This window comes from Streptomyces sp. NPDC050264 (assembly GCF_040655895.1).
Classification (GTDB): Bacteria; Actinomycetota; Actinomycetes; order Streptomycetales; family Streptomycetaceae; genus Streptomyces.
The window spans coordinates 113,580-170,790 of the sequence record NZ_JBFAKV010000021.1; the positions used below are offsets into that span (position 1 = coordinate 113,580).

Genomic DNA, 57,211 nt, shown 5'->3' on the forward strand with positions numbered 1-57,211 from the left:
CCCCGGTTTTCTCTTTATGCCCGATGGGGACTCCGGCCCTTTTCGGGCCGCCCCCCTGTACCTGCCTTTTCATGACCCCCGCCCACACGCCGATCCCTATGCCTTCCTCGCTCTGGACTCGTGCTTCTCGGCCTGTCTGTCGAATCTGTCGAACGCGTTCACGGGGATGCATGCCCATTGGGAATGTCGGCACGCCTGTTGATTCGTCCACGGGTCACGGGTGTCCACAGGCCGCGCGGGGAAGGAAGCTGGGATTCCAGTAGGACGAGGACCGGAAGGAGCCGCCGTGCACGACGACCGACAGCTCGTGGAGGGCCGACTCGATCGGGCGATGCGCCAGTTCGTACGACCGGCGCAGTACGCCGCGCGGACACCGCTCACGCTGAGCGTCTGGCACGCTCCGGGCGAGCCCGTGCCCGTGGCCGAAGCACTGACGGGAACGTACGAGCCGTTCGCGTCCGGCACCGTATGGGGCAAACCCTGGTCGACCAGTTGGTTCCGCATGCAGGGAAAGGTGCCCGAGGAGTGGGCGGGACGGCACGTCGAGGTCGTGGTGGACCCCGGTTTCACCGGGCAGGGGCCCGGGTTCCAGGCGGAGGGGCTGTTGTACGACGCCTCGGGCGTGCCCCTGAAGGGCATCCATCCGCGCAACCGGCACCTCACGGTCGCGGCGCCCGCCGTCGGCGGGGAAGAGGTGCGTCTGCTGCTGGAGGCTGCGGCCAATCCGGCGGTGCTGCGGGACTTCGAGCCCACTTCCCTCGGCGACGTGACGACCGCCGGGGATCGCCCCATCTACCGATTCCGCTCTGCCGACCTGGCCGTACTCGACGAGGACGTCTGGCATCTGGTTCTCGACGTAGAGGTGCTGTCGGAACTGATGCACGAGCTGGACGCGGAGCGGGCAGCGCGGCACGACATCCTCCGGGCCCTGGAGCGGATGCTGGACGTACTGGATCTGCACGACGTCTCCGCGACGGCGGCCGCGGGCCGCGCCGAGCTCGCCGAGGTGCTGTCCCGCCCGGCGCACGCCAGCGCGCACCGGATCTCGGCCGCCGGGCACGCGCACATCGACTCGGCGTGGTTGTGGCCGCTGCGCGAGACGGTCCGCAAGGCGTCGCGCACGTTCGCGAACGTCACGGCGCTGGCCCGTGACTATCCGGAGCTGGTCTTCGCCTGCTCGCAGGCTCAGCAGTACGCGTGGGTGAAGGAGCACCAGCCGCACATCTGGGACCGCATCAAAAAGGCGGTTGCGGACGGGAACTGGGCGCCGGTCGGCTCGATGTGGGTGGAGTCGGACGCGAACATGCCGGGCGGCGAGGCGCTCGCCCGGCAACTGGTCCACGGGAAGCGGTTCTTCCAGGACGAGCTGGGCGTGGAGACGGAGGAGATCTGGCTGCCGGACTCCTTCGGATACACGGCCGCTTTTCCGCAGTTGGCGAAACTGGCGGGCGCCAGGTGGTTCCTCACGCAGAAGCTGAGCTGGAACCAGACGAACAAGATGCCGCACCACACCTTCTGGTGGGAGGGCATCGACGGCACGCGCGTGTTCACCCACTTCCCGCCCGTGGACACCTACAACGCGCAGTTCCACGCGCGCGAACTCGCCCACGCGGAACGGAACTTCGCGGAGAAGGGCGGCGCCTCGCGCTCCCTCGTGCCCTTCGGCTGGGGTGACGGCGGCGGTGGTCCGACCCGCGAGATGCTGGAGAAGGCGCGGCGGCTGCGCTCCCTGGAGGGCTCGCCGCGCGTCGGGATCGAGAAGCCGTCGGCGTTCTTCGAGGCGGCGTACGAGGAGTACGGGGCGAAGGCGCCCGTCTGGTCCGGCGAGCTGTACCTGGAGATGCACCGGGCGACGTACACGACGCAGGCGAAGACGAAGCAGGGCAACCGGCGCTCCGAACACGCCCTGCGCGAAGCGGAGTTGTGGTGCACCACGGCCGCCCTGCGCGACGCTTCGTACACCTACCCGTACGACGCCCTGGACCGGCTCTGGAAGACGGTTCTGCTGCACCAGTTCCACGACATCCTGCCCGGCTCGTCGATCGCCTGGGTGCACCGGGAGGCCCGCGACACCTATGCGCGCGTCCTCGCCGAACTGGACGAGATCACGGGCGAGGCGGTACGCCACCTCGGCGCGGGCGGGGCAGCGGGCGGCGCGGCGGCGCTGAACGCCTCTCCCTACCCGCGCAGTGAAGTGGTCGCGCACGACGGCCGGTTGGTGCACGTGAACGTCGACGGGCTCGGCACCCGCGACCTCGCCGAGGCCGCCGAACACACCCGCGGCCCGGGCGCCCACGCCGCAGCGACCCGCGAGGGCGACGCGATCGTGCTGGCGAACGAGCACCTTGCCGTAACCGTCGACAGCGACGGACTCCTCGCCTCCGTACGGGACTTGGGGCACGGCGGCCGCGAGGTCCTGGCCCCGGGGGCCCGCGGCAACCTCCTCCAGCTGCACCCCGACCACCCCACCCAGTACGACGCCTGGGACCTGGACGCGCACTACCGGCACACCCGCACCGATCTCACGGACGCCGAGTCGGTGGAGCTGGTCGAGGACGGGCCGTTGCGGGTCTCGGTCCGTGTCACGCGCTCCTTCGGCGCCTCCCGCGTCTCGCAGGAGTACCGGCTCGCGGCGGACAGCCGCCGCCTCGACGTCGTCACCGACATCGACTGGCAGGAGTCGGAGAAGGTGCTCAAGGCGGCGTTCCCGCTGGACGTGCACGCGGAGCGGTCCGCGGCCGAGATCCAGTTCGGGCACGTGCAGCGGCCGACGCACGCCAACACCGGCTGGGACGCGGCCCGTTACGAGATCTGCGCGCACCGCTGGCTGCGCGTGGCCGAGGAGACGTACGGGGTCGCCCTGCTCAACGACTCGACGTACGGGCACGACGTGACCCGCACCCCGCACAAGGAGGGGCTCGGTACCACGGTCCGCCTGACACTGCTGCGCGCCCCGCACAGCCCCGACCCGGAGACCGACCTCGGCACGCACCGCTTCACGTACGCGCTGGCGCCGGGGGCCACGACGGGCGACGCGGTGGCCGGCGGGCTCGCGCTGAACCTGCCGCTGCGGGTCGCGGAGGCGGGCGAGGTCCCGCCGCTCGTCACGGTCGACGACCCGGCGGTGACGGTCGAGTCGGTGAAGCTCGCCGAGGACCGCAGCGGCGACGTGGTGGTCCGGCTCTACGAGTCGCGGGGCGGGCGGGCGACGGCGACGCTGACGGCGTCGTTCCCCGTGTCGGGCGCCGACGAGACGGATCTCCTGGAGCGTCCGCTGAAGCCGGCGGACACCTCGGACACGGGCCTCGCCGTGTCCCTGCGCCCGTTCCAGATCCTGACGCTGCGGCTGCGCCCGGTCTGATCCGCCCGATCCGCTCGCGCCGTCGCCCGGTCCGGTCCGGGCGGCGGCGCTCCCGTCGTCGGCGTCAGGGGCGCGGCACGTTGCGCAGGTTGGAGCGTGCCATCTGCACCATGCGGCCCACACCGCCATCGAGCACGATCTTCGACGCGGACAGGGCGAATCCCGTCACCATGTCGGCGCTGATCTTCGGCGGGATGGACAGGGCGTTCGGGTCGGTGACGATGTCGATGAGCGCCGGGCCCTTGTGCCGGAAGGCGTCCTTGAGGGCGCCCGCGAGCTGCTTGGGCTTCTCGACGCGGACGCCGTACGCGCCGGCGGCCCGGGCGACGGCGGCGAAGTCGGGGTTCTTGTTCGTGGTCCCGTACGAGGGGAGCCCGCCGACCAGCATCTCCAACTCCACCATTCCGAGAGCGGAGTTGTTGAACAGGACGACCTTCACCGGCAGGTCGTACTGGACGAGGGTGAGGAAGTCGCCCATCAGCATCGAGAAACCGCCGTCGCCCGACATGGAGACCACTTGGCGGTTGCGGTCGACGAACTGGGCGCCGATGGCCATCGGCAGCGCGTTCGCCATCGAGCCGTGCGAGAAGGAACCGATGACGCGGCGCTTCCCGTTGGGCGAGATGTAGCGCGCGGCCCATACGTTGCACATGCCGGTGTCGACGGTGAACACCGCGTCGTCGGCGGCGAGTTCGTCGAGAACGGAGGCGACGTACTCGGGATGGATCGGGACGTGCTTCTCGACCTTGCGCGTGTACGCCTTCACGACTCCCTCGAGCGCGTCGGCGTGCTTCTTCAGCATCTTGTCGAGGAAGCGGCGGTTGGTCTTCGGCTGCACGCGCGGGGTCAGACAGCGCAGCGTCTCCCGTACGTCGCCCCACACCGCGAGGTCCAGCTTCGAGCGCCTGCCCAGGTGTTCGGGCCGCACGTCGACCTGCACGATCTTGACGTCCTTCTGCGGCAGGAACGCGTTGTACGGGAAGTCCGTGCCGAGCAGGATCAGCAGGTCGCACTCGTGGGTGGCCTCGTAGGCGGCGCCGTACCCGAGCAGCCCGCTCATGCCGACATCGAAGGGGTTGTCGTACTGGATCCACTCCTTGCCGCGCAGCGCGTGCCCGACCGGGGACTTGATCTTCTCGGCGAACTCCATGACCTCGGCGTGCGCCCCGGCGGTGCCGCTGCCGCAGAACAGGGTGACCTTGCCGGCCTCGTCGATCATCTCGACGAGCTTGTCGATCTCGGCGTCGCCGGGGCGGATGCTGGGCCGCGACGTGACCAGCGCGGTCTCGGTGCCCTGGTCGGGAGCCTCCTCGTCGGCGACGTCGCCGGGCAGCGTGACGACGCTGACGCCGGAACGCCCGACCGCGTTCTGGATGGCCGTGTGCAGGACGCGCGGCATCTGCTTCGGGCTGGAGATCATCTCGCTGTAGTGCGAGCACTCCTGGAAGAGCCGGTCGGGGTGGGTCTCCTGGAAGAAGCCGAGGCCGATCTCGCTGGACGGGATGTGCGAGGCGAGGGCGAGGACCGGGGCCATCGAACGGTGGGCGTCGTAGAGCCCGTTGATGAGGTGCAGGTTGCCGGGGCCGCAGGAGCCCGCGCAGGCGGTCATCCTGCCCGTGATCTGCGCTTCGGCGCCCGCCGCGAAGGCCGCCGTCTCCTCGTGGCGCACGTGGACCCAGTCGATGGCGCTGTTGCGTCGGATCGCGTCGACGACCGGGTTCAGGCTGTCGCCGACGACCCCGTACATGCGCTGGACGCCCGCACGGACGAGGATGTCGACGAACTGCTCGGCGACGTTCTGCTTGGCCATGACTCACGCGCCCCTTCGGAACCGATCGCTGCTTGTCGGTTCCATGAATTCACAAGGGGCGCCGTTACGCCTCCCAAACGGCCGCGGCCGTCCGATCGTCGGCATAGCCCTTGACCCGGACCTGGGCGTCCGCGAGGAACGCGGGGAGGCCCGGCGGCTCCACGCCGGCCCACCTGCGCGCCAGGTGACGGCAGAGCTCGGGCTCGCCGCGCAGCGGTTCGGCCAGGCCCGCCGTGCAGAGCAGGAGCGTGTCACCCGGTCGGGCGACGGAGGCCCGGAAGCGGAACGGATCGCGGGGCGGTTCGGGAGCGGGCTCGTACGGGCTGGGCGGCGTGGTGATCCCGAGGTCCATGGTGAGCCGGTCGCCGTCCGGGGTCTCGGCCGCGGGCAGTGATCCGTAGCTCATGAGCGGGGGGCCGCTCTGCTCGGCGACGCTCGGCTCGATGTCCTGCCACTCGCCGTCCCGCAACCGGAACAGGCCGCCCGCGCCGACGCCGAAGAAGACGCGGGTGCGGCACTCCGGGTCGGCGGGCACGAGCAGGCAGCGCAGCCCCGCCGCGTACTCCTCGGGGTCAAGACCCTGCTCGGCGGCGCCGGCCCGGAGCTTGCCGAGGCTGCGGTCGGTGAGCCGGTGCAGGCCCGACTTGAGGTCGCCGCGGCGGCCCGCCCGGATGTCCTCGGCGAGCCGCGCGCAGCTGAGCCCCACGGCGCGGCCGATCCAGTCGCAGGCCTCGGCGGCGGCCCGGTGCGCGCCCGGCGTGGCGCGGGCGCCGGTGGCCATGGCGACGAGGATCAGCGCGCCGGGGCCGCTGCCGAACCGTGCGGTGAGCAGGCTGTCCCGGCGCGGCTCGCCCCGGTAGCGCGCCGAGTCGCCGCGTACGGACGCCGCGCGCAGGGTGCAGGTGCCGTACCGCGCCCCGTCGAGCACGGTGTCGACGACGAGGCCCTCCAGATCGTCCGGGTCGGCGGGCGGCAGCGTGGTGGGCTCGGCGTCGTAGGTGGGCGGGCCGTCACCCACGTAGGGCACGGTGAGGGGCGCGGGCGGCACCGGCGCCGGGTCCTCGGGCGCGGGCGGCTCAGGTGCGGGCGGCTCGGTCAGCGAGGCACGGGGCTCTCCCCCGCCCTCGCCCCTCGGAGGCTGGTCCCTCGAAGGCTGGTCCCATGGCGGCCGGGACAGGCCGTCCGGGGTGCGGGGTGCGGGTACGGGGCCCGGCGGAGCCGTCACCGCTCCCGCCGAGGCGAAACGGTCGTCCAGGGTGTCCGCGGTAGGGGCCGCTCCGGTGTCGGCGGCGACACCGGCGGCAGCGTCTTCGTACAGCTGGCCCCACCAGTCGTCCTCCTGGGCCGGACGACGGGTGGGTTTCTCCCCCTGCTGGCTCATATCCTCATTGTCCACGTCACGGGCCGTACGAAAACGGGGCAACGGGAAAAACCCCCACGCAAATGGTCCGCCGGGCGGCCCCACCCCCCACGGGAAGGACGCCCGGCGGACCGGATCAGGTGACCTCTCGAACTCCCGCGCTAGCGCACGTCGTAGGCCCGGTTCACGGTCTGGGTGACCGAGGCGCCCTTGGAGTCGGTCAGCCGCGCCTTGAGCGTGACCTGCTTGCCGGTGGCCCCGGCGTGGTCCACGGTCGCGGTCCACTTTCCACCGTGCCGCGAGGTCTTCGCCCCGGTCCAGGTCTCCCCGCCGTCGTACGAGTACGAGAGCGCGACCTTCGTCAGCTCACCGGGGGCGTACCCGGCGTGCCCCGAGACCGACAGGCCGATCTCCTGGCCGTCGGCGGCGGCGAGGGTCTTGAGCCCGTCCTCCGGCAGCGTGAGGTGCGGGAAGAGCAGCGGGACGCCCTGCGAGTGGACGTTCTCGTCGAGGTGCGAGCGGAACGACCACGTGGTCAGGGTCTCGGGCGAGCGGTTCCAGACCTTGGAGCCGATCTTCGCGGTGTGCAGGGTGAGTTCGTACGCCGCGTCGGCCGCCGGGACCTCGAACACACCGAACGGCACGCCCGTCTCGCCGACGCTCTCGCCGTCGCGCTTGAGCTGCATCCCGCCGATGTCGCCGAAGCCGCCCTGGACGCCCAGGTGTTGTCCGTCTCCCCAGAAGCCGGGGGCGACGCCGATGAGGTTGCCCTGGCGCTCGGCCGCGAGGGTCTGGGCGCCGGAGTCGTCGAGCGGGGTGGTCGGGGCGAGGGCGCCGCCGTACCACTCCTCGGTGCGGTGCTCGCCCTTCTCGTACGTGCGCACGGGGTCGATCATGAACTCGCCCCACGGGAAGCCGCTGGACACCTGGTGGCCCCAGCCGGTGCCGCCCGCCGAGTAGTACTCGGTGCGCCGCGACGGCGCGGCGACGGTGTCGATGTCCCCGAAGAACGCGGCGAGGCCCGAGGGCCGGACCGCCGCGGCGAGGTCCACGTAGTCGGCGCCGGTGCCCATGGCGCGGTAGGCCGCCTTGTTCGCGGCGAGGTCGGCGTCGCGGACGCGGTAGGTGCGGGCGGAGCCCACCTGGCCGGTCTCGGGGAAGGCCAGGTTGTACATGTACGGGCTGTTCGCGGTGGCCTTCCAGCGCAGCGTGGTGGGACCGGCCGCGATCCGCGCGGCGAGCGCCGTGCCCTCCGCGGTCTCCAGACCGATGATCGGCAGCGGGCCGCCGACCAGACCGGCGGAGGGGTACCAACGCCCGGGCGCCTCGCGGTAGATGACGACGGCCTTGGCGCCCGCCTTCGCCGCGGCGGTGGCGACGGTGCCGGCGCTGCCGCCCTCCGGGAGCTCGACGAGGGCGAGCTTGTCCTTGGCGCCGGCCGCGGCCAGCTCCTCGGCGGTGCCGGACTTGGCGTCGACGAGCCGCGCGCTGCCGGTGCCGTCGAGGTTGGCGGAGCCGGTGGAGCCGGTCACCGGGTGCAGCGAGGGTCCGCCTCCTGCGACGGCGAACTCGGCGAGCTGCGGGGCGGCGGCGCGCCAGAAGCTGTCGAACTCGAACGTGCCGTCGCTCGCCCGGCCGTCCACGTCGGCGTAGTAGGAGCGGATCGAGCGGCTGCCGGCCGCGGTGCCCGCGTGCAGCCAGGTCTCGTCCCAGCTGCGGGCGAACCCGAGGGTGACGCCGCGTACTTCGGACGCCTTGTCGGTCGTGACACTCAGCTTGTGCGCCGTGCGGGCGTCGAGCACGACCGTGGTGTCCTTGCGCAGGTCGAGCTGCGGACGCGCCATGTAGGCAAGGGAGTTGAGGAGGGTGCCCGCTGTCTCCGGGGTGCCGATGAAGCTGGAGAGGAAGTAGGCGCCGGGACGCAGTCGGTACGTCTGGTCGGTGGCGCCCTCATTGGGGCGGCGCTCACCGGAGGCGGTGTCGGTGCCGATGACGTCGAGGGAGCTGGGGCCGTCGGCCGGGTTTCCCTGACGGTCGATCAGTTTGACGCGCAGGGTGACCGTTTCGGGTTCCACGTAGAGCGAGAACGGGGTGGAGACGTGCACTCCGCCGGGCCCGGTGGCGAGCACGCGGCCGGTGACGTCCCCGTACTGGGCCGCCTTCAGGGAGGCCGTGGGGTCGAGCTTCAGCGGGACCTGGACGGTGCCGCCCGCCGGGACGGTGACCGTGCGCGCTCCGAGCCTGGCGACGGAGGAGCGGACGGTGGAGCCGTCGTTGCCGGTGACACGGTCCACGGACAGGCTCAACTTGACCGTCTTGTCAGTGGTGTTGGTGTACGGGACGTCGGCGGTGGTGCGGTCACTGGTGTCCTGCGGCCAGTTGAAGGTGCCGCCCTGGACGGCGTCTGCGCCGAGCACCGTCTCGTCGATCGCGGCCTTCGCGTCGAGCCGTCCGCCGCCGGTCTCGCGCACGTCACCGGGGATGCCGGCGTCGGCGGACGACACGAGGGCCGACTTGATCCGCTGCGCGTCCCAGTCGGGGTGGCGCTGCTTCACGAGGGCGGCGGCGCCCGCGACGTGCGGGGTCGCCATCGACGTACCGCTCATGGACTGGTACGCGTACACGCCCCGGCCGCCCGCGGCGGCGGCCAGGACGGCGACGCCGGGGGCCGCTATCTCGGGCTTGAGGGTGTGGGTGCGCCGCACGGGGCTGCGGCTGGAGAAGCTCGCGGTGGAGTCGTCGCTGTCGACGGCGCCGACGGTGAGCACCTCGGGGACGCAGCCGGGCGAGGAGACCGTGTTGAGGGTCGGCCCGGAGTTGCCCGCGGCGATCACGAAGAGGGTGTTCTTCGCCGAGCGGGCCAGTTCCTGCGTGGCCTGCGACATCGGGTCGGAGCAGTCGAGTTCGTCGGGGTTGCCGAGGCTCATGGAGACGACGTCGGCGCCCTCGTCGACGGCCCACTGCATACCGGCGATGATCCACGAAGTGGCGCCGGAGCCGCTGTCGTTGAGGACCTTGCCGTTGAGCAGCGTGGTGCCGGGGGCGACGCCCTTCTGCTTGCCGCCGCTGGCCGCGCCGGTGCCGCCGACGGTGGACGTGGTGTGCGTGCCGTGGCCCTGGTGGTCGTCGGTGTCGGCGGAGTCGGTGAAGTTCTTCGACTCGGCGATCCGGCCCTTGAGGTCGGGGTGCGCGGTGTCGACGCCGGTGTCGAGGACGGCGACCTTGGTGCCCTTGCCGTCGTAGCCCGCGGCCCAGGCCTGGTCGGCGTGGACCTGCCGGGTGGACTCGTCGAGCAGCGACTGCGCCTTGGCGTCGAGCCAGACCTTCTTCAGGTCACCGGCCGCGCGGGAGCGGCGCGTGGTGATGTCGGCCCAGAAGTCGGCGGCCTTCTTCTTGTCGGCCTTCAGGGCGACGCCGTCGATCGGGTCGAGGACGAGGCCGCGGTCGGCGCCGCGCGGGGTGGCGGGGACCCCGCGCGCGACGTCCACGGAGGCGTCGTAGGTGGCGATGAGCGGCAGGGTCGCGCTGTGCGCGTCGTCGTAGCCCTGCCGGACGAGGCCGGTGACGTTGAAGAGCTGCTCGTCGACGCGGCCCGCGGCGATCGCCTGGAGCGCGCCGTCCGGGTAGACGTACAGGTCCTTGCCGGACTGCCGGGTCTGCAGCACCGGGGTACCGCCGTCCGCGGACGGCAGCGCGGTGGCCGCGCTGTTGCCCTCGGCGCCGGTGGTGACCAGGACGCGGTCGCCGGTCACGAGGGTCACCGTGGCGGTGGTGCCCTCGGCCGCCGACGCCGCGGCGGCGCTGCCTGCCAAAGGCCGGCCGCCGGCCGGGGCACTCCCCTCTCGTGCCCCGGCCGGAGCGGCCGCGGTGACGGCCAGGACGGCGGCGATCGCCGCGCCCAGGGCGTGTCCGCGAAGTCCCGTCGTCCGCCCGGAGGGCGGGCCCTGCGGCGTCTGGCGCGTGCCCTCGGTGTGCCGGGCGCGGACCCTCGCACTGGACGCACTTGGGTCTGTGCCCGGTGCGGCGGGAGTGCGTGCCAGGCGTCTCAGGGCAGACGGGACTTCGCGGACACGCCCAAGGACCGTGCGCGCTGTGGGACGCATCGCTCTCCCCCAAGTGAAAGCGCAGGTGAATACGGCCCAAAGGGCATATTCCCGGCGGGTGTTGGTGCTGCGGTGGCGCCACATTGGCAGAGTGACGGCCGGTACAGGGAAGATGGGCGCGGCGGGTTTGTGCCGTGGCCGGTTCCCGCCACGGGGGGGGTGTCGGAAGGGACTGTGTGGGACTAGCCGGGAGGGGCATCGCCGCATGCTGGGTGCGATAGGTCTGGACGAGGTGCACGAGTCGGCGTACCGCGCCCTGGTGTCGGTGGGCGCCGCCGATGTGTCCGATCTGGCCCGGCGGCTGACACTCGCCGAGTACGACGCCGAGCTCACCCTGCGCATCCTGGAGCGGCACGGCCTCGCCGCCCAGTCGTCGGCGCGGCCGGGCCGCTGGGTGGCCGCCCCGCCGGGCGTCGCCCTCGGCGCGCTGCTCACCCAGCGGCGGCACGAGCTGGAGAAGGCGGAGCTGGCCGCCGCGCTCCTCGCGGAGGAGTACCGGGCGCAGGCGTCCGAGCCCGCGGTGCACGATCTGGTCGAGGTGGTGACGGGGGCCGCGGCCGTCTCGCAGCGCTTTCTGCAGATCCAGCTGGGCGCGGCCTCGGAGGTCTGCGCCCTGGTCACCGGCAACCCGATCGCCGTGACCGGCCTGGAGAACGAGGCGGAGCCACAGGCCGTGAGCCGCGGGGTCGGCTACCGCGTCGTCATCGAGCGGGAGGTGCTCTCGCTGCCGAGCGGGCTGACCGAGCTGTCCGCGGCGATCGGCCGGGACGAGCAGGTGCGGGTCGTGGACACCGTGCCGACGAAGATGGTGATCGCCGACGGCACGCTGGCCCTGGTCCCGCTGACCTCGCGCGCCTCGGAACCGGCGGCGCTCGTCGTGCACGCCAGCGGCCTGCTCGAATCCCTCTCCGGGCTCTTCGAGGCGGTCTGGCGCCAGGCGCTGCCGCTCCGGCTCGGGGAGAGCGGCCGGGTGGAGGAGGTCGGCGGCGACGGGCCCGACGGCACCGACCTGGAGATCCTCTCCCTACTGCTGGCCGGGCTGACCGACGTGAGCGTGGCGAAGCAGCTGGATCTGGGGCTGCGCACGGTGCAGCGGCGGGTGAAACGGCTGATGGAGCTGGCCGGGGTGACGACCCGGCTGCAGCTGGGCTGGCACGCGTACGAGCGGGGCTGGGTGGCCCGCTGACGCCCCGGCCGTCACCGGCAGGCGCCCCTCGGCCCGATCCACCGCTCGTTCCGGCCCCTGAACTGCGCGTTCGCCGCGTCTGCGAGACCCTTGGCCCATGGGAGCGTGGGAACTCCTGCTGGTCGGGGCCGTGCTGGCGCTCGGCCTGTGCGGGGTACTGGTGCCGGGCGTGCCCGGGTCCTGGCTGGTGTGGGCCGGGGTCGCGGTCTGGGCGCTGCGCGATCCCGGCAGCCTGGCCTGGGGCGTCCTCGTCGGCGCCACCGCCGCCCTGCTCGCCGCCCAGGTGCTGCGCTGGCAGCTGCCACCGCGCCGGCTGCGGCAGGCGGGGGCGACCCGCACGCTCGCGGTCTGGGCGGGCGTCGGCGCGCTCGTCGGGTTCTGTGTCGTCCCGGTGATCGGCGCGATTCCCGGCTTCGTCGGCGGCATCTACGGCGCGGAACGCCGGCGGCTCGGCAGCCACGGGGACGCCGTGGCCTCCACCCGGACGGCCATGCGGGCGGGCGGCTCCAGCGTGCTGGCCGAACTGTTCGCGTGCCTGCTGATCGTGGGGGCCTGGGCCGGGGCCGAGATCTGGGGCTGACCCAGCGGGATCGATCCATCGGATCTATCCCTCTCTATTGACGCGATCGCGTCACTTGCCTAGCTTTCAGCGCGGGATAGCTCCGATGAATCGTGAGAATCATTGAGCCGCCAAGAGGCGACGTCATGCCAACCCCGTCCAGACGAACCGTGCTGGCCACCGGATCCGCGCTGGGCGGTGCCGCGCTCGTGGGCACCCTGCCCGCACGGGCGACGGCGGCGACCGGTGCCGGACGGCGTCCCGAGCGCCTCGATGACCTGCACGCGGAGACCGACGCCTGGCGCGGCGTGCTCGACGACGCCGACCTCGTCTGGCAGAAGATGCCGACGACCTGGTACGAGGGCCCCTACCTGGGCAACGGCCGGCTCGGCTCCGGCATCTACCAGGAACCCGGCACGAACGCGGTCCGCTTCAACGTCCAGCACTCCGAGGTGCAGGACCACCGCCCCGAGTTCGGCTCGCTGTTCGGGCTCGCGCGGCTGCCCATCGGCCACTTCACCCTCGAACCCGTCGGTACGATCACCGGCCTCGACTGGCGGCTGCGGCTGCGGCTGCGCGACGCTGCACGACATGGTGTGCCAGTCGTGGGGCGGCGTCATCCGGGTCTTCCCGGCACTGCCCGCCGCGTGGGCGGAGCTGACCGTGCACGGGTTCCGCACCCAGGGCGCCTTCCTGCTGAGCGCGGTCCGCGAGAAGGGCGTCACGCGCTGGGTGCGCCTGGTCAGTGAGGCAGGCGCGCCGTGCGTGGTGCGGCACGGCATCGCGGGCCCGGTCGAGGTGCGCGACGGACACGGCCGACGGCTCTCCTACGAGGACACGGGCGACGGCGCGATCGGCATCGAACTCCGCAAGGGCGAGTCCGCACTGATCACCGCCGAGGGCGACCGCCCGGACCTGCGGATCGAGCCGGTCACGCCGAATGCGCAGGCGCCGCGCTGGGGCCTGCCCGCATAAGGGCGACCGCGTGACTCCCGATGCCCCTGCGGAAAACCGCGGGGGCCTCGGCACGGAAACCCGCACTTTGCCGAACGGTTACCCTCGTGGTGGCGCTGAGCTGCGGTTTCTAGCCTGGGTGGAGTTCGGGGCAGCCGCCTCGGACGCCCCGACCGCCCACGCCTGGAGCCCTCGCATGGACCTCATGAACCCGGCCGCCGCCGCGGCGGAGCCGACCGGCGGCGTCGCGGGCTGGGCCGCCGACCTCGTCGATGTGCTCGGCGGGCCGGGCGCCGGTCTCGCGATCGCCCTGGAGAACCTGTTCCCGCCGCTGCCCAGCGAGGTCATCCTGCCGCTGACCGGCTTCGCGGCCGGCCAGGGCGCGATCTCCCTGGTCTCGGCGCTGTTCTGGACGACGCTCGGCTCCGTCGTGGGCGCCGCGGTCCTCTACTGGATCGGCCGGGTCGTCGGCCGCGACCGGATGTACGCGCTGTGGGCCCGCCTCCCGCTGGTGAAGGTCTCCGATCTGGAGCGCACGGAGGCCTGGTTCCGGCGGCACGGCACGAAAGCGGTACTGCTGGGGCGGATGGTGCCGATCTTCCGGAGCCTGATCTCGGTCCCGGCGGGCGTCGAGCGGATGCCGCTGCCGGTGTTCCTCTCCCTGACGGCGCTGGGCTCCCTGGTCTGGAACTCCGTTCTGGTGCTTGCCGGTTACTGGCTGGGAGACCAGTGGGATCTGGTGGAGACGTACGTCGGCGTGCTCTCCAAGGCCGTGCTCGCCGCGGTGGTCCTCGCGGTCGTGGCCTCCGCGGTCGTACGCCTGCGGGGCCGCGGCCGGCACCGCGACGGCGACGGCCGGCCGACAGTCCGCCGGGGCCGGTAGGCTCGGCCGACGTGGGGGTGACAGGGGTGGGGCGCGCAGCGGCCGGGGTGATCCTCGGGTGTATCGGCGCAGCCGCCGGGCTCGGGTACCTGGCCGTCGCCGGAACCGCCCTCGGCCCCTTCCTCCTGGTCCCGCGCACCCGCTCGCAAGCCCGGCGCGCCCTGACCACCGGCGCCCGCCGCCTCTCGGCCCTCGACCGGCGCCGCCGCACCACCTTCTTCGGCGACCGCTTCCCCGCGCTGTACACCCCGGACGGCGCCCGAGCGCTGCGCTATCTGGCCGCCCGCACCTACGCGGGTCTTCTGACAGCGGTCGTCCTCGCGCTGTTCGCCCTCGGCGCGGTACTCGCCGCGGTCCTCGCCGCCGCCCTGGCCCGCGGTGGCGTCGGCGTACTCGAACTCCTCGGCCAGACCGCCCTCGGCGGCATCTTCGTCTTCCTCGGGGTCCAGGGTTTCCGCTCGCTGTACGCCCTCGACGCCCGCCTGGCCCGCGACACCTTCGGCCCCTCCGAGCGGGAGCGGCTCCAGCAACGTATCGACGAACTCGCCGCGGGACGCGCCGCGATCGTGCACGCCGTCGACGCGGAGCGCCGCCGCATCGAGCGCGATCTGCACGACGGCCTCCAGCAGCGGCTCGTGGCGCTCGCCATGCTGCTCGGCCGGGCCCGCAGACCCGGGCGCGCCCCCGAGCAGGCCGCGGCGCTGCTGCGGCAGGCCCACGAGGAGTCCGGAGCCGTCCTCACCGAACTGCGCGAAGTGGCCTGGCGGGTGTATCCGTCGGCGCTCGACGGGCTCGGTCTGCGCGAGGCGCTCGGCGGGGTCGCGGAGCGCAGCCCGGTGCCGCTGCGTCTCGCGTACGACGTGCGGGACCCGCTGCCCGCGCCCGTCGGGGCCGCCGCGTACTTCGTCGTGTCCGAGGCCGTGACCAATGCCGCCAAACACGCGCAGGCCGACACGGTCATTGCCCAACTGAGCTTGCATGAAGGCCTATTGACCGTGTCCGTACGCGACGACGGGCGTGGTGGCGCCACCACGGCCGGCACCGGAACCGGCCTCGCCGGGCTGCGCGGCCGCGTCGAGGCGCTCGACGGCCGCCTGAGTGTCACCAGCCCCCTCGGGGGACCCACCGTCGTCACCGCGGAGCTGCCGTGCGCGTGATCATCGCCGAGGACTCGACCCTGCTGCGGGAAGGCCTGGTGCGGCTGCTCGCCGAGGAGGGGCACGAGGTCGTCGCCGCGTTCGGCGACGCCCGGACGCTGCCCGACGCCGTCGACGAGCACACGCCCGACGTCGTGGTCGTCGACATCCGCATGCCCCCGACGCACACCGACGAGGGACTGCGCGCGGCCCTTGAGCTGCGCGGGCGGCGCCCATCGACGGGGGTCCTGGTGCTGTCGCAGCACGTGGAGCGCCGCTACGCCACCCAACTGCTCGCGGGCGGCGCCGAGGGCATCGGCTATCTGCTCAAGGACCGGGTGGCGCAGGTCGACGAGTTCCTGGACGCGCTGGAGCGGATCCGCGCGGGCAGCACGGTCATCGACCCGGACGTCGTACGGCAGTTGGTGGGGCGCTCACTGCACACCGACCTCCTCGACCGGCTCACGCCACGGGAGCGTGACGTCCTGGAGGTGCTCGCGCAGGGCCACACGAACGTGGGAATCGCCGAACGCCTCCACCTCTCCCTCAGCGCGGTGGAGAAGCACCTCAACACGGTCTTCGACAAACTGGACCTGCCGCGCACCGCGGCCCACAACCGGCGGATCCTCGCGGTCCTGCGTTATCTGGAGGCGTGACTCATGGACCACGTACGGGAGTTGCCGGGCGTCGGACCCGTCGGGCTGTGGCTGGTGCGGACCGAGGCCGGGACCGACGACGGCGTGGGCGTCCTCGGGGCGGACGAGCTGCGGCGGGCCGCCGCCTTCGCCTTCGACCGGCACCGGACGCGGTACATCACCGCGCACCTGGCGCTGCGCGGCATCCTCGGCGACCGGCTGGGCCGCGCGCCGGGAACACTGCGATTCGTGCGCCAGCCCTGTCCCGGATGCGGCGAGTCGCACGGCCGGCCTGCTCTCGCGGACGCGCCGGACGTGCATTTCTCCCTCTCGCACAGCGGCGATCTGGCGCTGGTCGCGCTCGCCCCGGCCGCGGTCGGCGCGGACGTGGAGGAGCTGACGAGCCCGGCCGCCGCCGAAGACCTGACGTCGGTGCTGCATCCCCGGGAGCGCGCCGAACTGGCCGCGCTCGAGGACCCGTTGGAGCGCCGGCTCGCCGTCTCCCGCGCCTGGGTCCGCAAAGAGGCCTACCTCAAGGGCATCGGCACCGGCCTGTCCCGCCCCACCGACCTCGACTACGTAGGGACACTGCCCAACTCCCCCGGCACACCCGGCGGCTGGTCCGTGAGCGACGTGCCGGTACCGCAGGGGTACGCGGCGGCGGTCGCCCTGAGCCCCGGGGCCCAGGGCGCGGAACCCTTCCCGTTCAGTGCGGGAGAGAACCCTCCAGGGTGAGCAGCCGCACCTTGCGCTCCAGGCCGCCCGCGTATCCGGTGAGCGCCCCGTCGGCGCCGATCACCCGGTGACAGGGCCGCACGATGAGCAGGGGGTTGGCGCCGATCGCGCCGCCGACGGCCCGTACGGCGGCACGCGAGGCACCGATGCGGGCGGCGACGGCACCGTAGGAGGTGGTCACCCCGTACGGCACGCCGTCGAGCGCGTCCCACACGCGCCGCCGGAACTCCGTCCCCGCGGGCCTCAACTTCAGGTCGAACTCCTTGAGTTCACCGGCGAAGTAGGCATCGAGCTGCCGCGTGACCTCACCGAACCGCGCCGGCTCGCGCACCCAGCCGTCCCCGAGGTCGCGGACCGTCCGCCCGCCCTTCTGCCCGGGCACGGACAGGGAGGTGAGGGCGCCATCGGCGTCGGCGGTCAGCAGCAGCTCACCGAGAGGGCTCCCGACAGTGGTGCAGTAGTACGTGATCTCGCTGGGTGTGCTCACAACTGTCCTTCTACGATGAGGTGTTGACGGGCGTACGACCGCCAGGGCCGCCATGCGTCACCGGCGACACCGTCGCCGGGCACGGCCACATCCGGGTCGCCGAGGGCGCGCAGCCGGATCAGCGCCGCACTGCGCGCGTCCATGCCGGGCAGGGCCCGCAGCGCCGCCTCGGCGTCGTCACGGTCGGCGCCCGGGTCCAGGCGCAGGGCGCCGTCGGCGAGGGCGCGGGCGAGAGTGCCGAGCGTGCCCGGCTCGTCGGCCAGGGCGTCCGGCGCGGGGAAGAGCCGGTGCAGCCCGCCACAGGGGGCGTCGAGCCGCTTCCCGTACCGCTCGACGAGCCGCGCCGACTCCGCGGGCCCGGCGAGAATCCGCATCGCCAGCTCCTCGGGATCGGCGGCGCCGGGCGAGCGGAGGCCGGGCCTTGCGGCGACCAGCGGGGCGAGCCGCGGATCGGCGCCGAGCCGCTCGTCGATCGCGTACGGGTCGGAGTCCAGGTCGAAGAGGCGCCGCAGCCGGCCCACGGCCGTGGTCAGGTCCCGCAGGTCGGTCAGGTGGATCCGGGCGTCCAGCCAGCCGCCGCGGTGCTCGGCCCGCAGCCCGGGCTGCTCGTGCCCCGCCTCGTCGACGGAGACGATGCCGGTGCCGTACGGCAGCCGCAGCGTGCGCCGGAACATGCGCGAACCGCGATCGCCGGTCAACTCCTCTAGTCCGCCCAGTAGTTCACGTCCGAGCAGATCGAAGACGGGCCCGGACTGGAAGGCGCCGCGGTGGGCGAGGCGCAGCGGGATCCCGGCCGTGGCGGCGACGGCGCGCCGCTCCTCGGCCCGGCCGGGCGCGTCGGTGCGCAGCTGCGTGGGCGTGCGGGCGTACACCTCGCGGATCGTGTCGTTGAACTGCCGGACACTGGCAAACCCGGCCGCGAACGCGATCTCCGTGACCGGCAGCGGCGTCGTCTGCAACAGCACCCGCGCGGTGTGGGCGCGCTGGGCGCGGGCGAGCGCGACGGGCCCCGCGCCCACCTCGGCGGTGAGCTGCCGCTGCACCTGTCGCGCGCTGTACCCGAGCCGCCCGGCGAGCCCGCCGACGCCCTCCCGGTCGACGATGCCGTCCCCGATGAGCCGCATCGCGCGGCCCACGACGTCGGCCCGTACGTTCCACGCGGCGGAACCCGGCACGGCGTCCGGCCGGCACCGTCGGCAGGCCCGGAACCCGGAACTCTGCGCGGCGGCGGCCGAGGCGTAGTACCGCACGTTCTGCCGCTTCGGGGTGACGGCTGGACAGCTCGGGCGGCAGTAGATGCCGGTGGTCTCGACAGCGAAGAAGAACTCCCCGTCGAACCGGGCGTCCCGGCTCCGCACGGCTTCGTACCGCATGTCCTCGTCGATCATCACGCTACCCAGTGTGCGCTTGCGCTCCGCTGGGGGCTGGCGGATTTCGGACGCGGCGTTTCCCTCCGGGGGTCGTGGATCGCGGGTCGGGTGCGGGCCGGTGAGGGCTGAGTGCACAGTTCCCCGCGCCCTCAGGAGGCATCGGCGGCGTGGGGAACTGCGCGGCCCAGCCGCGCCCCTACATAAGACGCCCCCGCTTGGCCTCCATGGCGGCGCGGCCCTGCGCGCCCCGCTGCTTCCAGACCTTGCGCATCTCGTCCCGCAACCGCGCGTCCGTACGGGCGGCAAGCCGCTGGTTCTCCCGCAACAGCTTGCGGTAACTGTCCAGTCGGCGCTGATGGAGCGTCCCGTCGGCCAGCGCGGCGAGCACCGCGCAGCCGGGTTCCACGGTGTGCGCGCAGTCCTGGAAGCGGCAGTCCTCCGCCAGTTCCTGGATCTCGGCGAAGACCTGGCCGACCCCGGCCTCGGCGTCGTAGAGGCCGACACCGCGCAGGCCGGGCGTGTCGATGAGGACACCGCCGCCGGGCAGCACGAACAGGTTCCGGGTGGTCGTGGTGTGCCGGCCCTTGCCGTCGATGTCACGGACGGCCTGGACGTCCATCAGGTCGGCGCCGAGCAGCGCGTTGGCAAGGGTGGACTTCCCGGCGCCGGACTGGCCGAGCAGCACGGACGTGCCGTCGGCCACGACGGCCCGCAGGACGTCGGTGCCGTCGCCGTCGTGGGCGCTGACGGGCAGCACCTGGACGCCGGGCGCGCTGGTCTCGACGTCGGAGACCAGGTACGACAGCGTGACGGGGTCGGGCACCAGGTCCGCTTTGGTGAGGACGACCAGCGGCTGGGCCCCGGACTCCCAGGCGAGCGCCAGGAACCGTTCGATCCGCCCGAGGTCGAGTTCCGCGGCGAGGGAGACGGCGATGATCGCGTGGTCCACGTTCGCGGCGAGGATCTGCCCCTCGGACCGCTTGGAGGAGGTGGACCGCACGAAGGCGGTGCGGCGCGGCAGATACGCCTGGACGTAGCGCGGATCGCGGTCGGCCGGGTCGACGGCGGCCCAGTCACCGGTGCAGATGACCTTCATGGGGTCGCGCGGCACGACGTACTCGGTGTCGGCGTGCACGGTCCCGTCGGGCGTGACGAGATCGCACCGCCCGCGGTCGACGCGCAGCACCCGGCCGGGCACGAGCCCGCGCTCGGTGTAGGGGGCGAACTCGGCGGCCCACTGGGTGTCCCAGCCGTAGGAGGCGAGGACGGGGTGGTCGGAGCTGGAAGACAAGGGGTGACCCTTCGAAGGGCGGCCCCGGCGACAGGAAAGGAGCGGATCGGCTCAGCCGGTGGCCACGGAGGTGGAGGTGACGGACTTCCGGATGCGGGCAGCGCCCATCGCGACGACAGTCATCGCTCAACACCTCCCCTTCTCACTTCTCAGCGCTCGGTCGGTCGCCCCGGACGGCAGGTCGCCCGGCGAACGAGGACGACGGTAGCCCCGGGCACCGAGAGCACGCCACTCCTTTTTTCACCCCGCACTTCTCCTCGAATATTCCTTGACAAGAATATTCTCGAAGACGAATACTGGAGCGCATGGACGCACTATTCACCGCACTGGCCGACCCGGCCCGCTGGCGGCTCGTGAGCCTCTTGGCCGAGCGGCCCCGCTCGGTCGGCGTCCTCGCGCAGCTCGCCGAGGCACGCCAGCCGCAGACGAGCAAGCACCTGCAGACCCTTGAGCGGGCCGGTCTGGTCACCTCCGAGCGGACCGGCCAGCGCCGTGTCTACGCGCTACGGCCCGAGCCCCTGCGGGATCTGGCGGCCGCGCTGAGCCGGCTCGCGGACACCGCGGACCGCACCGACAGCCCGCGCGCGACGTTCGACCGCTATGGACTGAGCCTGCGCGCGGAGCGGCTCGCCGCGGCGGAGCCGGGGTGGGCGGACGGCCGCTCGTTCAGTTTCCGCAGACCGCTGACGGTCGGCCCCGAGCTGGTCTGGCGCCATCTGACCGAGGTCTCCCTGCTCGCCCACTGGTGGACCCCGGACGACCTCCGCGTCTCCGAGCTGGTCTTCGAGGCACACCCGGGCGGGCGGATCGTCCAGGAGTACCGCGACGCGGAGGACGTGGACGGCTCCGATCCGGTCGCCGGACGCGCGGAGGGGGTCGTCGACGGCGTGAGCCCCGGCGAGCACCTTGCCTACCGGCTCTCGCCCCGGCTTCCCGACGGCAGCCCCGCCTTCACCGCCCACGTCGACCTCGGCCTCCGGCCCAGCGCCGCCGGTACGGACCTCGACGTCCATTACCGGATCACCGACAGCACCATCGACTCCGCCGACTTCATCGCGGGCATCGAGACCGGCTTCGGCCAGAGCCTCGACAAGCTCGCCGCCACGCTCACAGCAAACGCGCACGACGATGCAGATGCCACAGACGACACAGACCCAAGGAGCACCCAATGACTCAGCAGACCGGCGGCCGCAGGGTCGTCACCAACATCGCGCTCTCGCTCGACGGCCGCTACGCCAAGCCGGACAACCCGCTGGACATGAGCTGGGTCATGCCGTACGCCGTCACCGACGTCGCCCGCGACCATCTGACCGGCCTGTGGGAGCCGGCGACGACGGCCCTGCTCGGACGGGTCAACGCCGAGGGCTTCCTGGGTTTCTGGCCCACCGTCATCGGTATGGAGGGCGCGGATCCGCGCGACGAGGGCTTCGCGAAGTGGCTCGTGGACGCCGACAAGGTGGTGCTCTCCTCCACCCTCCGCGAGGCGCCGTGGGAGCGGACGACGCTCGCCGACGCGCCCACCGCCGAGGTGGTCGCGGAGCTGAAGACGACCGAGGGCGGCGACATCCTCGTCCTCTCCAGCGCGAGCGTCATCAAGGCGCTGCTCGCCGCCGATCTGGTCGACCGGCTGGCGTTCACGGTCTTCCCGGTCTTCCTCGGCGGCGGCCCGCGGCTCTTCGACGACGGACTGCCCGCGGGGCAGTGGACACTGGTCAGCCAGACCGCGGGCGAACACGGCACGGCGGCCCTCGTCTACGACAGGGTCCGCTGACCCGGCCCCGCGCCGGCTCCCGGCTCCCGGCTCAGGACCCTGCTTTGGCCTGGGCCGAGATGCCGCCGTCCACGGGCATCGCGGTGCCTGTGACGAACGAGGCCCGGTCGCTGCACAGCCAGAGCGCCGCCTCCGCGATCTCGCCGGGCGACGCCATCCGCTTCTGGATCTGCGGGGCGATGAACGCGGTTTCGAGCACCGGCATCTGCTGCACCACCGCGTCGATCATCTCGCTGCGGGTCGTGCCCACGACGAGCGCGTTGATGCGGATGCCCTGCTCCCCGTACTCGGCGGCGGCGGCGCGCGTGATGCCGAGGACGGCGTGCTTGGCGGCGACGTAGGGCACGGACGCGCCGGTGGCGTAACGCCCGGCTGTGCTACTGGTGTTGACGATCGAGCCGCCCCCGCCGGCCAGCATCACCGGCAGCTGCTGCTTCATGCAGTTCCACACCCCGCCCACGTTGACGTCCATCGTGCGGGCGTACACCTCGTCGTCCGTCTCGTGCAGCGACTTCTCCACCGTGGCGTACCCGGCGTTGTTGAACGCGCAGTCGAGCCCGCCGAACCGGTCGACGGCCGTCGCGACAGCCCGGCGCGCATCGTCCGGCCGGGTCACGTCGCCCACGGCGGCCGCCGCCCGGCCCCCTTCCGCCTCGATCTCCGACACGAGCCCGGTGAGCCGGTCACCGCGCCGCGCCATGAGGACGACAGCGGCGCCCTCCCGCGCGAACAGGCGCGCGGCGGCGGCGCCGATCCCGCTCGACGCGCCGGTGATCATCGCCACCCGGCCCGCCAGCAGGCCGTGGGGGCGTTCGTCCGTGTTTCTCCGCTCGGTCATCGTCCGAGCATACGAGGACACCGGCAACGGCAGCCCCAAGTGTCCCAACTTCTGTGGGCAGGAAGGAACTTCAGCGCGTCAGACCGGCATCCCCCGCGGCTCCTTCACGCGCTTCATGATGATCTGCGAGTTCACCTCGGTCACCCCGTCGAGCGTGGTGAGCCGCTCGATCCAGAGGCGCTCGTACGCGGCCAGGTCGGCGACCGCGATGCGCAGCAGGCAGCCCGGGCTGCCGAAGAGGCGGTAGGCCTCGATGACATCGGGGATGTCCTGGAGGGCGCGTTCGAAGGCCTCGACGGACGCGCGGTCGCGGCGGACCTCGATGGAGACGAGGACCTCGAAACCGCGGCCGACGGCAGCGGGGTCCACGATCGCGCGGTACCCCTGGATCACGCCGTCCTTCTCCAGCTGGCGGACGCGGCGCATGCAGGGCGACGGGCTCAGGCCCACCCGCTGGGCCAGCTCCTGGTTGCTGAGGCGCCCGTCGCTCTGCAACTCGCGCAAGATATTCAGATCAATCCGGTCCATGACGCAATTGTGCGCTACACATCGCCCGGTCACCGGACAGGATTCGCAATCCGATTGCGCCCTTTTCGAATTATCCTTGCTGAAGATCGAACGTGTATGTGCCCCCACCCCAGGCGCCGCACCCGACCCCCACGCGAGGCAGCCCCCATGGAACGCATCCGCGCGCCCAAGCGCATCACTCTCATCAGCACCGGTGGCACCATCGCCAGCCGCTGGCAGGGCACCGGTTACGCCGCCGACGCCGGCGGGGACACCGTCCTGGCCAGTGCCGCCGTGCCGGAGGGAGTGGCGGTCGAGGTCGTCGACCTGTTCAACGTGAACAGCTCGCGGATGACCACGGAGCGGCAGCTGACCCTGTTGCGTACCGTTCGCGAGGTCCTCGCGGACCCTGCGGTGGACGGCATCGTGGTCACGCACGGCACGGACACCCTGGAGGAGTCCGCGTTCCTGCTCGACCTGCACCACGACGACCCGCGCCCGGTGGTACTGACGGGCGCGCAGAAGCCGCTCGGCGCGACCGACGGCGACGGGCCCGGCAACATGTACGACGCGCTTCAAGTCGCCGCTTCTGTAAGGGACTTGGGCGTCCTGGTCGTGTTCGACGGGAGCGTGCACGCCGCGCGCGGCACCGTGAAGACGCAGACCCTCGCCGCGAACGCGTTCACCGACCCGTCGGCCGGACCCCTCGGCCGCCTCGGCTTCGGACGGGTGGACATCCGCAACACCCCGCGGCGCCCGGACCCGCTGCCGGCGCCGCAGGAGGGGGCGCCGATACCGCGCGTCGACATCGTCATGCACCACAGCGACGCCGACCCCGCTCTCTTCGAGGCCGCTCTCGCCGCGGGCGCGCAGGGCATCGTGCTGGTCGCCACCGGCGCGGGCAACGCGACACCCGAGTTCGTCGACGCGGTCGCCGCGGCCGTCCGCCGCGGTGTCCTGGTCGCCGTCAGCACCCGGGTACCGGCCGGGCCGCTCGCCGAGATCTACACCGGTGGCGGAGCCGTCGACCTGGTCGCCGCGGGCGCCGTGCTCTCCGGCACGCTGCGCGCGGGCCAGACCCGGATCGCCGTACTCGCCGCGCTCCTGACGGACGCCGAGCCCGCCGCCCGCACCGATCTGCTGCGCCGGCTGATCGCCGCGCCGCCCGCCCACGACGACGCGGCCGCCGAGAAGGCCGCCTGAGGCACCCGGCCCCCGGTCGGCCCTCAGGCCTCAGACCTCCACGGCCTCTTCGTTGGGCGCGAGGCTGTCCATGAAGGAGCTGACCGAGAAGACGGCACGGCCCGCACCCGACGGGCCGTAGCCGGGCGGGGACGAGAGACCGAACTCGTCCATCGTCGAGCGGTACGCGTCCAGCAGCCGGATGTGGTACTCCAGCGGGGCGCCCTGCGGGTTGGCCTTGCCCAGCGGCGTCGTCGGCTCGGGGCACCACGTCGTGAAGCGGGGCGTGATGCCGTTCGACATGAAGAAGCGCAGGCCCTCGGTGGTGGAGGCGATGGCCTCGTCGACGGTCTTGAAGCCGAAGGGCTCGGCCATCTCCACACCCGCGACGAAGTTCGGGATCACGTTGCGCGCGCCGAAGACCTCACGCGAGTCGAGGATGCGCTTGTGCCACTCGGCGCGGCCGACGTAGCGCTCCTTGCCGGGGCAGTACATCTTGAACAGGTACTCGTCCCACACCTCGTAGTTGGGGTGGTAGATCTGCACGCCGTAGTCCTTGAACCGCTGGACGTCGTCCTTGGGCAGGGCCTGCGCGACGACCTTGCCGATCCAGCGCCCGGGGAAGTACTCCTCGATGGCCTTGGCGTACCGCCCGTAGAAGTCCGCCTCGTCCAGGCCCTGGACCTTCGACGTGATCGCGCCACCGGTGAGCGTGTACGCGGTGGACGTCTTCGCGGTGTCGTACTTGTCGATGATCTCCAGGGCCTCGAGGACCTCGTCGACGTCCTTCACGCCCGTGTAGGGGCGGCCCGCCGCCTTGTGCTGGCGCCAGTTGTGGTTGATGTCGCAGTACTGGCACTCCTCCTTGGCGCCGAAGTACTGGCAGACGCGGAACGCGGTCAGGTAGATCAGGTAGCCCCACTGGATGGTCGGGGCGACCTCCATGACCGACTTCCCGTTGGAGAGCTTGTGCCGGTAGTACTCCGGCATCGGGGGCACACCGACGTCGGCGATGCGCTTGCCGTCGAGGTAGAGGCCGAGCATGCCGGACTCGTCGGCGGCGACCCGGTAGGGGGAGGCCGGGTTCACGCGGACCGAGACGACCGTGCGGCGCAGGTCGTAGGGGCCGCCGGTGAGGACGATCTCCTCGGGCGGGCGGCGCAGCGCGGCCTCGCCGAGCTCGGGCAGCGTGCCGTGGTCGAAGGAGAAGATGAAGTACGACTTCGGCTTGACCTCGCCGTCCTCGTTGTCGCTCAGCGCCGACGGGTCGAAGGCCACGCCGCCCCGCAGCAGGTCCTCCTTGAAGACCGCTTCCCTCGGAACGTGCGGGAAGCGCTCCATCAGGTCCTCGACGAGTGCCGTACGGCTCTGCATCCCGGTCTCCTTGCTTCTACGACTGCTACTGCGGCTTGCAACTACAGCGTGCTTCTACGACGGTCCTGCGATGGTCACAGTTCGACACCTCACGGTATGCCCCCGCTTGTCGCTCAGCCCTGGCGGGTCCCCGCTCGGGCCACGACGTGTGCGGGCGCGGTGATGCCGTGCGGCAGGAGCGGGTCGGCGGTGGGGGCGCCCCAGCGCGCGGTCAGCGGGAGGGTGCCGGCCCACAGGCCGCGCTGGGCGTCCGGCGAGCGGCCGTCGTCCGGCGGGCCCGCGCTGATCTTGACCGAGGCCTCTTCGAGGGACAGGGCGAGGACGGTCGTGGCCGCGAGTTCCTTGCGGTCCGGGCGGCGGGCGTAGTCCCACTGGCCCGGCGCCGAGTGGTGGGTGAGGATCCGCAGCGCCTCGGTCTTCTCGGCCTCGTCGATGAGGGTGCGCGGCACGCCGTAGATCATCGCGGACCGGTAGTTCACGCCGTGCTCGAAGACGGAGCGGGCGAGGACGAGCCCGTCGACGTGCGTGACGGTGACGCATATCTCCGCGTCCGGGTCGGCGGCCAGGCTGCGGCCGGCCACCGACCCGTGCACATAGAGGTGCCGCTCGTCGCGCCCGTAGACGGTGGGGACGACCATCGGAGCCCCGTCGACGATCACTCCCAGATGACAGACGAAGCCCGCGTCGAGGACGGCCTCGAGGTCGGCCCGCTCGAAGCTCGCGTTCTCCTTCATGCGGCGCGGGCGGGTCCGGTCGGTGGGGGTGAGGGTGCTCGGCGGCTTGGTGTGCGTCATGCGCCGGAACAGTACTCCCGGTTGATCATCCGGTTCTCACCGGTGGGTCACCGATGCCGGAACCAGGCCTGCGCGTCCGTGGGGGCGCCGTTGTAGTCGAACAGGGCCTGGTTCTCCCAGGCGTTGCCGGTCGACGGGTCGGCGGGGTCCCAGCCGTTGCCCGCTGCGGCGGTCCAGGTCGCGTCCCACCAATAGGCGCCCAGGCCAAGGCCGTTGGGGACGGCCTCGACGACGTTCAGCAGGTCACGGAACCAGGCCGCCTGCCCCGCCTCCGTGGCGGCGTACCCGGGGACCAGCTCGGACTGCAGGTCGATGACGTTCTCCCAGGTGTCGTCGCCGTCGAGCGTGAAGGGGTACGCGGTCTCGGCGACGTACAGCGGCTTGCCGTGGCGCGCGGCCAGATCGTCGAGGTTGGCCTGGAGGTCGCTGAGCGCCCCGTGCCAGTAGCCGTAGAAGGAGAGCCCGATGACATCGAAGGGGACGCCGTACGAGACGGCCTTGTCGAACCACGTCCGGTAGAGGGAGTTGTCGCCGCCGTTGGCGAGGTGGAGGGCGACCCTGGTTCCGGCCGAGACGGCCTTCGCGGCGTCGGCTCCTGCCGTCAACAGCCCTGCCAGCTGTGCCCAGTTGGAGGTGGAGCCGGTCGGCCAGAGCATGCCGCCGTTCAGCTCGTTGCCGATCTGCACCATGTCGGCAGTGGTCCCTTGGGCCTTCAGCGCACGCAGGACGTCGTACGTGTGGTCGTACACGTCTTTCTTCAGTTGCGCGTACGAGTGTCCGGCCCAGGCCGCCGGGACGGTCTGGGCGCCGGGGTCGGTCCAGGTGTCGGAGTAGTGGAAGTCGACGAGGAGCTCGAGCCCTGCCGCCTTGACGCGCTTGGCCATGGCGAGGGTGCGGGTCCTGTCGCAGTAGCCGTCGGCCGGGTCGACCCAGACGCGCAGGCGGGCGTGGTCCATCCCGGCGCCCGCGAGGACGGCGAGGGCGTCGGCGCTCGCGCCGGAGGCGTTGCGGTAGACGGCACCGCAGTCCTCGTTCTTCTTGAGTGACGAGACGTCAGCACCCAGTATTTGCAGACCCGTTGAGCCGGGCGTGAGAGTGACATCGTCGAAGTTGGCCCAGTTTCCGGCGTTCGCCGCGGAGCAGAGGCGGACGGTGACCGTGCCGTCGGTGACGGCGACGGAGGTGACGAGGCGGATCCAGGTGCCGTTCGGGGTGGGCGGCAGATCGGTGCGCTGTTCGCCCGTGGCGCTCTTGAGGGCTATGTACGCGGAGTTCTGGCCGCCGCTGGAGCGGATCCAGGCGGTGAGGGTGTACGTGCCGTTGGCCAGCCCCGTGAGGTGCTGGTACGTCTCGACCTTGTACGCCGATGACGACCAGTGGGAGAGGCGGTTGCCGCCGCTGCGGCCACCGGCCTCCACATAGGCCGCACCGCCGGCGCCGTAGGTCGACCAGCCGGTCGTGCCGCTCTCGAACCCGCCGTTGACCAGCGTGCCGGCGGCACTGGCCCGCCACCCCGGCATCCCGAGAACGGCGGCCCCGGCGAGGGCCCCGGCCAGGAGGGTTCTGCGGGTGGTGGTGCGTGCGGCGCTGTTTCCGTGCATGAGTCGATGTCCCTTCGACGCGATGGGCAAATCCCGCTCAAGCTGCGCTTTCAAGCCCCTTTGGGCCCCCCGGACGGAGTCTGGGGGAGATTGAGGAGCGGGGTCCGGGGCGGAGCCCCGTGACCCGGGCTAGGAGTCCAGCCGCACGACTCGCACGGCCCCCGCCGGGACGGCCAAGCCCCCCGACGCCCTCTCCCCGGTCACGACATCCGACCCGGAATCCGCCAGAGGCACCTTCACCTCGTCCCCCGAGTGATTGATCACGAACACGTACCGCCCGGAGGCCCCCGCCCGGGTCACCACCTCGACGTCCCGGGGCAGTTCGGGCCGAGGCTCGATACCCGCGTCAACGCCCGCCCCCGCGAGAATCGCGTCCAGCGCGGGAGCGGACAGCCGGGTGGAGACGTACCAGGCCGTGCCCCTCCCGAACGCATGCCGGGTCACGGCGGGGCGCCCGGACGCGAGCCCGTCCTCGTACGACCAGACGGTCTCCGCGCCGCGCGGGACGACGAACTCGGTCCAGACGTCGCCGGTGAGCCGCGCCCCGTCCGGGCCGGACAGCGTCACCGACTCCCCCGCGAGCAGCGGCGACCACTCCTCGACCGTCAGGCCGAGTACGTCACGGAAGGCGCCGGGGTAGGCCCCGGGATGGACGGCGTCGTGCTCGTCGACGATGCCGGAGAAGTAGGAGACGACGAGGGTGCCGCCGTTCTCGACGTACTCGCGCAGGTTCAGGGACGCGGCCTCCGTCGCCAGGTACAGCGCCGGCACGACGACAAGGGGGTAGGCCGACAGGTCGGCTTCCGGGTGTGCGAAGTCGACGGTGAGGTGCCGGTCGAACAGCGCCTCGTAGTACGTGTCGGCACGCTCGCGCGCGTCGTGGTCCTCGCTGGGCCGCCACTCCAGGTTCTGTGCCCACCAGGAGTGCCAGTCCCACAGCATCGCCACGTCGGCAACGGTCCGGGTGCCTTCGACCGGCGCCAACTTCTCCACCACAGAGCCGAGTTCAGACACCTCACGCCACACCCGCGACTCCGTCCCGGCGTGCGGCAGCATCGACGAGTGGAACTTCTCGGCGCCCCGCCGCGACTGCCGCCACTGGAAGAACATGGCGCCCTCGGAGCCGCGCGCCACGTGGCTCAGCGAGTTGCGGGCCATCTGGCCGGGGGCCTTGGCGGGGTTGCGGGCCTGCCAGTTGACGCCCGACGTGGAGTGTTCCAGGAGCAGCCACGGGTCGCCGCCGGCCACCGAGCGCGTGAGGTCCGCGGCCATCGCCAGGTTCACGTGCGTACGGCGGCCGTCGGTGATCAGGTAGTGGTCGTTGGTGACGAGGTCGACCTCGCGGCCCCAGGCCCAGTAGTCGATGGAGTCGCACTGGCTGAGGGCGGTCATGAAGTTGGTGGTCACCGGGATGCCGGGGGCGAGGCGGTGCAGGATGTCCCGTTCGCGTACGAAGTTCTCGCGCATGGTGGCGTCGGCGAAGCGGCGGTGGTCCAGCTGCTGGGCCGGGTTGCCGACCGTCGGTGTCGTGCGCGGCGGGTCGATCTCGTCGAAGGAGCCGTAGCGCTGGCCCCAGAAGGCCGTTCCCCAGGCCTCGTTGACCGCGTCGACCGTCTCGTAGGTCGCGGCGAGCCAGCGCCGGAAGTGGGCGGCGCAGCCATCGCAGTAGCAGGCGCTGACGGGGACCCCGTACTCGTTGTGGACGTGCCACATCACGACTGCCGGGTGGCTGCCGTAGCGGCGTGCGAGCTGCTCGGTGATGCAGCTGGAGGCGTCGCGGTAGGCCTGGTCGCTGTGGCAGATGGCGCCGCGTGAGCCGAAGGCGAGGCGGGTGCCGTCGGCGGTCACGGGCAGGGCGTCGGGGTGCCGGTCGTAGAACCACTTGGGCGGCGCGACCGTGGGCGTGCCGAGGTCGACGGTGATGCCGTTCTCGTGCAGCAGGTTGATCACGCGGTCGAGCCAGCCGAACTCGTAGGCGCCGGGGGCCGGTTCGAGCAGTGCCCAGGAGAAGATCCCGACGCTCACCGTCGTGACGCCGGCCTCGCGCATCAGCCGGACGTCCTCGTGCCAGACGGATTCAGGCCACTGCTCGGGGTTGTAGTCCCCGCCGAAGGCGAGCCGGGTCATGAGGTACCCCCAGGAAATGTTCGATCAATTGGGAACGTGCACACACTCGATCGGCGGCACGAGCCCAACATAACCGCACAGCAACAACCATTGACAAGTGTCCAGGATGTTTCTCTACTGTGAACGCTCACAGAGCCTGAACCATACGGCCACCGCCCAGTTCCCCGGTCAGGGACTTCGGTCAGGGAGACAAATCAGCCATGCCCATCTCGCCTCGCATGCCCCGTACGGCCTTCACGCCGCGCCGCCGTCGCCTCATGGCCACCGCCGCCGCGCTCGCGCTCGGGGCCTCGGCCCTCGCCGCCTGCGGCTCGTCCGACGACAGCGGCTCCCAGGACGCCTCGGGTCCGGCGGATCTGACGTACTGGACCTGGACCCCGAACATGGACAAGGTCGTCGACCTGTGGAACCAGGGTCCCGGCAAGAAGCAGCAGATCAAGGTCACGGTCAAGAAGCAGGCGTCCGGCGACACGCTCGTCACCAAGATCCTGACGGCGCACAAGGCGAAGAAGGCCCCCGACCTCGTCCAGGCCGAGTACCAGGCGCTGCCGACCCTTGTCAGCAACGACGCGCTCGCCGACATATCCGGCGAGGCGGGCGGGCTGAAGCGCAAGTTCGCGGACGGCATCTGGCAGCAGACGACGCTCGGCACGGACGCCGTGTACGCGGTGCCGCAGGACGCGGCGCCGATGATGTTCCTGTACCGCGAGGACCTGTTCGAGAAGTACGGCCTGTCCGTCCCCGGCACCTGGGACGACTTCGCCGAGGTGGCCCGTGAGCTGAAGAAGAAGGCCCCGGAGAAGGACCTCACCACCTTCTCCGCCAACGACTCCGGGCTCTTCGCGGGCCTCGCCCAGCAGGCCGGCGCCACGTGGTGGACCGCTTCGGGCGACAAGTGGAAGGTCGGCATCGACGACGCGGCGACCAAGAAGGTCGCCGGCTTCTGGGGCGGCCTCGTCAAGGAGGGCGCCATCGACAACCAGCCGATGTACACCCCGGCGTGGAACAAGGCGCTCAACACGGGCAAGCAGATCGCCTGGGTCAGCGCCGTCTGGGCGCCCGGCACCCTGGCCACCGCCGCCCCCGACACCAAGGGCAAGTGGGCCATGGCCCCGCTCCCCCAGTGGGACAACGAGTCGAACTCCACCGGTAGTTGGGGCGGCTCGTCCACCGCGGTGACGACCGACAGCACGCACAAGTCGGCCGCCGCGAAGTTCGCCGCGTGGCTCAACACCGACCCGAAGGCGCTCGCCGCGCTCGCCAAGGAGAGCGGCATCTACCCGGCCGCCACGGACGCCCAGCTCAGCGGCGCGTTCTCGGAGCCGCCGGCCTACTTCTCCAACCAGGCCGACTTCTATCCGCAGGCCGCGAAGATCGCGAAGACGACGGCGCCCGCCGCCTGGGGCCCGAACGTGAACGTCGCGTACAGCACCTTCAAGGACGCCTTCGCCGCCGCCGCGAAGAACAGGTCGGACTTCGGCGCCGCCCTCGCGAAGATGCAGGACGCGACCGTCGCCGACATGAAGAAGCAGGGCTTCGAGGTCGCCGAGTGACCTCCCGCACGGCCCGGCAGTCGTACGGGGTCAAGAGCGCCCCGTACGGCTTCCTCCTCCCCGCCGGCATCCTCTTCACGCTCTTCTTCGCTCTGCCCATCGGGTACGCGCTCTGGCTCAGCCTGCACAAGGTCGAGGTCAAGGGCCTGGGCCTCGGCAAGAACGCCCGCTCCGAGGCGTGGGCGGGCCTCGCCAACTACGCGGACGCGCTCACCGACTCCGAGCTGCTCAACGGCGCGCTGCGCATCCTCGGCTACGGCGCGATCGTCGTCCCCGTGATGCTCGGCCTGGCCCTCCTCTTCGCCCTGCTCCTGGACGCGGACCGGGTGCGCTGGACCCCGTTCACCCGGCTGGCGATCTTCCTGCCGTACGCGATCCCCGGGGTGGTGGCGGCCCTCCTCTGGGGGTTCCTCTACCTGCCGGACGTGAGCCCGTTCTTCTTCGTGCTCGACAAACTGGGCCTGCCCCAGCCCGATCTCCTTGACGGCGGCCCGCTGTACGGAGCGATGTCCAACATCGCGATCTGGGGCGGCACCGGCTTCAACATGATCGTGATCTATACGTCGCTGCGCGCGATCCCCGCCGAGGTGCACGAGGCCGCGAAGCTGGACGGATGCTCGCAGCTGCAGATCGCGCTGCGCATCAAGATCCCGATGGTGGCGCCCTCGCTGGTCCTCACCGCGTTCTTCTCGATCATCGCGACCCTCCAGGTCTTCAACGAGCCGACGACGCTGAAGCCGCTGACCAACGCCCTTTCCACGACGTGGAGTCCGCTGATGCAGGTCTACCAGGACGCCTTCGTCAAGGGCGACATCTACTCCGCGGCCGCGACCGCCGTGATCATCGCCGTGGTCACGCTCGTGCTGTCCTTCGGATTCCTGCGCGCGGCGAACTCCCGTAACCGGCAGGAGGAAGCCCGATGAGTTCCACTTTCGCGGTCCGCGAGGCGGCCCCCGCCGCGGGCACCGCTCCCGGCACGGCGCAGGGCCCGCCGGCCCGCCGCCGCGTGGCGCTCGCGCCGACGCTGGTGCTGCTGCTCGGCGCCCTGTACTGCCTGCTGCCGGTCGCCTGGGTGGTGATCGCGTCGACGAAGTCGGGCAGCGAACTGTTCTCCACGTTCACCTTCCTGCCCGGCTCCGGTTTCGCCGACAACCTCAAGGACCTGTCGGCGTACCGCGACGGCGTGTACTGGAAGTGGATGGCGAACTCGGCGCTGTACTCCGGGCTCGGCGCGCTCCTGTCGACGGCGGTCTCCGCGCTGAGCGGCTACGCGCTGGCCGTCTACCGCTTCCGCGGCCGCGAATCCATCTTCAACGTACTGATGGCGGGCGTCCTCATGCCGCCGGTCATCCTCGCCGTGCCGCAGTACCTACTGCTCGCCAAGGCCGACCTGACCGACTCGTACGCGTCCGTACTGCTGCCGCTGATCCTCTCCCCGTACGGCATCTACCTCGCGCGGATCTACGCCGCCGCGGCGGTACCGCCCGACGTCGTCGAGGCGGGCCGGATGGACGGGGCCGGCGAATGGCGGATCTTCACGCGGATCGCGCTGCCGATGATGGTGCCGGGACTGGTGACGGTGTTCCTGTTCCAGTTCGTGGCCGTCTGGAACAACTTCCTCCTCCCCTACATCATGCTCAGCGACGACGAGAAGTTCCCGATCACGCTGGGCCTGTTCACGCTCCTCGAACAGGGCGCCAACACCCCCGCGCTCTATACGCTCGTCATCACGGGCGCGCTTCTCGCGATCGTCCCGCTCGTCGCGCTGTTCCTGGTGATCCAGCGCTTCTGGAGCCTCGACCTGCTGTCCGGGGCCGTAAAATCATGACCATGAGCACAACGGGGACCACGGGGTCGGGCGGCCGTCGCAGGCCGCCGACCATCCACGACGTGGCGCGCGAGGCCGGTGTCTCGCGCGGCACCGTCTCGCGGGTCCTCAACGGCGGGCACTATGTCAGCCCGGCCGCGCAGGAAGCGGTCGACGCGGCGATCCGCAAGACCGGGTACGTGGTGAACCGGCACGCCCGCTCACTCATCACGGGCCGCTCCGACTCGGTCGGTTTCCTGCTGACCGAGCCCCAGGAGCGGTTCTTCGAAGACCCCAACTTCAATGTCCTGCTGCGGGGCTGTACGCAGGCGCTGGCCGCCCACGACATTCCGCTGCTGCTGATGCTCGCCGGGACCCCGGACGAGCGGCGCCGCATCACCCGGTACATCACGGCGGGCCACGTCGACGGCGTGCTCCTCGTCTCCTCGCGCTCCGGGGACCCGGTCGCGGCCGAACTGCGGGACGCCGGCGTGCCGTTGGTGGCCTGCGGCAAGCCGATCGGTCCCGGCTCGGCGTCGAAGATCAGCTATGTCGCGGCGGACGACCGGGACGGGGCGCGGGACATGGTGCGGCACCTGCTGTCGCTCGGCCGGCGCCGGATCGCGACCGTCACCGGGCCGCTGGACACCCCCGGCGGCGTGGAGCGGCTCGCCGGGTACCGCGAAGTGCTGGCGGAGGCCGGCATGCCGGTCGACGAACAGCTCGTCGCGTCCGGCGACTACAGCCGGGCGGGCGGCGAGGCGGCCGCGGTCCGGCTCCTCGGTTCCGCCCCCGACTTCGACGCGGTGTTCGTGGCGTCCGACCTCATGGCGCAAGGGGTGCTTGCCGCTCTGCAGAAGGCCGGGCGGCGGGTGCCGGAGGATGTCGCGGTCGGCGGGTTCGACGACTCGCCCGCGGCACTCGCCACCGAGCCCGGGCTGACCACGATCCGCCAGCCCTGGGACCGGATCAGCGCGGAGATGGTACGGGTGCTGCTCGCGCAGGTGGGCGGCGAGAATCCGGCCGCGGTGATACTCCCGACGGAGCTTGTGCGGCGGGGCTCCGCCTGAGCGGGGGTTGCCTGTCCGTTTGCCATGTCACTCTGCTCTGTCGCCGATCCGTTGACGAGCGCTGGTCTCGTCGTGGCTGGTCGCGCAGTTCCCCCACCAAGCCGCACCCGGCAACAAACGGCAACCCGGCAGACGCTCCCCGGGGCTCACCCCTGCGGGGCGCCACCCCCGCAACCGGCACCACCGGGCCCACCACCCCGCATCCCGCCGGACGGACCCCCGCTGGGCATCCCTGACGGGCCGCCCGACGGCATGCCCGACGGAGCCCCGGACGGCATGCCCGACGGCTTCCCGGAGGGCGCACCGCTCGGCATCCCGGACGGGGCACCGCTGGGACGTCCGCCCCGGCCGCCACCTTGCTGACCGCCGGGTCCACCACTCGGGCAGCCGGTGCTCTGCCCGGATCCACTGTCCGAACCCGACCCCGACCCCGATGAGTCCGAGCCCCCGCAACCTGCCAGCAGAAGCGCGCCGGCGACGACGGCGGCGACGGAGAGCAGGCGGGCACGGGACGGTGTTGATGGCATGGGGTCTCCTCGTCGGGGCGGCGGGGACACGGTCCGTGCCCGCAGAGGGACATCTCATCGAATCCTCATGAGCGTGCGCTGTGTCTCCCTGTGCGCCACCTGGCAGTACCCGGCGGCGCCCCCGCCCGGACGTGATCCAATCGGCGGGAAGCCCGCACCTGTTGAGAGGCAGCCCACCGTGCCCGAAGCCCGCCCCACCGCCCCCACCAACTGGGCCCGCAACATCACCTTCTCCGTCCCCGAGGTGCGCCGCCCGGCCTCCCTCGACGACCTGCGCGCTCTCGTCGCCGAGAGCCCGCACATACGGGTCCTCGGCAGTGGCCACTCGTTCAACCGGATCGCCGACGTGGACGCCGACCGGTCCGGCGTCCTCGTGTCGCTCGCCGCGCTGCCGGGCGGCATCGAGGTCGACACGGCCGCGCGGACCGTGCGGGTCGGCGGCGGGGTGCGCTACGCCGAGCTGGCCGCGGAGCTGTACGCGCACGGCCTCGCCCTGCCCAACATGGCGTCGCTGCCGCACATCTCGGTCGCCGGTTCCGTGGCGACGGGCACGCACGGCTCGGGCGTCCGCAACCGGTCCCTGGCGGAGTCCGTGCGCGCCGTGGAGATCCTCACCGGCGACGGCGGGACGGTCACGCTGGCGCGCGGCGACGCCGGGTTCGAGGGCGCCGTGGTCTCGCTCGGCGCGCTCGGGGTCGTGCTGGCGCTGACCCTCGACGTGGAGCCCGGCTTCGAGGTGGCGCAGCATGTGTTCCGTGAACTGCCGTTCCAGGGGCTCGACTTCACGGCCGTCTCCTCGGCCGCGTACAGCGTGAGCCTGTTCACCAAGTGGCGCGGGCCCTCCTTCGACCAGGTGTGGGTCAAGCGGCGCGTGCCCGAGCCGGTCGACTTCCCGTGGGCCGAGCCCGCGGTCGAGGCGCAGCATCCGGTGCCCGGGATGCCGGCCGTCCACTGCACCGAGCAGTTCGGTGTGCCGGGGCCGTGGCACGAGCGGCTGCCGCATTTCCGGGCCGGGTTCACGCCCAGCAGCGGTGACGAGCTGCAGTCGGAGTATCTGCTGCCGCGCGAGCACGCCACGGCCGCGCTGCACGCGCTGGACGCGGTGCGTGAGCGGATCGCGCCGGTGCTCCAGGTGTGCGAGGTGCGGACCGTCGCGGCCGACACGCAGTGGCTGAGCCCCGCGTACGGTCGCGACACGGTTGCCTTCCACTTCACGTGGGTCGCGGACGCGCCCCGTGTGCTGCCCGTGGTGTCGCTCGTCGAGGACCGGCTGCGGGAGTTCGCGCCGCGGCCGCACTGGGGGAAGGTGTTCACCAGCGCGCCGGACCGGGTCGCCGCGCTCTATCCGCACGCCGCCGAGTTCGCGGCGCTCGCCGGCCGCCTCGATCCGGAGGGCACGTTCAGCAACGCGTTCGTGCGGGCGCTGCTGCCGCGCTGAGCCGCTCGGGACGAGGACTTTCGTGGCCCGGCTTGGACGCGCTGCCAGGACTTTCGCGTCTTTTGTTGGACTTTCGCCATGCCTTGTGGCGACGTCCGGGCCCGGTGGGTGACCCTTTCACCCTCAGATCCCGTCGCTAGGAGACCCATGTCCTTCGCGTACGTCGACGATGTCCTGCCCGGGAACGGCGCGCTGCCCCCGCGCGCCTGGTACGCCACCTCCTCCGCCACCAGCCTCTCCCTGAACGGCAGTTGGCGCTTCCGGCTGTCGCCGACGGCCGACGCGCGGGACGAGTCCTTCGCCGCGGAGGGGTTCGAGGCCGGGGGGTGGGCCGAGGTGTCGGTGCCGGGCCACTGGGTGCTGCAGGGGCACGGCGCGCCGATCTACACGAACCACCTCTACCCGTTCCCGGTCGACCCGCCGCGCGTGCCGACGGAGAACCCGACCGGCGACCACCTGCGCACGTTCGACCTGCCTGCGGAGTGGCCCGCCGACGGGTCGGCCACGCTGCGCTTCGACGGCGTGGAGTCCTGCGCGCGGGTGTGGCTGAACGGCACGGACATCGGCGAGTTCAAGGGCAGCCGCCTGCCCCACGAGTTCGCGGTCGGCCATCTGCTGAAGCCGACGGGGAACGTGCTCGCGGTCCGGGTCCACCAGTGGTCCGCCGGCTCGTACCTGGAGGACCAGGACCAGTGGTGGCTGCCGGGCATCTTCCGCGACGTGACGCTGCTGCACCGCCCCGCCGACTGCGCGCTCGACTTCTTCGTGCACTCCTCGTACGACCACGCGGCCGGCACGGGCACGCTGCGCGTGGACAGCGATGTCCAAGGCCGGATCACCGTGCCGGAGCTGGGAGTCGACGTTCCGACGGGTGAACCGGTGACCGTTCCCGTCGAGCCGTGGACGGCGGAGACGCCGCGCCTGTACGCGGGCACCCTGGACACCGGCGGCGAGCGCGTCCCGCTGCGCATCGGGTTCCGGACGGTGGAGCTGTCGGACGGCCTGATCAAGGTGAACGGCACGGCGATCCTCTTCAAGGGCGTCAACCGTCACGAGTGGCACCCCGAGCACGGCCGCGCCCTCGACCTCGACACCATGCGCCGCGACGTCGAGTTGATGAAGCGGCACAACATCAACGCCGTGCGCACCTCCCACTATCCGCCGCACCCCGCCTTCCTGGACCTGTGCGACGAGTACGGCCTGTGGGTGATCGACGAGTGCGACCTGGAGACCCACGGCTTCGTCGAGCAGGACTGGCGCGACAACCCTGTCGACGACGACCGGTGGACGCCCGCGCTCCTCGACCGCGCCGAGCGCATGGTGGAGCGCGACAAGAACCATCCCTCCGTCGTCCTGTGGTCGCTGGGCAACGAGGCGGGCACCGGCCGCGGTCTCACCGCGATGGCCGAGTGGATCCGCGGCCGCGACCCGGAGCGGCTCGTCCATTACGAGGGCGACATCAACTGCCGTGACACGGACGTGTACTCGCGGATGTACGCGGATCACGCCGAGGTCGAGCGGATCGGCCGGGGACTCGACGGCGGCCCGTCCCGTCGCCGTGCGCTCCCCTTCATCCTCTGCGAGTACGCGCACGCGATGGGCAACGGTCCGGGCGGACTCGCCGACTATCAGCGGCTGTTCGATCGGTACGACCGGCTCCAGGGCGCCTTCGTGTGGGAATGGATCGATCACGGGATCGCCGACGAGCGGTACGGATACGCGTACGGGGGTGACTTCGGCGAGGAGCTGCACGACGGCAATTTCGTCTGCGACGGGCTCGTCTTCCCCGACCGCACGCCGTCGCCGGGGCTGATCGAGTTCAAGAAGGTGATCGAGCCGGTACGCATCGACGTCGACGCCCCGGCGGGCATGGTGCGGGTCACCAACCGTCACGACTTCCGTGATCTGTCCGGCCTGTCCTTCACGTGGGCGTACGAGGTCGAGGGCGCGGCGGTCGGCTCGGGGCCGCTCACCCTGCCTCCGCTCGCCCCGGGCGAGCACGCCGAGGTGAAGCTGCCGCCCGTGCCCGCCGACGGAGACGGCAAGGAGACCTGGTGGACGGTGCGGGCGTTCGACGCGGACGAGCACGAGGTGGCCTGGGGCCAGGCGGCCATGGTCGCAACTCCTGTACGGTCAAATCGACTTGAGGCGCATCCCGTGCTCGGTCAGGGGCAGATCGCGCTCGGTCCGGCCACGTTCGACGCGCGCACCGGCGGGCTGCGCACGATCGGCGGCGTCGAGGTGATCGCCCCGCGTCTTGACGTGTGGCGGGCGCCGACCGACAACGACGACGGGGCGAGCTGGCAGAGCGGCGAACGCCTCGGGCCGCTGTGGCGCAAGTTCGGGCTGCACCGGATGCGTCACCGCCTGGACGGCGTGGAGACGGGTCGGGACGCGCTGACGGTGCGTACCCGGGTGGCGCCGGCGGGCCGGGACATCGGACTGCGGGCGGTCTACCGCTGGACCGCCGACGCGGACCGGCTGCAACTGACCGTGTCCGTCGTCCCCGAGGGCGACTGGCGGATCCCGCTGCCACGGCTCGGCGTCCGGTTCGGGCTGCCCGGCGGGGCCGACGCCGTCCGCTGGTTCGGTGGCGGCCCCGGCGAGGCGTACCCCGATACGCGGGCCGCGTCCCGGGTCGGCCTGTGGCACTCCGACGTGGACGCGCTGCAGACCCCGTACGTGCGGCCGCAGGAGAACGGGGCGCGGACCGACGTCCGCTGGGCCGAACTCGGCGGCCTGCGCATCGAAGGCGACCCGAACTTCTGCTTCACGGCCCGTCGTTGGACATCGGAGCACCTCGACGCGGCCGAGCACCTCACGGATCTCACCGCCGGTGACACAGTGTGGGTGAACCTCGACCACGCCCAGCAGGGCATCGGCTCCCAGTCGTGCGGTCCGGGGGTGCTGCCCCAGTACCGGCTGACGCCCGCGCCCGCCGAGTTCACGTTCACGTTCCGGGAATTGGGCGCCTGATCAGACGGTGAATTCGGCCCAGACCGTCTTGCCGGGTGCGGCGGCCGGGTGCGGCGCGACACCCCACCGTGCCGCGAGCGCCTGAACGAGGACGAGCCCGCGCCCGCCCTCGCCTTCACCGGTGTGAGCACGCGGGCACGGCATCCGCTCGCCGCGCTGGTCGGTGACTTCCACGCGCAAGGTCCGGTCGGCGTACTCGGTCAGCCGGACCTGGAAGTCTCGCCCCTGGACGTGGCCGTGACGGACGGCGTTGGCGGCGAGTTCGGCGGTGAGGAGGGCGAGGGTGTCATTGGCGTCGCAGCCATAGGGGTGGCCCCAGTCGTCGAGGTGCTGGGCGACGAGGACGCGGGCGAGTCGGGCGCCCCGTGGGGTGGAGCTGAGCCGCTGCGTGAACATACGTACGGTGACCGGCAGTCGGGCTGCGGAGTTCGCGTGCATGGAGCCACCGTGGCCCGATCCGACCTGCGGTTCCATGGAGCCGACTCGTACGCGAACGCAGCGTACGAGTCCACGGGCTGGACAGGGCACGTAACACACCGTGACCATGGGTGGCTTGCGGGGTTGGTCCCACACCCACCGGGGGTTCGGAGCATGACCGGAAGTCCCATCAGTTCCATCAGCAGCGGTGAGCCCGACCCGAACGACAGCTTGCAGACGTTCGGTGCGGTGCTCCAGGGGTTTCGCGAACGCGCGGGGCTCACCAAGGAGTCGTTCGCGGCGCTCGTGCGCTACTCGGTGAGCTTCGTCGCCTCCGTGGAGCAGGGCAGGAGAATGGCGCCCGACGACTTCGTGTCCCGCGCCGACGAGGCGCTCGACGCCCACGGCATCCTGATCAAGGCGGCGGCCAAGATGTGCCGACAGCCGGGCCTGGCGGCCTGGTTCCGCAAGTGGGCGGGTCTGGAGGAGCACGCCGTCAGCCTGTACACGTACGAATACCGGGTTGTGCCCGGCCTGTTGCAGACGGAGGCGTATCAGCGGGCGCTGTTCGAACGACGTCTTCCGCTGCTCACGGACGACGAGATCGAGGAGCAGGTCGCGGGCCGCTTGAAGCGGCAGCAGATATTGCGGGAGCGGCAGAACACCGTGTTCAGCTTCATCGTGGATGAGCACGTGTTCCTGCGGAGGACGGGCGGACCGGACGCGAGCGTCGAACTCATCGATCAGGTGGTTCAGTTGATCGAGCGGCAGCGCAACGGGGAGATCCAGGTCATGCCGTTGTCGCGTGAGGTGCACGCGGGGATGGACGGCCCTATGCAGCTCCTGGAGACACCTACCAACCAGTGGTTCGCCTACAGCGAGGGGCAACGGACCGGTCAGCTCGTCACCGACCCGAAAACGATCAGTGTGCTCCACCGGCGGTATGCGAAACTGCGGACACAGGCCCTCACCCCAGAAGACTCCGTGAGCCTGCTGAAGCGACTGCGAGGAGCGCGATGACCAGCACCGACGCACTGTCCTGGTTCGAGAGCAGCTACAGCGGAGATTCGAGCGGCGACTGTGTCGAAGTCGCTCTCGCCTGGCGGAAGTCCAGCTACAGCAGCGGCAGTGACGGCGACTGCGTAGAGGTGGCCGCCTGCCCCGCCACCATCCACGTACGCGACTCGAAGCGCCCGGCGGGCGCGCGGCTCGCGCTGTCCTCGGACGCCTGGAAGGAGTTCGTGGGGTTCGCCGCGCGATGAGCTCAGCACAGGACCGGCCCGCCGCGACACCGGCTGCGGCGGGCGTCGCATGGCCGCCTCCGGCGCATCACTGGCCGAGCGCTCCGGGCAGGTCCTGCCAGTCCTGAAGCGCCCCGGCCATGAGTGACCTGAGCTGCTCCTGGCTCTCCTCGACCGTGACGTCCCGCGCGCATGCGCAGTGAGCAAGATCTACTCCTTGCAGCACGCAGACACAGATCCCGCAGATCTGCAACGCGCGTGCGGCCAGGACAAGTTGGCCGACCAGCGGCAACGTGATGTGTCTGGCCAGCTCACCGGCCAACTGCGCCATGAGTTCCGAGCCACCGGATCTACGGACTGCACCGGTCACGCCCGCGCGGACGTAACTGTGCTCGCTCAACTCCAGCAACTTGCGTGCCGCCTCCGCCAGTTCGTCGCAGCCCCCTGGTTTGCCCTGCTCACCGAGAAGGGAGTGCCAAGCTCTCTTCGAGACGTACTCGGCGGCGCGGGCCGAGATCACCTCGACCGTGCCCCCGTCGATGACACCGGCAGCCAGGAAGGCTGCTGCGGCAGGACTGGCTGCACGGTCGACGTCCCCGGGCCCACGTGGCGTCGGCGGCGCCTCGATGTAACGGCGCCTGTTCACATGTTGGTAGCACCGCTCCCTGTCCTGCCGCACGCGCCTACGGCAGGACGTGTGCTTCAGGGTCTCCGCGCCACAAAGCCGGCTCATGCGCCGAGTGTCAAAAGTTGGCGCGCGCATGGCAATGCCGCACCCGAAGTGCCGTCGCCTACCAGCCGCACGGCATTGTCCGAAACCCTCACCCCACCGCCGTTCAGCGGTCAACTATGACTGACCACTGTCTCTGCCGCACCGCTCACGGCTGCCACACGCTCCCGAACCGGCCGGGTCAGGCCACAGACATTCGACGGAAAAGTCAAACAGTCAAGTAATCCGTGCTGTCCACCCATTGGTCGACCGCTCCCGTCAGCGGGCGGCTCCGCAGCTCCGGGTCCGTGAGCGCCCGGACCAACGCCTGCGCGAAGCGCTCCGCGTGCAGGACCTGGAACGGGCGGCTGCGGTACGGCCGCCGGGCCGGGGCGACGTGCCGGAGCGTGTCCGCGCCGGCCAACCGATTTGCCGGTGCGGGGCCGGAAGGGACCATCCGGGTCCCGGCGCGCAGCGCTTCCGGGCGGTTGACATGATGGACGGGTGAACTTCCGGTCGATCTATGCCCAAGGTTTCGCGCGGGTCGCCGCCTGCACCGGCCACGCCGCCATCGCGGACCCGCCCGCCAACGCCGAGGCGATCCTGCGCCAGGGACGCCGCTGTGCCGAGGAGGGGGTCGCCGTCGCGGTCTTCCCCGAGCTCGGCCTGTGCGGTTACTCCATCGAGGATCTCGTGTTGCAGGACGCGGTCCTCGACGAGGTCGAGGAGGCCCTGGCCACGGTGGTCGCCGGGTCGGCGGAGCTCCTGACGGTGCTCGTCGTCGGCGCCCCGCTGCGGCACCGGGGCAACATCTACAACTGCGCGGTCGTCGTGCACCGCGGCCGGATCCTGGGCATCGCCCCCAAGTCGTACCTGCCGAACTACCGGGAGTTCTACGAGCGCCGGCAGCTCACCCCGGGTGACGACGAGCGCGGCGGCACGATCCGGGTCGGCGGCGTGGACGTGCCGTTCGGGGTGAATCTGCTGTTCGCCGCCGAGGACGTGCCGGGGCTCGTGGTGCACGCGGAGATCTGCGAGGACATGTGGCTGCCGGTGCCGCCGAGCGCGGAGGCGGCCCTGGCCGGGGCGACCGTGCTGCTCAATCTGTCGGGCAGCCCGATCACGGTCGGCCGCGCGGACGATCGCAAGATGCTGTGCAGCTCGGCGTCCTCGCGCTACCTGGCCGCGTACGTCTACGCGGCGGCCGGGCTCGGTGAGTCGACGACCGATCTGTCCTGGGACGGGCAGACGATGATCTTCGAGAACGGGGCGCTGCTGGACGAGACCGAGCGCTTCCCGCTCGGCGACCGGTCCGCCGTGGCCGACGTCGATCTGGATCTGCTGCGCCAGGAGCGCCAGCGGATGGGCACCTTCGACGAGAACCGCCGCACCCACGCCGCGCGCACCGGCGACTTCCGCACGGTGGAGTTCCGGCTCGACCCGCCGACCGGCGCCGATCTGGGCCTGCGCCGCCGCGTCGAGCGGTACCCGTTCGTGCCCGCCGACGCGGAGCGGCTCGCCCAGGACTGCTACGAGGCGTACAACATCCAGGTCGCGGGGTTGCAGCAGCGGCTCGGCGCGATCGGCGGCCCGAAGATCGTGATCGGCGTGTCCGGCGGCCTCGACTCCACGCACGCCCTGATCGTCGCCGCCCGGGCGATGGACCGGGCGGGCCGGCCGCGCAGCGACATCCTGGCGTTCACGATGCCGGGTTTCGCGACCGGCGACCACACGAAGAACAACGCCCACGCGCTGATGAAGTCGCTCGGCGTCACGGCGGCCGAGCTGGACATCACGGACACCGCGCGGCTGATGCTGAAGGAGATGGACCACCCGTTCTCCTCCGGTGAGCCGGTGTACGACGTCACCTTCGAGAACGTGCAGGCCGGGCTGCGCACCGACTATCTCTTCCGGCTCGCCAACCAGCGCGGCGGCATCGTGCTCGGCACCGGCGACCTCTCCGAGCTGGCGCTCGGCTGGTGCACGTACGGCGTCGGCGACCAGATGAGCCACTACAACGTGAACTCGGGCGTGCCGAAGACGCTGATGCAGCACCTGATCCGGTGGGTCGTCAGCAGCGACCTGTTCGGCGACGAGGCCGGCCGGACGCTGACCGCGATCCTCGACACGGAGATCAGCCCCGAGCTGGTCCCGGGCGAGGAGCTGCAGTCGACCGAGTCGAAGATCGGCCCGTACGCGCTGCACGACTTCACGCTCTTCTACGTGCTGCGGTACGGGTTCCGGCCCTCGAAGATCGCGTTCCTGGCGTGGCACGCCTGGCGCGACCAGGAGGCCGGCGAGTGGCCGCCGGGCTTCCCCGAGGCCGATCGCGGCTCCTACGACCTCGCGGAGATCAAGCACTGGCTGGAGTACTTCTGCAAGCGCTTCTTCGGGTTCGCCCAGTTCAAGCGGTCCGCGATGCCGAACGGTCCGAAGGTCTCCGCCGGGGGTTCGCTCTCGCCGCGCGGCGACTGGCGCGCGCCGTCCGACAGCAACGCGCGGGCGTGGCTGCGGGACCTGGAGCGCTGGGAGTGGCCCGCACAGTGACGCGGCTGCCTCAGACGGCCGCGCCGAGGCTGCGGAACGTCCGCCGGTACGCGCGCGGGGAGACTCCTATCGCCGCCTGAAGGTGCTGCCGCAGCGAGGTGCCCGTGGCGAAGCCGACCTCCGCCGCGATCCGGTCGACCGGCAGATCGGTGGACTCCAGGAGGTGGCGGGCCCGGTGCACCCGCTGCTGGATCAACCAGCGGCCCGGGCTCGTACCGGTCTCCTCCTGGAAGCGGCGGGCGAACGTGCGCGGGCTCATCCGGGCGTGCGCCGCCAATTCCCGCAGGGCGAGCGGCTGGTCCAGGCGCTCAAGGGCCCAGGCTCGGGTGGTGGCGGTCCCGGTGTCGCCCTCCTCGGGCATCGGCTGCTCGATGTACTGGGCCTGCCCGCCGTCGCGCCACGGCGGTACGACACAGTGCCGGGCGACCCGGTTGGCGACGGCGCTGCCGTGGTCGGAGCGCACCAGGTGCAGGCACACGTCGACGCCGGACGCGGCGCCCGCCGAGGTCAGCACGGAACCGTCGTCGACGAAGAGCACCTCGGGATCGAGGTCGACGGCGGGGAACATCCGGCGGAAGGCGTCGGCCAGCGCCCAGTGCGTCGTCGCGGGCCGGCCCTCCAGGAGCCCGGCCGCGGCCAGCGTGAACGCGCCCGTGCAGATGGAGACCAGGCGGGTGCCCGGGCGGATGCGGGCCAGCGCGGAGCGCACCTCGTCGGGCAGCTCCGCCGTGATGCGCCGCAGATCGTAGGGCGGGATCACCACCGTGTCGGCGCTCTCCAGCGCCTCGGGGCCGTGCGCGACGGTGATGGTGAAGTCGGCGTCCGTCCGCACCGTCCGCTCGTCCGTCGCCGCGCAGGTGAGCACTTCGTACGCGCCCGGCACCAGCGGGAAGACCCGGTTCGGGATGCCGAGCTCGAAGGGGTAGACGCCGTCGAGAGCGAGGGAGACGACGCGGTGCGGCCGGCCGGCCGGAGTGTCCTGTGAGCCCATGGCACGATGTTATCGGTTCATGGCAATCTTGCCATTGCCGAGGTCGGACGGCCGGGGCAGGCTGATCACATGACCAAGCACACGATGAAGGCCCTCACCCAGACCACCCTCGGGGCCCCCGACGTCCTGCACGAGGCCGAGGTCGCCCGGCCGGAGCCCGGGATCGGCCAGATCCTCGTCGCCGTGCACGCGGCCGGTCTCAACCCGACCGACTGGAAGCACCGCGAGGGCGGCCTCTTCCTGGGCGAGCCGCCGTTCACGCTCGGCTGGGACGTGTCCGGTGTCGTCGAGGCCGTCGGTTTCGGCGTCTCGCTCTTCGAGCCGGGCGACGAGGTGTTCGGCATGCTGCCGTATCCGTTCGGCGCCGGTTCGCACGCCGAGTACGTGACGGGTCCGGCCCGCGCGTTCGTCCCCAAGCCCGCCGCGCTGAGCCACGTCGACGCGGGCGCGCTGCCCCTGGCCGCCCTGACCGCCTGGCAGGCCCTCGTCGACAACGCCCGAATCGCCCCCGGCCAGCGGGTGCTGGTGCATGCGGCCGCCGGTGGCGTGGGGCACCTCGCGGTGCAGATCGCGAAGGCACGCGGCGCGTACGTCATCGGCACGGCGAGCGCCGCCAAGCACGACTTCGTGCGCGGTCTGGGCGCGGACGAGGTCATCGACTACCGCACCGCCGACTTCGTGGCCGAGGCCCGGGACATCGACGTGGTGCTCGACTCCCTGGGCGGCGAGAACTGCCTGCGCTCCCTGGAAGTGCTCAAGCCCGGCGGCATCCTGGTGTCGATCCTCCCCGACAAGTGGGACCCCGTCAGGGACCGGGCACGGGAGCTGGGCGTGCGCGCCAGGCTCATGCTGGTCGAGCACGACCAGGCGGGCATGGCGGCGATCGCGGCGCTCGCCGAGTCGGGGCAGCTGCGCGCGCACGTCTCCCGTACGTACGCGCTCTCCGAGGCGGCCAAGGCGCACACGGAGGGCGAGACCGGCCGCGTCACGGGCAAGCTGGTGCTGGCGGTCCGCCCGTAAACCCGCGCGGCGCACGCCGGCAGGACGTCGGCGTGCGCCGCACGGGCCCCCTGGCCGCACCCCCAACGCGCCGTAGACTGGGGTCACTTAAGCCGTTCGTGACCCACGTGGAGCCCTGGGGGGAGGGAGCCGGCCGTGCCGCAGCGGCAGCTGAACCGGAGTCCGTCCACGCGCCGCACCCGAGTGCCGTCCGGGGCCCGGCAGAGCTCGCCGCCGCAGCGACTGGTGGGCTGGCTCGGCGGATTCGGGGCCGCGGCAGCCGCGTACACCGTGTTCCAGTCGGCGCTCGGACTGCTGCCGAGCGGCCTGGCCGGGGACTCCGCCCGGTACGCGGTCGCCGCGACGGGCGGCGTCGGCGCGGGGCTCGCGGTGTGGCTCGCGGCCGCCCTGGTCCGTTCCCGGCAGGCCGAACAGGCGGCGCGCGCAGGCCGGTCGGGCTCCGCAGCGGGCGGCCCCGGCCGGCTGACGGCGCTCACCACGGCGGCGTACGCCACCCTCACCTCGGAGCTGTGCACCGCCGACGACCCGGTCACCGGCGCGCGGCTGACCGGCTGGACGCACTCGCTCGGCGAGCCCGGGCGGGCGCGGCCGACCGCGACCGGAACCGCGTACGGGCTGCATCTCGCGCTCGACCTGGGCACGTCCGACGGCCGGCTGAGCACCGGCGAGCTGGTGCGTACGTTATGGGCGCTGCGACTGCCGGACGGCGGCTGGTCGGCGCGCTCGCAGGGCACCCACGCCCGGCCCGAGGTGACGGCGCTAGTGCTCGGGGCGCTGGCCAGGGCAGGCGCGGACCCCGACCGCATCGCGGTCGAGGCGGACCGGTGCGCGGCCGATTTCACGCGCGAACTCGACCGTACGGGCCATGAGTTGACGCATGTCGTGACGACGGTGCTGCGCGGGATGCTGCGGGCGGCGCCGGGTCAGCGCGACCGGCTGCGGACCCTGCGCGACGTCCTGGTCGCCGGGGCCGTGCCCGACCCCGCGCGCGCCGGAAACCCCCGCTGGGGGTACCGCCTGGCCGCGCCGCAGGGCCCGCCGTCCGCGCTGCACACCGCGCAGGCCGTGGTGGCGCTCGACCGCACCGCCCGGGTCCTCGGCGAGGAGAGCGACGCGGCGCGCGCGGCCCGCGAGGGCGGGGTGCGCTGGCTGCTCGCCTGCCCGGACCCGGACCACGAGCGCTGCCTCGACCTGGAGAACCTGCGCGAGGAGGTGCGCCGCCCCCGCACGGACCAGCCGGACCGGGTGGAGGTCTTGAACGTCCGTCATTTCACCGCCAGTTGGCTGATCCGCGCCCTGCTGACAACCGGCGCGCGGGACGTCGCGCGGGCCGGCGGCGGGGAGCGGATCCGGCGGCAGCAGCTGTCCGGCGCGGCCGCGGCGGCGTGGCGGGGGCAGACGGACGGCATATGGACCTGGGTGCGGGACGACACAGGTGAGCTGCGGCGGCCGATATGGATGACCTACCAAGGTCTTTCGGCGCTGCGTGCCCATGCCTTATGGATATATGAGCCATGAGGAGTCGTGCGGGGAGGACGTGGGCATGAGGGCTCGACCAGCGGATTCGGCGCGGCGGCTGCTAGCCGATGCCCTCGACGTGCATGCGTCCGACGCGGACCTGGCGCGGGCGGCACACGATGTGGTCACCCGACTCGGCTCTCCCAGACGCCTGTTGGGGCTCGTCCATGACCTCGCGGCGGGCGACAGCGACCCGGAGGGCCGCGCGCGGCTCTCGTACCGGCACGTCCTCGGCTTCGACAAGCTGCTGCTCATCGACAGCGGCCCGCGGCACATGCTCCGCGCCCACGTCTGGCATCCGGGCGAGCGCGGCCCGGAGGACATCCACAACCACCGCTCCCCGCTCGCGTCGCACATCGTGCGCGGAGCGCTGCGGATGGAGCTCTACGCGCACGACACCCTCCCGCGGGACGGCGGCGAGCAGGCGGCCCGGTACCGGGAGTCGCTGTCGCGGGACACGGCGGACTGGCTGCTCGAACCGGCGGGCCCGGCCCTGCTGCGCCTGACCCAGGTCGCCGAGTACGCGGCGGGCAGCAGCTACGCCCTGCCGGCGCACACGTTGCACCGGGCGTGGAGCACGGCTTCCTCGCCGACGGTGACGTTGTTCCTGGAGACGGGGGCGGGGCGGCGCCGGCACACGGACGTGTTCCTCGGCGCGGACGCGGAGCGGCACGCTCCCGCGGTGGCGAAGACACCGCTGAGCGTGAAGGAGTATGTGCGGGAACTGGAGTCCCTCGCGGGCCTGTTGACCGGCGCGTGACGCGGCCGGGGCCTCGGCGGTACGGCTTTCAGAGGTACGGGAGGGCCTGCGTCACGATGGCGCGGTTGTAGTCGTCGATGTCCACGGTGCCCAGGTCGGCGGGGGCCAGCCACTCCGCGGCCTGGTCGGCGTGCGGCAGCACGATGCCCGTACCCAGCGGGCGCACCAGATAGTTGTCCTGGACGTTCTTGACCTCGCGGCCGCGGTAGTCGCTGACGAAGGAGGACTCGCCGATCTTGCGCACGACCTTCCCGAGCAGCCCGGTCTCCTCCTTCAGCTCGCGCAGCACCCCGTCCTCGGGGCTCTCGCCCGGTTCGAGCTTTCCGCAGGGCACGCCCCACACGCGGGGCAGGAATTGCTCGGTCTCGCTGCGCCTGACCAGCAGGACACGCCCGCCGAGTACGACGACGGCCGCGGCGAGCCGGTTTTTCGGGTGAGTGGCCACGTGTACCACGGTAGCGCGTGGCACGGACGACGGCAGCCGTGCACAACGCGCCTTTGTGCAGCGGGAGTTGGGTACACAGGTCACCGGGATACCTTGTGCCCCGCGCGCACCACGCCTCGCGCGTCGCCGACACGACAGGGGGACCCCATGACCGACCGAGAGATCCGCGAGCGCATCGACACCTCGCGGCCGCACCCGGCCCGGGTCTACGACGCGCTGCTGGGCGGCAAGAACCACTATCCCGTCGACCGGGCCGCGGCCGACGGCTCACTGCGGCACAACCCGCGCGGCTATCTCGACGTGCGGCACAACCGTGACTTCATGCGGCGCGCGGTACTGCACCTGACGCGGGACGTGGGGCTGCGGCAGTTCCTCGACATCGGCACGGGACTGCCCACGAGCCCGAACGTGCACGAGATCGCGCAGAGTGTCGCCCCCCGGACGCGGGTCGTGTACGTCGACCACGACCCGGTGGTCCTGGCGCACGCCCGCGCCCTGCTGGCCAGCGATCCGCAGGGACGCACCGCGTACCTCGACGCGGATCTGCGCGCCCCGGAGACGATCCTGGCGGGCGCCGGGGCCACGCTCGACCTGGACCGGCCGGTGGCGCTCGGGCTCGGCGCGATCCTGCACTTCGTGGAGGCCCCGGCGGCCCACGACATCATGGCGGCCCTGCTCGACGCCCTGCCGTCCGGCAGCGCGGTCTTTCTCAGCCATCTCACCGCCGACCTCAACCCGGAGACGATCGTGCCGGGCCTGAAGGCGACGGGCCTGCCGTTCACGCTCCGCTCCCGCGCCGAGTTCCTGCGGCTGTTCACCGACAGCGGCCTGGAGCCGGTCGACCCCGGTGTCGTGCCGGTCCACCGGTGGCGGCCCGACGGCACGTGGAGCGAGCCGCCCCTGGAGCCGGAGGACCTGGGCGGGCTGGATGCCCTGGACCGGGCGGCGCGGCGCGGCATCGGCGACGTACGGGACGAGGACATCAACATCTACGGGGCGGTCGCCCTCAAGCCCTGAGCACCGCGGGGAACAGTCGCGCCGCGCCCCGGGTTCGACCACCTCGCAGCGACACCACGGTCAACTCGCGCTGGCGATCGGGGCGCTGACCGGCGAGGTGGTGCGCCGGGTGACGCGCCGGGCCAGGGCTCGGGGCCGCCGGGTGGCTCGGCGACAACCAGCGGTGATGGCAGAAGGACGTGCACGGCCGGCGGCCCGGACCACGAGGGTGAGGTCACCGCAGAGCGCCGAAGTCCGGTCGCCTGCCGCAGAGTTGAGGTGGACGATGCCCGAGTTATGGCTGATCACCGGTGCGAACAGCGGCTTCGGCCGCGCCTTCACCACCGCGGCCGTCGGCGAGGGCGAACCGCTTCGACGACCAGGGCCCTTCTGACGGATCTCCGCGGCGTCGCGGCTTCCGGCACGCACCCTCGCCGCACGGCGCGAAGGGACAGGTGGCTCCGCCACATGACCCGCCGCGGCTCATCGGTCCCGGCGGGCCGGGTACCCGGGGAGCAGGAGGCAACGGACGCTCAGGTTCCCGACAGCGCTCGGGCGACATCGGTGATCGCCGGTGTCCCGATCCGGCAGCACCCCCCGATGATCCGCGCACCCTCCGCCCGCCAGCCCGCGACCCGCTCGGGGCCGAACGTCGAGCGGCCCACCCAGCGGCGCGCCCCCGCGTCCCAGGTCTCCCCGCTGTTCGGGTAGACGACGACCGGTTTGCCGGTGATCCGGGCGGCCAGGGACACCGCCCGGTCCGCGTCCTGCGGAGCGCAGCAGTTGATGCCCACCGCCACGATCTCCGCCGCGTCGGCGGCGAGCCGGAACGCCTCCTCCAGGGGCTGCCCGGCCCGGGTCCGGTCCCCCTCGATGCTGTACGAGAGCCACGCCGGCACTCCGAGGCCCCGCACCGCCCGCAGCAGCGCCTTCGCCTCGTCCGTGTCCGGCACCGTCTCCAGGGCGAACACGTCCGGCCGCGCCGCCGCCAGTGCCTCCAGGCGCGGCCGGTGGAACCGTTCGAGTTCGGCCACGCTCAGCCCGTACCGCCCCCGGTACTCGGAGCCGTCCGCGAGCATCGCCCCGTACGGGCCCGCCGACGCGGCCACCCACAGCGGCCGCTCCGTCCGGGTCTCACGTGCCGCGCGCCGCGCCAACTCCACGCTGAGCGCCATGAGTTCGGCCGCCCGTCCGGGCCCGATGCCACGCCCCGCGAACCCCTCGAACGTGGCCTGGTAGCTCGCGGTGATGGCGACGCTCGCGCCGGCCTCGTAGTAGGCGCGGTGCGCCGCGACGATCGCCTCGGGCGCCTCGGCCAGCAGCCGCGCCGACCACAGCTCATCGCTCAGGCCGTGTCCGGCGGCCTCCAGCTGGTTGGACAGGCCACCGTCCAGGACGACGACCAGGCCCTCGGCGAGGGCGCGGGGAAGGCTGGGCCGTGCGGGCGCGGTGTCGCTGGTCATACGGGCGAGCCTACGTCGCCGTCAGGTGGCGCGGCCGCGCCGGCAGGTCACGCCACCCCTTGGGACACCTGCGCGATACGCCACGTGTCATGCGAACTGCGGCTCGCGCGCGCCCTGGTCCAGGCGGAACGGCGGGTACACGTCGGCCATCGGGGCCGTGTGGACGATGACCCGCGCCGCCCAGCGGTGCGGAGCGAGGTTCAGGTCGTGCATGCCGTGCGGGTAGCTGCCCGTGAAGAGCAGGGCGACGCCCGAGAAGAAGGTGAGGAGCGCGACCAGGCCGCGCGAGAGCCGGGCGGGGGACGCGGCGCCGAGGGAACCGTAGGCGTAGCAGGCCACGCGCCGGCCCCAGCGCGGTACACCGACGTTGAAGTCGAACAGGGCCTTAGGGAAGCGGGCCGTGAAGAGGATCGCGAACCAGGCGATCACGGAGACGATCCCGAAGGCCCCGAGGGCGATGAAGAGGAGCGGCAGGGCGATGTGGTGCGGGATCACGAGCAGCCGCTTCACCAGCCACAGCCGGCGCGACAGCGTCGGCTCGTAGTCGGCCTCCAGGGTGACGGGCTCGCCGGAGTACACGCTCGGGACGGTCGCCGTCGCGGTGGACACGTCTCTCGTCCACGTCGGCCGGGTGCCACGCACAAGGAGACGCGGGGTGTCCGTTTCGTACAAGACCGGGCGGCGTACGGGTGTCTACGGTGAGGCCATGACTGACAGCACCGTCCGCATGGACGCCATCGGGATCAGCTCTCGCGACCTGGCCGCCTCGCTCGCGTTCTACCGCCTCCTCGGCCTCTCCTTTCCCGAGGGGGCGGAGGAACTCCCGCACGTGGAGGCGGAGTTGCCGGGCGGCATCCGGCTCATGTTCGACCCGGACGACAGTGGCGCGGACCGTGGCCCCGGCCGGATCGCGCTCGCCTTCCACTGCGGTGACGCCGCCGGGGTCGACGCGACGTACGCGGCGCTGACCGGCGCGGGACACCACGGCGAGAGCAAGCCGTGGGACGCCGTGTGGGGGCAGCGCTACGCCGTCCTGCACGACCCGGACGGGAATCAGGTCGACCTGTTCGCCTGATGCCCGCGGGTTCCTCTCAGGCCAGCCTGCCGAGCGTCAGGCCCGTCAGGTCCCGTACGTCACGGGCCAGATGGGGCTGGTCCGTGTAGCCGGCCCGGACGGCGGTCTCCGCGAACGGGACGCCCGCGCGGGCCAGCGCCAGGGCCCGCTGCAACCGCAGCACCCGGGCGAGCGTCTTGGGCCCGTAGCCGAACGCGGCCAGTGAACGCCGGTGCAACAGGCGAGGGTTGAGCCCTGTCGCCGCAGCCGTCTCGGTAACGCTGCGGCCCGCGTCCAGGGCTGCCGCGACGCGGGCGAGCAGCGGGTCGGGCGGCGCGGCGGCACGCGCCGCCATACGGACGGCGACGCGCTCCAGTTCCGCCACGGGGTCGGCGGCCGCGTCGATGCGTTCGGTGAGGCGGCGGGCGTCGGCGCCGCGCCACAGTGCGGCCCACTCGGCTCGTGTGTCCCGCAGTTCGTGCGCCGGTACGCCGAGGTAGGCGGGGGCCGTGCCGGGGGCGAAGCGGATGCCCGCGTACCGGCGGCCAGCGCCGTGCTCGGAGGCGTGGGCGCGTGTGTCGGGTCCGGCGACGAACAGCCGTCCCTCGCTCCAGATCAGGTCCATGCAGCCGTCGGGCAGCACGGGATACGGAGCCCCGGGGCCGGGGGCGGCGGTGCGCGTCCAGAGCACCGCGCCGGGGACCCGGCTCGGCCGTTCCTCGTAGGTCCCGGTCATCCGCGGTGCTCCTGCGACCGGCACACCTGCCCGGGGCCGATCTCGGCGCGGGGCGCGGTGGCCGGGTCGTCGCAGCAGACGTACGCGTCCGGGCCGCGGGCGATGGCGATGTCGCCGGGGCGGAGGCGCCGGGCCGGTCCTTCGCCGTCGGGCAGCAGCCACGCGTCGCCCTTGCCCATGATCATGACGGTGAGGGGTGCCTCGTCGGCGATCCGCACGGACCACGGCACCTCGAAGCAGGCCCGGATCATGAAGGCCCCCCGAGCCCGCGGCCCGTCCAGGAGCCCTGCGCGTACGTCCATGACGGCAGCGTAGACGGAGGCTTATGGCGGTGAGCGGCTCGCGGATGGTTCCTCGCGCCGCCCCGGAGTTGAGTGGTGGGCATGACGGAGACCAAGCAGAACATGACGACGGTACTGGTGACCGGGGCGACCGGCCGGACGGGGCGCCGGGTCGCCGAGGCGGCGCGCGCCGCGGGGCTGACCGTACGGTCGGCCTCACGGACGGGTGCGGTGCGTTTCGACTGGGCGGACCCGGTGACGTGGGACGCGGCGCTGCGCGGCGCCGACGGGGCGTATCTGGCGTACCCGTCGGACATCGGGGCACCGGGCGCGGCGGAGGCGGTGGGTGAACTGGCCCGGCGGGCCGTCGCGCTCGGCGTCCGGCGGCTCGTGCTGCTCTCGGCGCGCGGGGAGGACCGGGCCCGGCCGGCCGAGGAGGCGCTGCGGGCGCCGGGGGCCGAGTGGACGGTCCTGCGGTGCGCGTGGTTCCAGCAGAACTTCAGCGAGGGCCCGCTGCTCGACCGGGTGCGCGGCCCCGAGCCGGCCTTCGCGGCGCCGGACGCGCTGCGTGAGCCGTTCCTCGACGTGCGGGACATCGCGGAGGTCGCGGTGGCGGTGGTGCGGGAGCCCACCGGGCGGTATGCGGGCGAGGTGCTGGAGCTGACCGGTCCCGAGCTGCTCACGTGGGGCGAGGCCCTGTCCGCGGTGGCGCGGGCCACGGGCGCGGCGAAGCGGTACGTGGCGGTGCCGGTGCGCGACTACGGCGCCGCGCTGGGCGGGTTCGGGGTGCCCGAGGAGGAGGCGCGTTTCCTGGTGGAGCTGTTCGGCACGCTCCTCGACGGGCGGAACGCGTCGGTGACGGACGACGTGGCGCGGGTGCTCGGGCACGGCCCGCGCCCGTTCGGGGCGTTCGCCACGGAGGCGGCCGCCGCCGGCACGTGGAAGTAGTACCCGCGCAAGCGGAGAGTCCCGCCCGCGCTACTCGTCCTTCTCTTCATCGTGCGGCGGAGTGCTCCCGTGGCTCTCCCCGTGACTCTCCCCGTGGCCGTCCCCGTGCTTGCGTACGTGCGTGCGCAGGCGGGACGTCACGTCCTCCGGGGGCAGGAACTTCGACCAGCGCTCCGGGAACTCCGACGGCATGTCCGGGTCGTCGGGGTCCTGCGGGTCGTCGGCCGAGCGGGCCGTCGCGATCGCCATGTACTGCGCGGCGGCGGCCGACCGCACCCGCTCGTTCGAGGCGCGTGCCGCGGCCGTGGCGACCGACGGCCAGACGCGGTCGATCGCGGCGTTCACCGCGGCGCCGACGAGTACCGCGAACGCCGAGACGCCGATCCACAGCAGCACCGCGACGGGTGCCGCGAGGGAGCCGTAGATCGTGGGCCCCTCGATGGTGTTGGTGAGGTAGAGGCGGAGCAGGAAGCTGCCGGGGATCCACATCGCGAGGGCGACCAGCGCGCCCGGCACGTCCTCGATCCATGGGGAGCGTACGGGTACGGACACGTGGTACAGCGTCGTCAGGAAGGCGACGGACAGGACGAGTACGACCGGCCAGTACAGGACCTGGACGACCGACTCCGACCAGGGGACGAGGCCGATCACCGCGTCGGGGCCCGCGATCATCAGCGGCAGCGCCACCGAGCCGACGACGAGCCCCACGAGGAAGAGCAGGAACGCGAGCAGCCGGGTCTTCACGATGCCGCGGACACCGTCCAGGCCGTACATCACGGTGACGGTGTCCACGAAGGTCGACACCGCCCGCGAGCCCGACCACAGCGAGATCAGGAAGCCGATGGAGATGACGTCGGGGCGGCCGCCCTTGATGACGTCGTCCAGGATCGGCTGTGCGATCTCCTTCACGCCCTGGTCGGTGAGGACCGTGCGGGAGGCCTCCAGGATGTTGTCGCGGACGCCGGCGATCGTGTCCGCGCCGGTCCACGAGTCGACGTAGGCGAGCAGGCCCACCATCGACAGCAGCAGGGGCGGGACGGACAGCAGGGTGAAGAACGCCGCCTCGGCCGCGAGGCCCAGGATGCGGTACTCCATGCACGAGTTGACGGTGTCCTTGAGCAACAGCCAGGCGGTCCTGCGCTTTGAGACGTTCTGGTAGAGAACGCGGGCCCGGTGGAGACGGCCGGACGGCGGTGGGGGGGATTCACTTGCTGGCTGCACGCCTCAAAGGTATCCGCCGCGGGAACGTGTGCTCATCCCCCGGTGCCGCTGCCTGCGCGTCTTCGTCCGCGGCGGCCCGGCCGCGGCTCACTGTTCCCAGCGGTGCCGTCCGGTCGCGCAATAGCACAGAAATGGCGCGGCAACCCAGGACAGACCTCACGAAAAATAGCCTCTCCGATTCCTGTCATGGCCGCGCTGGCCGAATAATGCGGGAGTGAAAAACGGAGGCGGCACCGGCAAATACGCCGTCCCTTCGGTGAGTTCCCCGGCACGGCGTCCGGCGCGTCTCGAAATCGGGCATGAGCACGTCACGCAGAAGCCGTCGGAAACAGCCAATGCTCGAAAGCCACTTGAAGCGTTCATGAGTCACCCGAAAGAATTCCGATCGTATTCAGTGCACACGCCGTCGACCGATCGAACACCGACCGGCAACGCACAGTCCGGGGGGACATACAACGGGGGAACATTCAGGGTCATCAGACGTGGCCCGCTTCATCCGCGTTTGCTCCTCACGCTCACTGCACATCCAACCCACACTCAATTCGCGCGCGTTCCGGCATTTCAGAAATGGCGCGAAACATGAGTATCAGCACGAGGAGTTCATGTGCCGAACGGCACCGAACGCGTTCTCGCCGAAGTACTGGCCGGTGTCGTCCGTGTGGACCACGTTCCACCTGACAGCCACTTCTTCGACGATCTCTGCGCCAACTCTCTTGTCATGGCGCATTTCTGTGCCCGGGTCCGCAAACACGGGGACCTGCCGGCCGTCTCGATGAAGGATGTCTACGGCCACCCGACGATCCGAAGTCTTGCCGCGGCCCTCGACGAGGCCCCGGTCGCGAAGGTGTTCGAGCCCGAGCCGCCTCCACCGCCCGGCAGCACCTTCAGCTATCTCCTGTGCGGGGCCCTGCAGTTGCTCGCCTTCGCCCTCTACTGCGCGGGCGCCGGGATGCTCGCCGCCCGCGGCTTCGCCTGGGTCTCCGCGGGCTCGGGTTTCCTCGACACCTATACGCGCTCCGCGCTGCTCGGCGGAGCGATCTTCCTCGGCGCGTGCCTGGTGCCCGTCGCCGCGAAGTGGCTGCTCATCGGCCGCTGGCGGGAGACCGAGTTCCCGGTGTGGAGCCTCGCCTACGTCCGCTTCTGGCTCGTGAAATCGCTGCTGCACGCGAACCCGATGGCACTGTTCGCCGGCAACCCGGTCTACGTGCTGTACCTGCGGATGCTCGGAGCCCGCATCGGCCCCGGCGTCACGATCCTCTCCCGCTCCGTCCCGGTCTGCACCGACCTGCTGACGATCGGCGGCGGCACCGTGATCCGGAAGGAGGCCTATTTCCTCGGCTACCAGGCCCACGCCGGCGTCATCCGCACGGGTCCCGTCACCCTCGGCCGATCCGTCTTCGTCGGTGAGAAGACGGTCCTCGACATCGGT

The 57,211-nt window shown here is 71.9% G+C and carries 49 protein-coding genes and 1 pseudogene (1 of these 50 running past the window's edge); 28 read left to right on the forward strand and 22 right to left on the reverse strand.

The annotated features are described in order from the left end of the window. Positions 1-286 precede the first annotated feature (286 nt). Complete coding sequence (locus AB0J02_RS31335) at positions 287-3,361, forward strand: glycoside hydrolase family 38 C-terminal domain-containing protein (protein ID WP_363197186.1); 3,075 nt, start codon at positions 287-289, stop codon at positions 3,359-3,361. Between the two features lie 64 nt (positions 3,362-3,425). Here AB0J02_RS31335 and AB0J02_RS31340 read toward each other — a convergent pair whose 3' ends face one another. The 3 genes from AB0J02_RS31340 to AB0J02_RS31350 form a co-directional block, all read right to left on the reverse strand. Further along, positions 3,426-5,171, reverse strand: coding sequence for a pyruvate dehydrogenase (locus tag AB0J02_RS31340; protein WP_363197187.1), 1,746 nt, complete (start codon positions 5,169-5,171; stop codon positions 3,426-3,428). A gap of 64 nt (positions 5,172-5,235) precedes the next feature. Next, on the reverse strand, positions 5,236-6,552 hold the full coding sequence (locus AB0J02_RS31345; protein ID WP_363197188.1) for a protein phosphatase 2C domain-containing protein: 1,317 nt from the start codon (positions 6,550-6,552) through the stop codon (positions 5,236-5,238). A 140-nt stretch (positions 6,553-6,692) separates the two neighbouring features. Next, a complete protein-coding gene (locus AB0J02_RS31350; protein ID WP_363197244.1) occupies positions 6,693-10,409 on the reverse strand; it encodes a S8 family serine peptidase in 3,717 nt (1,238 codons plus the stop codon). Positions 10,410-10,839: 430 nt separating this feature from the next. Between AB0J02_RS31350 and AB0J02_RS31355 the strand changes: the two genes are divergently transcribed. The 8 genes from AB0J02_RS31355 to AB0J02_RS31390 all read left to right on the forward strand — a co-directional run bounded on the left by AB0J02_RS31355 (position 10,840) and on the right by AB0J02_RS31390 (position 16,722). Then, positions 10,840-11,820: a helix-turn-helix transcriptional regulator gene (locus tag AB0J02_RS31355; RefSeq protein WP_363197189.1), complete on the forward strand. Its 981-nt coding sequence runs from the start codon at positions 10,840-10,842 to the stop codon at positions 11,818-11,820. Between the two features lie 97 nt (positions 11,821-11,917). After that, complete coding sequence (locus tag AB0J02_RS31360) at positions 11,918-12,400, forward strand: DUF456 domain-containing protein (RefSeq protein WP_363197190.1); 483 nt, start codon at positions 11,918-11,920, stop codon at positions 12,398-12,400. A gap of 125 nt (positions 12,401-12,525) precedes the next feature. After that, positions 12,526-13,128 (forward strand): hypothetical protein, encoded by a 603-nt coding sequence (locus AB0J02_RS31365; protein ID WP_363197249.1) that lies wholly within the window; start codon positions 12,526-12,528, stop codon positions 13,126-13,128. Further along, a complete protein-coding gene (locus tag AB0J02_RS31370) occupies positions 13,037-13,354 on the forward strand; it encodes a hypothetical protein (RefSeq protein ID WP_363197245.1) in 318 nt (105 codons plus the stop codon). The genes AB0J02_RS31365 and AB0J02_RS31370 overlap by 92 nt, the downstream gene beginning before the upstream one ends. 175 nt (positions 13,355-13,529) lie before the next feature. Continuing rightward, positions 13,530-14,216 carry a DedA family protein gene (locus AB0J02_RS31375; RefSeq protein WP_363197191.1) on the forward strand — a complete coding sequence of 229 codons (687 nt, stop codon included), beginning with the start codon at positions 13,530-13,532 and terminating at the stop codon, positions 14,214-14,216. Positions 14,217-14,242: 26 nt separating this feature from the next. Next, positions 14,243-15,373 carry a histidine kinase gene (locus tag AB0J02_RS31380; protein WP_363197192.1) on the forward strand — a complete coding sequence of 377 codons (1,131 nt, stop codon included), beginning with the start codon at positions 14,243-14,245 and terminating at the stop codon, positions 15,371-15,373. After that, on the forward strand, positions 15,364-16,008 hold the full coding sequence (locus AB0J02_RS31385) for a response regulator transcription factor (protein WP_363197193.1): 645 nt from the start codon (positions 15,364-15,366) through the stop codon (positions 16,006-16,008). Before AB0J02_RS31380 ends, AB0J02_RS31385 begins: the two co-directional genes overlap by 10 nt. A gap of 3 nt (positions 16,009-16,011) precedes the next feature. Next, positions 16,012-16,722, forward strand: coding sequence for a 4'-phosphopantetheinyl transferase superfamily protein (locus tag AB0J02_RS31390; RefSeq protein ID WP_363197194.1), 711 nt, complete (start codon positions 16,012-16,014; stop codon positions 16,720-16,722). Here AB0J02_RS31390 and AB0J02_RS31395 read toward each other — a convergent pair. The 3 genes from AB0J02_RS31395 to rsgA all read right to left on the reverse strand — a co-directional run bounded on the left by AB0J02_RS31395 (position 16,694) and on the right by rsgA (position 19,870). Then, positions 16,694-17,209 carry a methylated-DNA--[protein]-cysteine S-methyltransferase gene (locus AB0J02_RS31395; protein ID WP_363197195.1) on the reverse strand — a complete coding sequence of 172 codons (516 nt, stop codon included), beginning with the start codon at positions 17,207-17,209 and terminating at the stop codon, positions 16,694-16,696. The genes AB0J02_RS31390 and AB0J02_RS31395 overlap by 29 nt on opposite strands. Then, positions 17,206-18,597: an Ada metal-binding domain-containing protein gene (locus tag AB0J02_RS31400; protein ID WP_363197246.1), complete on the reverse strand. Its 1,392-nt coding sequence runs from the start codon at positions 18,595-18,597 to the stop codon at positions 17,206-17,208. The genes AB0J02_RS31395 and AB0J02_RS31400 overlap by 4 nt, the downstream gene beginning before the upstream one ends. 178 nt (positions 18,598-18,775) lie before the next feature. Continuing rightward, entirely contained in the window at positions 18,776-19,870 is a 1,095-nt protein-coding gene (gene rsgA, locus AB0J02_RS31405) for a ribosome small subunit-dependent GTPase A (protein WP_363197196.1), read from the reverse strand. A gap of 305 nt (positions 19,871-20,175) precedes the next feature. On the opposite strand from rsgA, the gene AB0J02_RS31410 reads away from it, so the two are divergent. Both AB0J02_RS31410 and AB0J02_RS31415 read left to right on the forward strand, forming a co-directional pair. After that, on the forward strand, positions 20,176-21,042 hold the full coding sequence (locus AB0J02_RS31410) for a metalloregulator ArsR/SmtB family transcription factor (RefSeq protein WP_363197197.1): 867 nt from the start codon (positions 20,176-20,178) through the stop codon (positions 21,040-21,042). Continuing rightward, on the forward strand, positions 21,039-21,641 hold the full coding sequence (locus AB0J02_RS31415) for a dihydrofolate reductase family protein (RefSeq protein WP_363197198.1): 603 nt from the start codon (positions 21,039-21,041) through the stop codon (positions 21,639-21,641). Before AB0J02_RS31410 ends, AB0J02_RS31415 begins: the two co-directional genes overlap by 4 nt. A gap of 31 nt (positions 21,642-21,672) precedes the next feature. Here the strand turns inward: AB0J02_RS31415 and AB0J02_RS31420 are convergent, their stop codons facing one another. Then, positions 21,673-22,479, reverse strand: a complete 807-nt coding sequence (locus AB0J02_RS31420; protein WP_363197199.1) for a glucose 1-dehydrogenase — start codon at positions 22,477-22,479, stop codon at positions 21,673-21,675. A 78-nt stretch (positions 22,480-22,557) separates the two neighbouring features. Beyond that, positions 22,558-23,007 (reverse strand): Lrp/AsnC family transcriptional regulator, encoded by a 450-nt coding sequence (locus AB0J02_RS31425; RefSeq protein WP_363197200.1) that lies wholly within the window; start codon positions 23,005-23,007, stop codon positions 22,558-22,560. A 147-nt stretch (positions 23,008-23,154) separates the two neighbouring features. Here AB0J02_RS31425 and AB0J02_RS31430 point away from each other — a divergent pair, with 147 nt between their 5' ends. Then, positions 23,155-24,189, forward strand: coding sequence for an asparaginase (locus tag AB0J02_RS31430; protein ID WP_363197201.1), 1,035 nt, complete (start codon positions 23,155-23,157; stop codon positions 24,187-24,189). Positions 24,190-24,219: 30 nt separating this feature from the next. Here AB0J02_RS31430 and AB0J02_RS31435 read toward each other — a convergent pair whose 3' ends face one another. The 4 genes from AB0J02_RS31435 to AB0J02_RS31450 all read right to left on the reverse strand — a co-directional run bounded on the left by AB0J02_RS31435 (position 24,220) and on the right by AB0J02_RS31450 (position 30,064). Beyond that, positions 24,220-25,542 carry a radical SAM protein gene (locus AB0J02_RS31435; protein WP_363197202.1) on the reverse strand — a complete coding sequence of 441 codons (1,323 nt, stop codon included), beginning with the start codon at positions 25,540-25,542 and terminating at the stop codon, positions 24,220-24,222. Between the two features lie 113 nt (positions 25,543-25,655). Continuing rightward, complete coding sequence (locus AB0J02_RS31440) at positions 25,656-26,336, reverse strand: pyridoxamine 5'-phosphate oxidase family protein (RefSeq protein WP_363197203.1); 681 nt, start codon at positions 26,334-26,336, stop codon at positions 25,656-25,658. A gap of 47 nt (positions 26,337-26,383) precedes the next feature. Beyond that, positions 26,384-27,856 carry a glycosyl hydrolase 53 family protein gene (locus AB0J02_RS31445; protein WP_363197247.1) on the reverse strand — a complete coding sequence of 491 codons (1,473 nt, stop codon included), beginning with the start codon at positions 27,854-27,856 and terminating at the stop codon, positions 26,384-26,386. Positions 27,857-28,066: 210 nt separating this feature from the next. Further along, positions 28,067-30,064, reverse strand: a complete 1,998-nt coding sequence (locus AB0J02_RS31450; protein WP_363197204.1) for a beta-galactosidase — start codon at positions 30,062-30,064, stop codon at positions 28,067-28,069. Between the two features lie 218 nt (positions 30,065-30,282). On the opposite strand from AB0J02_RS31450, the gene AB0J02_RS31455 reads away from it, so the two are divergent. From AB0J02_RS31455 to AB0J02_RS31480, 6 genes are all read left to right on the forward strand, one after another. Further along, the gene (locus AB0J02_RS31455; protein WP_363197248.1) at positions 30,283-31,617 is read left to right on the forward strand and encodes a sugar ABC transporter substrate-binding protein; all 1,335 of its coding nucleotides are present in this window, start codon (positions 30,283-30,285) and stop codon (positions 31,615-31,617) included. Then, the gene (locus AB0J02_RS31460) at positions 31,614-32,540 is read left to right on the forward strand and encodes a sugar ABC transporter permease (RefSeq protein WP_363197205.1); all 927 of its coding nucleotides are present in this window, start codon (positions 31,614-31,616) and stop codon (positions 32,538-32,540) included. Before AB0J02_RS31455 ends, AB0J02_RS31460 begins: the two co-directional genes overlap by 4 nt. Further along, positions 32,537-33,445 carry a carbohydrate ABC transporter permease gene (locus AB0J02_RS31465; protein ID WP_363197206.1) on the forward strand — a complete coding sequence of 303 codons (909 nt, stop codon included), beginning with the start codon at positions 32,537-32,539 and terminating at the stop codon, positions 33,443-33,445. The genes AB0J02_RS31460 and AB0J02_RS31465 overlap by 4 nt, the downstream gene beginning before the upstream one ends. Continuing rightward, positions 33,442-34,494, forward strand: a complete 1,053-nt coding sequence (locus AB0J02_RS31470) for a LacI family DNA-binding transcriptional regulator (RefSeq protein ID WP_363197207.1) — start codon at positions 33,442-33,444, stop codon at positions 34,492-34,494. Before AB0J02_RS31465 ends, AB0J02_RS31470 begins: the two co-directional genes overlap by 4 nt. Before the next feature lie 705 nt (positions 34,495-35,199). Beyond that, entirely contained in the window at positions 35,200-36,459 is a 1,260-nt protein-coding gene (locus AB0J02_RS31475) for an FAD-binding protein (protein ID WP_363197208.1), read from the forward strand. 147 nt (positions 36,460-36,606) lie between these two features. Beyond that, on the forward strand, positions 36,607-39,435 hold the full coding sequence (locus AB0J02_RS31480) for a glycoside hydrolase family 2 TIM barrel-domain containing protein (protein WP_363197209.1): 2,829 nt from the start codon (positions 36,607-36,609) through the stop codon (positions 39,433-39,435). Here AB0J02_RS31480 and AB0J02_RS31485 read toward each other — a convergent pair whose 3' ends face one another. Continuing rightward, positions 39,436-39,873, reverse strand: a complete 438-nt coding sequence (locus AB0J02_RS31485) for an ATP-binding protein (protein WP_363197210.1) — start codon at positions 39,871-39,873, stop codon at positions 39,436-39,438. Positions 39,874-40,026: 153 nt separating this feature from the next. On the opposite strand from AB0J02_RS31485, the gene AB0J02_RS31490 reads away from it, so the two are divergent. Together AB0J02_RS31490 and AB0J02_RS31495 are read left to right on the forward strand one after the other, a co-directional pair. Beyond that, complete coding sequence (locus AB0J02_RS31490; protein ID WP_363197211.1) at positions 40,027-40,872, forward strand: helix-turn-helix transcriptional regulator; 846 nt, start codon at positions 40,027-40,029, stop codon at positions 40,870-40,872. Next, positions 40,869-41,114 (forward strand): DUF397 domain-containing protein, encoded by a 246-nt coding sequence (locus tag AB0J02_RS31495; protein ID WP_363197212.1) that lies wholly within the window; start codon positions 40,869-40,871, stop codon positions 41,112-41,114. The genes AB0J02_RS31490 and AB0J02_RS31495 overlap by 4 nt, the downstream gene beginning before the upstream one ends. Positions 41,115-41,181: 67 nt before the next feature. Here AB0J02_RS31495 and AB0J02_RS31500 read toward each other — a convergent pair whose 3' ends face one another. Together AB0J02_RS31500 and AB0J02_RS31505 are read right to left on the reverse strand one after the other, a co-directional pair. Further along, on the reverse strand, positions 41,182-41,739 hold the full coding sequence (locus AB0J02_RS31500) for a hypothetical protein (protein WP_363197213.1): 558 nt from the start codon (positions 41,737-41,739) through the stop codon (positions 41,182-41,184). Positions 41,740-42,031: 292 nt separating this feature from the next. Continuing rightward, a complete protein-coding gene (locus AB0J02_RS31505; protein WP_363197250.1) occupies positions 42,032-42,226 on the reverse strand; it encodes a hypothetical protein in 195 nt (64 codons plus the stop codon). A gap of 80 nt (positions 42,227-42,306) precedes the next feature. Here AB0J02_RS31505 and AB0J02_RS31510 point away from each other — a divergent pair, with 80 nt between their 5' ends. Further along, positions 42,307-44,349: an NAD(+) synthase gene (locus AB0J02_RS31510; protein ID WP_363197214.1), complete on the forward strand. Its 2,043-nt coding sequence runs from the start codon at positions 42,307-42,309 to the stop codon at positions 44,347-44,349. A 10-nt stretch (positions 44,350-44,359) separates the two neighbouring features. Here AB0J02_RS31510 and AB0J02_RS31515 read toward each other — a convergent pair whose 3' ends face one another. Next, positions 44,360-45,340: a helix-turn-helix domain-containing protein gene (locus tag AB0J02_RS31515; RefSeq protein WP_363197215.1), complete on the reverse strand. Its 981-nt coding sequence runs from the start codon at positions 45,338-45,340 to the stop codon at positions 44,360-44,362. Positions 45,341-45,409: 69 nt separating this feature from the next. On the opposite strand from AB0J02_RS31515, the gene AB0J02_RS31520 reads away from it, so the two are divergent. The 3 genes from AB0J02_RS31520 to AB0J02_RS31530 all read left to right on the forward strand — a co-directional run bounded on the left by AB0J02_RS31520 (position 45,410) and on the right by AB0J02_RS31530 (position 48,638). Continuing rightward, positions 45,410-46,360, forward strand: a complete 951-nt coding sequence (locus tag AB0J02_RS31520; RefSeq protein ID WP_363197216.1) for an NADP-dependent oxidoreductase — start codon at positions 45,410-45,412, stop codon at positions 46,358-46,360. Positions 46,361-46,495: 135 nt separating this feature from the next. Further along, on the forward strand, positions 46,496-47,878 hold the full coding sequence (locus tag AB0J02_RS31525) for a hypothetical protein (protein ID WP_363197217.1): 1,383 nt from the start codon (positions 46,496-46,498) through the stop codon (positions 47,876-47,878). Between the two features lie 25 nt (positions 47,879-47,903). Beyond that, entirely contained in the window at positions 47,904-48,638 is a 735-nt protein-coding gene (locus AB0J02_RS31530) for a hypothetical protein (protein ID WP_363197218.1), read from the forward strand. Positions 48,639-48,666: 28 nt separating this feature from the next. Here AB0J02_RS31530 and AB0J02_RS31535 read toward each other — a convergent pair whose 3' ends face one another. After that, positions 48,667-49,083, reverse strand: a complete 417-nt coding sequence (locus tag AB0J02_RS31535) for an NUDIX hydrolase (protein WP_363197219.1) — start codon at positions 49,081-49,083, stop codon at positions 48,667-48,669. Positions 49,084-49,230: 147 nt separating this feature from the next. Here AB0J02_RS31535 and AB0J02_RS31540 point away from each other — a divergent pair, with 147 nt between their 5' ends. Beyond that, positions 49,231-50,100 (forward strand): SAM-dependent methyltransferase, encoded by an 870-nt coding sequence (locus tag AB0J02_RS31540; protein WP_363197220.1) that lies wholly within the window; start codon positions 49,231-49,233, stop codon positions 50,098-50,100. Positions 50,101-50,612: 512 nt separating this feature from the next. Here AB0J02_RS31540 and mmuM read toward each other — a convergent pair. Together mmuM and AB0J02_RS31550 are read right to left on the reverse strand one after the other, a co-directional pair. Beyond that, positions 50,613-51,542, reverse strand: coding sequence for a homocysteine S-methyltransferase (mmuM, locus tag AB0J02_RS31545; RefSeq protein WP_363197221.1), 930 nt, complete (start codon positions 51,540-51,542; stop codon positions 50,613-50,615). 87 nt (positions 51,543-51,629) lie between these two features. Further along, positions 51,630-52,151 carry a DUF4389 domain-containing protein gene (locus tag AB0J02_RS31550; protein WP_363197222.1) on the reverse strand — a complete coding sequence of 174 codons (522 nt, stop codon included), beginning with the start codon at positions 52,149-52,151 and terminating at the stop codon, positions 51,630-51,632. A 97-nt stretch (positions 52,152-52,248) separates the two neighbouring features. Between AB0J02_RS31550 and AB0J02_RS31555 the strand changes: the two genes are divergently transcribed. Continuing rightward, positions 52,249-52,617 carry a VOC family protein gene (locus AB0J02_RS31555; protein WP_363197223.1) on the forward strand — a complete coding sequence of 123 codons (369 nt, stop codon included), beginning with the start codon at positions 52,249-52,251 and terminating at the stop codon, positions 52,615-52,617. 16 nt (positions 52,618-52,633) lie between these two features. On the opposite strand, the gene AB0J02_RS31560 is transcribed toward AB0J02_RS31555, so the two are convergent. Then, complete coding sequence (locus AB0J02_RS31560) at positions 52,634-53,332, reverse strand: helix-turn-helix domain-containing protein (protein WP_363197224.1); 699 nt, start codon at positions 53,330-53,332, stop codon at positions 52,634-52,636. 20 nt (positions 53,333-53,352) lie between these two features. Then, positions 53,353-53,634 (reverse strand): annotated as a pseudogene (locus AB0J02_RS31565) (cupin domain-containing protein); the annotation flags it as partial. A gap of 81 nt (positions 53,635-53,715) precedes the next feature. Between AB0J02_RS31565 and AB0J02_RS31570 the strand changes: the two are divergent. After that, positions 53,716-54,561 (forward strand): NAD(P)H-binding protein, encoded by an 846-nt coding sequence (locus AB0J02_RS31570; RefSeq protein ID WP_363197225.1) that lies wholly within the window; start codon positions 53,716-53,718, stop codon positions 54,559-54,561. 30 nt (positions 54,562-54,591) lie between these two features. Here AB0J02_RS31570 and AB0J02_RS31575 read toward each other — a convergent pair whose 3' ends face one another. Next, on the reverse strand, positions 54,592-55,782 hold the full coding sequence (locus AB0J02_RS31575) for a YihY/virulence factor BrkB family protein (protein ID WP_363197226.1): 1,191 nt from the start codon (positions 55,780-55,782) through the stop codon (positions 54,592-54,594). 604 nt (positions 55,783-56,386) lie between these two features. Between AB0J02_RS31575 and AB0J02_RS31580 the strand changes: the two genes are divergently transcribed. Beyond that, positions 56,387-57,211 carry the 5' portion of a Pls/PosA family non-ribosomal peptide synthetase gene (locus AB0J02_RS31580; RefSeq protein WP_363197227.1) on the forward strand. The gene runs 1,581 nt beyond the window's last position, so only the first 825 of its 2,406 coding nucleotides appear in the window; its start codon is at positions 56,387-56,389; its stop codon lies off the right edge, out of view.

Bases quoted from the DNA above. Each gene is read 5' to 3' on its own strand.
- AB0J02_RS31340 (WP_363197187.1), bottom strand. From the start codon at position 5,171: ATGGCCAAGCAGAACGTCGCCGAGCAGTTCGTCGACATCCTCGTCCGT.
- AB0J02_RS31345 (WP_363197188.1), bottom strand. From the start codon at position 6,552: ATGAGCCAGCAGGGGGAGAAACCCACCCGTCGTCCGGCCCAGGAGGAC.
- AB0J02_RS31355 (WP_363197189.1), top strand. From the start codon at position 10,840: ATGCTGGGTGCGATAGGTCTGGACGAGGTGCACGAGTCGGCGTACCGC.
- AB0J02_RS31360 (WP_363197190.1), top strand. From the start codon at position 11,918: ATGGGAGCGTGGGAACTCCTGCTGGTCGGGGCCGTGCTGGCGCTCGGC.
- AB0J02_RS31365 (WP_363197249.1), top strand. From the start codon at position 12,526: ATGCCAACCCCGTCCAGACGAACCGTGCTGGCCACCGGATCCGCGCTG.
- AB0J02_RS31375 (WP_363197191.1), top strand. From the start codon at position 13,530: ATGGACCTCATGAACCCGGCCGCCGCCGCGGCGGAGCCGACCGGCGGC.
- AB0J02_RS31390 (WP_363197194.1), top strand. From the start codon at position 16,012: ATGGACCACGTACGGGAGTTGCCGGGCGTCGGACCCGTCGGGCTGTGG.
- AB0J02_RS31400 (WP_363197246.1), bottom strand. From the start codon at position 18,597: ATGATCGACGAGGACATGCGGTACGAAGCCGTGCGGAGCCGGGACGCC.
- AB0J02_RS31410 (WP_363197197.1), top strand. From the start codon at position 20,176: ATGGACGCACTATTCACCGCACTGGCCGACCCGGCCCGCTGGCGGCTC.
- AB0J02_RS31415 (WP_363197198.1), top strand. From the start codon at position 21,039: ATGACTCAGCAGACCGGCGGCCGCAGGGTCGTCACCAACATCGCGCTC.
- AB0J02_RS31420 (WP_363197199.1), bottom strand. From the start codon at position 22,479: ATGACCGAGCGGAGAAACACGGACGAACGCCCCCACGGCCTGCTGGCG.
- AB0J02_RS31425 (WP_363197200.1), bottom strand. From the start codon at position 23,007: ATGGACCGGATTGATCTGAATATCTTGCGCGAGTTGCAGAGCGACGGG.
- AB0J02_RS31430 (WP_363197201.1), top strand. From the start codon at position 23,155: ATGGAACGCATCCGCGCGCCCAAGCGCATCACTCTCATCAGCACCGGT.
- AB0J02_RS31435 (WP_363197202.1), bottom strand. From the start codon at position 25,542: ATGCAGAGCCGTACGGCACTCGTCGAGGACCTGATGGAGCGCTTCCCG.
- AB0J02_RS31440 (WP_363197203.1), bottom strand. From the start codon at position 26,336: ATGACGCACACCAAGCCGCCGAGCACCCTCACCCCCACCGACCGGACC.
- AB0J02_RS31445 (WP_363197247.1), bottom strand. From the start codon at position 27,856: ATGCCGGGGTGGCGGGCCAGTGCCGCCGGCACGCTGGTCAACGGCGGG.
- AB0J02_RS31450 (WP_363197204.1), bottom strand. From the start codon at position 30,064: ATGACCCGGCTCGCCTTCGGCGGGGACTACAACCCCGAGCAGTGGCCT.
- AB0J02_RS31455 (WP_363197248.1), top strand. From the start codon at position 30,283: ATGCCCCGTACGGCCTTCACGCCGCGCCGCCGTCGCCTCATGGCCACC.
- AB0J02_RS31465 (WP_363197206.1), top strand. From the start codon at position 32,537: ATGAGTTCCACTTTCGCGGTCCGCGAGGCGGCCCCCGCCGCGGGCACC.
- AB0J02_RS31470 (WP_363197207.1), top strand. From the start codon at position 33,442: ATGACCATGAGCACAACGGGGACCACGGGGTCGGGCGGCCGTCGCAGG.
- AB0J02_RS31480 (WP_363197209.1), top strand. From the start codon at position 36,607: ATGTCCTTCGCGTACGTCGACGATGTCCTGCCCGGGAACGGCGCGCTG.
- AB0J02_RS31485 (WP_363197210.1), bottom strand. From the start codon at position 39,873: ATGCACGCGAACTCCGCAGCCCGACTGCCGGTCACCGTACGTATGTTC.
- AB0J02_RS31490 (WP_363197211.1), top strand. From the start codon at position 40,027: ATGACCGGAAGTCCCATCAGTTCCATCAGCAGCGGTGAGCCCGACCCG.
- AB0J02_RS31495 (WP_363197212.1), top strand. From the start codon at position 40,869: ATGACCAGCACCGACGCACTGTCCTGGTTCGAGAGCAGCTACAGCGGA.
- AB0J02_RS31515 (WP_363197215.1), bottom strand. From the start codon at position 45,340: ATGGGCTCACAGGACACTCCGGCCGGCCGGCCGCACCGCGTCGTCTCC.
- AB0J02_RS31520 (WP_363197216.1), top strand. From the start codon at position 45,410: ATGACCAAGCACACGATGAAGGCCCTCACCCAGACCACCCTCGGGGCC.
- AB0J02_RS31530 (WP_363197218.1), top strand. From the start codon at position 47,904: ATGAGGGCTCGACCAGCGGATTCGGCGCGGCGGCTGCTAGCCGATGCC.
- AB0J02_RS31540 (WP_363197220.1), top strand. From the start codon at position 49,231: ATGACCGACCGAGAGATCCGCGAGCGCATCGACACCTCGCGGCCGCAC.
- mmuM (WP_363197221.1), bottom strand. From the start codon at position 51,542: ATGACCAGCGACACCGCGCCCGCACGGCCCAGCCTTCCCCGCGCCCTC.
- AB0J02_RS31555 (WP_363197223.1), top strand. From the start codon at position 52,249: ATGACTGACAGCACCGTCCGCATGGACGCCATCGGGATCAGCTCTCGC.
- AB0J02_RS31560 (WP_363197224.1), bottom strand. From the start codon at position 53,332: ATGACCGGGACCTACGAGGAACGGCCGAGCCGGGTCCCCGGCGCGGTG.
- AB0J02_RS31570 (WP_363197225.1), top strand. From the start codon at position 53,716: ATGACGGAGACCAAGCAGAACATGACGACGGTACTGGTGACCGGGGCG.